The organism is Bacillus sp. AFS040349 (assembly GCF_002577655.1).
In the GTDB taxonomy this organism is placed as follows: domain Bacteria; phylum Bacillota; class Bacilli; order Bacillales; family Bacillaceae; genus Metabacillus.
In genome coordinates, this window is sequence record NZ_NUMC01000045.1 from 1 (window position 1) to 57,671 (window position 57,671).

The following is a 57,671-nucleotide window of genomic DNA, read 5'->3' on the forward strand; positions in this document are numbered from 1 at the left end:
AGAAGTTTTGACAATACGCTTGAAAACATGGGGATGGAACGTATTAAAAAACATGGAATAGACACTGAATTGTTAGAGGAAATGCAAAATATCCTAAAACAAATGAAGGAAGTTAAGGATGTTTATTCTTACACGCAATTAAATCATTCATTTCATATGTGTTTAATTAATATGAGTAAAAGTGAAACAGTTAAAAATATGTATTTACGTCTTGGCTGGCCATTATTACGGATTCAAAGTGTATCTTTTGCAAAGGAAGGTAATATTGAAAAATCTATTAATGAGCATCAGCTTATCATTAACCTTTTGAATGAACAAAAGTTAGATGAATTATCAGATTTGATAGTAAAACATAATGAAGATGTGATAGTAAGTGTTCAAAAAGTGCTTCGTTCTTAGTATGTCTAAGGAGGTGAACATGTTGAAGGTTGCCTTTTTATTTCCTGGTCAGGGATCACAAAGACCTAATTTTTTGAACGATTTACCAAAGTGTGATGCAGTGAATGATGTCATAGAAACTGCATCTGAAATACTAAATGAAAGCGTATACAACCTCCATTCAGAAACGGCACTTGTTTCTACAAAAGCGGTACAGCTGTGTTTATTAGTTTCTGGTGTAGCGGTATCTCGAGCATTTGCTACGGAAGGAGTCATACCGGATTTTGTTGCTGGCCATTCGGTCGGAGCATTTAGCGCAGCCGTTGCAGCAGGTGTGATTGATTTCAAAGATGCCCTAAATATCGTTAGTTTACGAGGAGAGTTAATGGAAAAAACACATCCAGATGGTTATGGAATGGGAGTCGTGCTTGGCATGGATGTTCGTCAGCTTAGAGCTATAGTTCATGATGAATACAATGAGAAGTTTCCTGTATACATAGCGAATCAAAATGCTCCAGATCAAATAACAATATCAGGCTCTATTCCCGGTATAAAGAAAGTATTAGAAGAGGCAAGTAAAAAGGGGATAAGATGTGCCAGGATGTTAAACGTTCGTACACCCTCTCATTGTCAGTTACTAACTCCAGTTTCTAAAGCACTTTTGCAAGCTTTAAAAGAAATTCCATTTTATCCACCTAAAATACCATATGCAGGTAATCGAAGAGCAAGGCTTTTATATGATCCAAATGATATTCGTCAAGATCTTGCCGAAAGTGTTTCTTCTCCGGTCCAATGGCATGATGCTGCAACTGTTTTATATGAAAAAGGAACTAATCTATTTATCGAAATGCCGCCAGGGAATGTTTTATCTCAATTAGCTATTAAGGCATTTCCTGATGCTCGAGTTTTATCTATAGAGAAAAATGGTTTTGATGATTGCCAATATGTTGCATTACGTGAGCAAATGAAGTGAGGAAGGGGAGAATACGAATGGAAACATTAAAAAATTCTGTAAGTCAAAAAAGATCATGGTCAACGCGTTTTGATGCAAAACAGAAACGACTGGAGAGTGTCAAGAGTTTAGTGGATGGAAGGGTGATTCCTACAGAACACATCGTAACCGCTATGGAGAGTTTAATCCAACCTGGTGAGCGTGTTGTTTTAGAAGGTAATAACCAAAAACAAGCATCTTTTCTATCACAAGCACTTGCCCAATTAAATCCTGGAAAAGTATTTAATTTACACATGATCATGTCAAGTATTTCAAGACCTGAGCATCTTGATTTATTTGAAAAAGGGATAGCAAAAAAAATAGATTTTGCTTATGCGGGTCCTCAAAGCTTGCGAATGGCTCAAATGCTTGAAGATGGCCAATTAACAATGGGAGAAATTCACACCTATATCGAATTATATGGCAGGCTCTTTATCGATTTAATTCCTTCAGTCGCCCTAGTTGCTGCTGATAAAGCAGATCAGCATGGCAATCTGTATACAGGTCCTAATACCGAAGAAACACCAACACTTGTAGAAGCCGCTGCATTTCGAGATGGAATAGTTATTGCACAGGTTAATGAATTAACAGATGAATTGCCTCGTGTTGATATTCCCGGATCTTGGATAGATTTTGTTGTCGTTGCAGATAAGCCATATGAACTTGAGCCCTTATTCACACGAGATCCTCGTCACATCACCGATATTCAAGTATTACAGGCTATGATGGTCATTCGTGGTATCTATGAAAAACATCTGGTACAGTCGTTAAATCATGGTATTGGGTACAACACAGCTGCAATAGAACTCCTCCTACCCACATATGCGGAATCACTTGGTTTGAAAGGTAAAATTTGCAAGCATTGGGCGTTAAATCCACATCCTACATTAATTCCGGCAATTGAGAGTGGATGGGTAGAAAGTGTTCATTGTTTTGGTGGAGAAGTAGGGATGGAAAAATATATCTCTTCTAGACGCGATGTGTTTTTCACAGGACGAGATGGCAGTTTACGATCAAATCGCACTCTATGCCAGATGGCGGGACAATACGCAGTTGATCTATTTATTGGTTCTACTTTACAAATAGATCGTGATGGAAACTCCTCAACTGTAACAAGTGGAAGACTTGCTGGATATGGTGGAGCACCTAATATGGGTCATAATCCAGGTGGGCGTAGACATTCAACACCAGCCTGGTTAAATATGATGACTTCAGATGACCCGCTCGGTTATGGAAAAAAACTTGTTGTTCAGGTAGTAGAAACATTTCAAGCAGGAAACAAACCTGTTTTTGTAGAGTCTCTTGATGCAATTGATGTAAAAAAAGATTCTGGTCTAGCTATAGCACCTGTGATGATTTATGGAGACGATGTTACACATGTAGTGACAGAGGAAGGAATTGCCTATTTGTATAAAACAGATAGTGTACAAGAAAGAAGAGAGGTACTTTCAGCTGTGGCCGGGGTAACACCTGTTGGTTTAAAGCAGAATTCTAAGAAACTAGAAGAATTCCGCAATAGAGGATTACTAGCTCTTCCAGAAGATTTACAAATTCGTAGAACAGATGCTAAACGATCATTACTAGCAGCTAAAAATGTCGAGGAACTTGTTGAATGGTCTGAAGGCTTATATGAACCTCCTGCGAAATTTAGAAGCTGGTAAAGAATGGAGGGTGAAAATGGAGATTGAAAGTAAGGTATTTAGTGCTTCTATTGCATCGGTAGCAGTTCAATCACTAATTGAAGAGTTGGAACTTACACCTAAACCAGGTCTTGTTGATCAAAATAACACTGGATCACACAGCGATTTAACATGTTCCCTGATGAGGGCATCTGCTGAATCACTTAAAGATACGTTTAAAAAAATTGCCTATACAAGTTATGGTCGCTTGCCTTCCCAGTCTTTAAGAGAAGAAATTGCAGAGATTGGCAGAGCTGGCGAGAAACAAATGTTTGAAGTTACAAATGGAATAAATACACATAAAGGAGCCATTTGGGCGATCGGATTACTAACATCGGCTGTTTCTATGGGAAAAGGGACATTTTCAATTGAGAAATGTCTTTCAACTGCTGGCAAGTTAGCTAGTTACCCTGATCGATATTGTCCTAAAATGGTTACGAATGGACGCCATGCTATGGTTAAATATGGGGTGAATGGTGCAAAAGGGGAGGCACAGGAAGGGTTTCCTCATATCAGAAAGTTTTCACTCCCAATGTTATACCAATCTAGAAAAAACGGTTTAACCGATGAACAGGCTAAACTAAATTCTTTACTTTCTTTAATTGCTACTGTGGAAGACACATGTATTCTGCACCGAGGAGGAATTCAAGGATTAGAATTTGCTAAAAAACAGGCTTGCTCTTTCTTAAAATCAGGCAACTTTGATTCATTAAACAAAATGGACCAGGAATTTATTAAACGAAATATTTCTCCAGGTGGTAGTGCAGACCTTCTTGCAGCTACACTGTTTTTAGATAAAACAGAACAGATGAATAAAGGTAGAAAATTGAAAGAATACCATTGTATAAGATAAGTGGGGTGCTAATATTGGAAAAAATCTCATACACCTTTCCTGCAACAAAGCAAATTGAACATTTTGCACATGTTGGTGTAGTAGGATCAGGTGATCTAGAGGTCATAATAAAACCAACTAACCATTCAAAAACAAACATCACGATTCGTACAGGTATTAGAGGCTATAAAACTATATGGGAATCTGTTATTCATCGTTTTTTTCAAGAGCATGATATCTCCGCAGAAGTAAAAATTAATGATTTTGGTGCTACACCCGGGGTAGTAAAACTTCGTCTTGAGCAGGCATTGGAGGTGTGTTGTCATGATAAATACAATAAAAACTAGTTTTGTAGAGAGCAATGCTCGTGAAAGAGCTCTAGGCATTTTAGATCAGGAGAATCATAGAGAATTACTTGGACCAAGTGATGAGTTTGAGTCACCACATCTGGAGCCACAGGGTATCGTGCCACAAAGCGATGATGGAGTTGTCGTTGCAAAAGGGACGATTCATAATCATCAAGCAATCGTGATATCAATTGAAGGAAAATTCCAGGGTGGTGGAATTGGTGAAGTGTCGGGCGCAAAAGTAGCTGGGGCTTTAGAATTGGCATTAAAGGATTGTGAAAAGGGTAAAAAAGTTATTCCGGTTTTAGTGTTTGACACAGGTGGAGTTAGGTTGCAAGAAGCAAATTACGGTTTATTATCCATCGCTGAAATATGTGCTGCAATTGTAGCACTCCGGCACTATGTCCCGGTTATTGGGGTTATCCCTGGAAAGATTGGAGCCTTTGGTGGTATGTCAATAACGGCAGGGCTTTGTAGTAGTATTTTAATGACTCGTGAAGGAAGACTCGGATTAAACGGTCCTGAAGTAATTGAGCAAGAAGCGGGTATAAGAGAATTCGATTCAAAAGATCGACAGCTAATTTGGGGAACGATTGGTGGAGAACAACGGATGAATTCCGGGTTTGCAGACTTTTTAGTCAAAGATGATCAATACCTAATAAAAGAAACGATCACGTCAATTATCAATGATAAAATACATGCTCAAGCTCCGAGGACAGAAAGAATAAGTCAGTACCAAACTCTCTTAAATTTGGTTGACCCCACTCAGCCATTAACTCCTGAAAAGGTAAGATCTTTATGGTTACAATCTGAAGACTGTGTTGAAGAGGGAGATAAAGACGTAATTAATAGTAGTAAAGATACCGGGAGAGGAAGTACATGGTTTGATTTATTGCGTGGTGAATTCCCGGAAGTAGGTGATATCCCATCGGTTCGAGTCTCTGATGGAATGATTGGTGAGAAAAAAGTACGATTTATAGCGGTTGTCCCTGACCAACATAGTCGTTTTCCACGTGCAAGAAATGGAGAAGTAGGCCTTTTAGAAGGTTGGTCTATTGCAAAACAAATACATGATGTGATAAAAGAGGATCAAGGTAAAGAAAAACGTGCCATTGTTGCAATTGTTGATGTACCAAGTCAGGCATATGGATATCGGGAAGAGCTTCTTGGTATTCATCAAGCTTGTGCAGCAGCAGTTGATGCTTATGCGTCTGCTAGATTATTAGGTCATCCAATCATTTCATTTATACCAGGAAAAGCGATATCAGGAGCTTTCTTATCACATGGTATGCAAGCAAATAGACTGATTGCTTTACGTGATGATGGCGTTAATATTCACGTCATGTCAAAACAATCGGCAGCTCGAGTTACACAGCGTAGCCTTGAAGAATTAGAAGAAGCAACGAAGAAGGTACCAGCAATGGCTTACGATATTCAGTCATTTGAAAAGCTAGGAGCTTTATTTTCTCTAGTAGACGGTGTAGAAGCAGACTCACCGGGTTTAGAAGACCGTACAATAATCTGTAAAGAAATTGAGAAAGCCCTAGAAGACATTTTGGTTGAAGACTCAAATGACTTAAGTATAAGGTTGAAAACTTCATTTGCTCTTACTGGAAGGGCAGCATCTATTAAGGTTAGACAAAAGTTGGAGCAGCAATGGAGTTAATGCCTCATGATTTATTAGAAATAAGAGCCAGCGCAGATTTAGTTAGTTTTACAGAAATACCTGAATGGGTTGAAAATGCGATAGCATCTGCGCCATTTGTAGTCGTAAGGCGAGCACAAGCTGGTGAAGGTCTTGTAGCGGTTGGTGTTCGAGGTCAGCAAAGAAATGAACGATTTGCTTCATTTTTACCCGTTGAGCGTATAATAAGAAGAATTTCTCCAGAACAGTTAAGCAGGGAAAGGGAATGGGTAGGAAAGAGCAAGGACATTTTCAAGTATTTAGAGTTAATCAACCGTATTATGAATAAATATTCCCTTGTGTGGGGACCAACCGGGAGTTTAGGGTTTGAGCTAGCGTCTAAAAAAGATGCAACAACAGAATCCAGTGACATTGATATTGTCATACGTCTCAAAAAGGAATTAACGAAAGAGCTAGCTAACAGCATACTGACTGAATTAAACAATGAGGTAAAAATACGAGTAGATGTTCAAGTTGATATGAAAGAGGGAGGCTTTTCATTAACGGAATATGCGACAAATGGAGAAAAGCCCATTTTAATTCGAACAATAAACGGTCCTAAATTAATGAAAATCGAATGTTTGGATTAAAATTACGATGTTTTTGCCGCTAAATCCATATAGAATTCGTTAAACGGATAGTATTATGTTGTTAATTATTAAAAAATTTACACTAGATCTATAGATTTATAGCTTAGATTTTGTAATAATAAAAAATGAAAATTTTTTCTGTCTCATTTTCCTGAGTAATCTTGGTTTATGAGACAGAATTTATTATCTTATTTAACTTCCCATAATACATATTATGTAAACTAGAATAAAAAAAGATATATATAATAGTAATACCTTCTCTTATCTCTCTTTGATTTAACCAACACCTTATGCTACCATTATCACTTATTAGATAATCTTCATTCACTGGTTATTTTGTATTTAAATTTCATACTTTTCGACCTATTTTCAAGAAAAAATAATGAAATGTTTACTTCTACGTTGAAAAATTGAAATATCCATTCCTTTTTATGAGATAATACTACTATAGCATCCAAAGAAAGTTGGGAAACAATGAAAAATAATAACAAATTTAAAATCGACGAAAAAGTATTTCTTAAAGCTAAAAAGGAAGTTGTTACAATTACTAACTGTAGTTATGTTGCTAACATGAAAAGATACTCTTATACATTAAAAGAGTATCCGAATACGTTTTATTTTGAAGAAGAAATGGAATCTCTTTAACGTTTACTGTTCTTTCGGCATATCCATACGATCTACAGCACTTTTTAAATCATCATTTCTTATATGTGTGTAGATCATGGTCGTTTGAATAGAGGAATGGCCTAATTGTCTTCTAAGTTTAGGTACGTCATTAATCTCAGAATGATACCTCGTAGCAAATGAATGTCTTAACTTATGAACCGATAGGGATGGCTTTCCAAACGCTGCAGCATATTTTTCAATAAGTTTTTCTATTGAACGTGCTGTCAGGCGTCTGGATTTGCCTTTTGGTCCCATTGCTGCTGCTACAAACAAAGCCTTGTTGCTTTTCTCCACAAGGTACCGAGTTTCTCTTATTTTTAGATACTCCTGAAGATCATCCATCGCAATTTTACTAAAGTATACATATTGTTCTTTATTTCCTTTACGTATTACACGTGCAGAAAACTTAGTAAAATCAATGTCTTCTAAATCAAGGTTTACTACCTCAGAAAGACGTAGGCCAGATCCTAAAATAAGGGAGACAATTGCGGTATCACGCTCTTGATTTAATCGATAAAAGTTAAAAAGCTTCTTATTTTCTTTACAAACCTCACCATAGTCATGAGCGATAAAACGACGAAACTTTTCATACTCATCACCAATGAGGATTTTTCCCTCCATTTTGTTCGCAATCGTCTCCATACTATCCTTAAGCTCATTAAATTCAATTTTTGCCATCACATTACGCTGAATATAAGGTTTTAAATCACGCGTTTCAGCAATGTTTTGTAAATAATTAAAAAGGGACTTTAATGCTGATAACTTTCGATTTACAGTAATTTCTTTGTTATGTAGTTCGTATTGCAAAGCATATAAAAAACCTTCAACTTGCTGTACAGTTAATGTTTCAAGTAAATCCAAAGGAATATCCTTGAGATTTCCGTTATAAAGTTGCTCTGAGATGATCCAATTGAAGAAAATTTTATAATCATGACAGTAATTCAGTAATGATGCTGCTGAAAGCTTTCTGCGTTTATGATCGATATATTCTTCAACATACCACGGTAATTCTTTTAGTAATAGTTGCAGCTTACGATAATGTTGCTGCTGTGATTCTGTAGCCATAAAATTCACCTCAAGACCCAAAGTTCTATAATAGTAGTTTAAATTATATACATTATTACGTCAAATTTATATTTTACGTAATAATATAATTTGTATAAAGATGGTCTAATTATCAAGTTTTCTAAATATGTATCTATACTACACATGAGTTCCTTCCTTCTTCTATCTATATTTCGAAAGGAGAAATGATTTATGCCTGTTGTGCAATTTGTAGAAAATAATACCGTTGTCTTAACTCAGCTCTTAGAACAACCTCCATCTGAAAATGAAAACATTAAAATTAAGGGCCGTAAAGCTAAAGTTTCAAATGTGAAATTTACTGACGATAACGTTGTATATGTTTATGTCATTTTTGATAAAGTGATAAAAAATAACCCAGCAAATGATCCTAAGAAGAAAAAACGATAAAACACGGTGATGATTCCTATATGCTCCATTAAAAAAGCGGAAACAACCCTCGTTGTTCTCCGCCTTTTTTATATAAGGTTTCTTTATTCTTGCCGTTAAGTATCAATTAATTTTTTACTAGTCCATGTGGATCAATAACATATTTTCTTGCAGCACCTTTGTCAAATTCCTGATATCCTCTTGGAGCTTCATCAAGTGAGATAACAGTGGCGTTAACTGCTTTTGCAATTTGTGCTCTACCACTCAAAATAGCTGTCATTAATTCTCTATGATATTGCATGACAGGTGTTTGTCCTGTTACGAATGTGTGTGCTTTCGCCCATCCTAATCCAAGTCGCACCTTTAATGTTCCAATTTTTGCATCCTCATCAATTGCGCCAGGATCACCTGTTACATAAAGTCCCGGAATACCAAGTCTCCCCCCTGCCCGTGTAACAGTCATAATTGAGTTTAAAACAGTTGCAGGTGCTTCAACACCATTTGCTCCGTGTGCTGAGGCTTCAAAACCAACACAATCCACTGCACAGTCTACTTCTGGTGTACCTAAGATTTGTTCTATTTGTTCTCCTAAGTCTGGATGCTCTCGAAGGTTTACTGTTTCACATCCAAAGCTTTTAGCTTGAGCAAGTCTCTCACCATTTAAATCACCAACAATAACAACTGCCGCACCTAGTAATTGAGCAGAGTGTGCTGCTGCAAGACCAACTGGACCAGCGCCAGCTATATAAACAGTTGAGCCTGGCTTAACTCCTGCACTTACTGCCCCGTGATAGCCTGTTGGAAATATATCTGAGAGCATGGTTAAGTCTTTTATTTTTTCCATTGCTTGGTCTTTATCTGGAAACTTCAAAAGCTGAAAATCAGCGTATGGTACCATTACATATTCCGATTGACCACCGACCCATCCACCCATATCAACATATCCATATGCTGAGCCAGGACGGTCAGGGTTTACATTTTCACAAATATGCGTATCACGTTCCTTACAGCTTCGACAACGGCCACAAGCAATATTAAATGGAACGGATACAAGGTCTCCCTTTTTTATAAACTCAACATCTCTTCCTACTTCAATGACTTCCCCAGTAATCTCATGTCCAAGAATTAAACCCGAAGGTGCAGTCGTTCTTCCCCTTACCATATGCTGATCACTACCACAAATATTTGTTGTGACAACCTTTAAAATAACTCCATGATTACACTTTCGACCAACGTTCAGTGGATTTACACCAGGGCCATCTCTTAACACTAAGTCAGGATATCCAATGTCCTGAACCTCCACTTTTCCAGGTCCCATATACGCTACCGCTCTATTTCCCTTCATCTTTAACTCATCCCCTCTTGTCATTCAATTTCTTACACTTATATATTTGCAATTTTTATGCCAACACTGAAAGCTAGTTTTTATTTATCCTTTAATCCCTCATCTGAAAGCGTGTTCAAAAATAGCACAAACTGTGTCCTAATTTAAGACAAACTCAACCTAAAATTTTCCTAATTATAGAAAAAATAGTATAATATATTCAAAGAACAAATTGCCTTAAAGTGTAGAGGAGGTAATCGTCATAACATGTTTACGGAGATTCTTTATGAACAGAGCGATGTAATTAATCAATCTTGGAAACGTTGTCAAGAGATTGGTCTTTCCCAAACAGACCCTATAGAAAACTCAATTTTAACCGGTAACGCCTTGCGTAAACTTATGAAAGAAAATGAGTTATTAATTAAACATGCAGCAACTGTTATTAACTCACTACCCTCTAGCTATTGTTCAAAATTAGTTGTGGTCATTGTTGATCGAAACGGGACCATTATTCATAAAGTAGGACAACTGGATGGTTCAGGTTCTACAGACTATTTATCAATAGGGTCAAATTGGTCCGAAGAAAACAAAGGAACAAACGCTATGGGACTCGCTATCTTTGCAAAAGTACCCATTATTACCCATGCTGATCATCACTTCTATGTAAAAAATCAATTTCTTACATGTGCAGCAAGCCCTATTTACTCCCCAGCTGGAGAGCTAATTGGAGCCGTTAATATTAGTGCTAGAAAGGAATTATTCCACCCATTTATCATATCCTTAACCAATATCATGGCAAATTCCATTCAAAATGGCTTACTTTTTGATCAAGCTTCACATGAAAAAGTCATAACAATAAAAGAACTTGAAGCGATTTCTAGCTTGTCAACAGTCCCTCTTCTATCTCTGGATGATGATAAAAGAATTATCCGAGCAAATCAGTCAGCACGACAGCTTCTAGGGGAAGACTGCATTGGCAAAGAGTTTCAACATACAACAGGATATATGACAAAAGTTATCTCAGATCCATCACAAAAACAATCAAGGCTAGTTATGGCTTTTAATAAACAATCTAAGAGAAATCCTAAAGATAAGAAATTATACGCAATAACAGATATTATTGGATCATGTCCTAAAATGAATGAAGTTAGAAAAAAGGTAAAAAAAGCTGCGTTAACAGATTTTCCTATTATCATTTATGGTGAAAGTGGGACAGGAAAAGAACTAATTGCACAATCCTTACATACTTCAGGGCTACGAGAAGATAAGCCCTTTATTGCTGTTAATTGTAGTGCAATTCCCGAAAACCTTATTGAGAGTGAATTATTTGGATATGAAAAAGGAGCTTTTACTGGAGCTAATCGTGATGGTGTTATTGGGAAATTTGAAGCTGCAAATGATGGGACAATCTTTCTTGATGAAATCGGTGATATGCCACTGAAAGCACAAGCTGTTTTGTTAAGAGTTCTTCAAGAAAAAGCGGTAACACGTGTAGGCGGGATAAAATCTATCCCCATTAATACAAGAGTAATAGCTGCCACACATAAAAATCTTCGGAAAGAAATTGAAGCTGGACGATTTAGAGAAGACTTATATTATAGACTTAAAGGAATCGTTATGACAATCCCTCCTTTAAGAGAGCGATCAGATATTATTGAACTATCCAACTATTTAATAAAAAATTTAGAATCTCCTTCTCTTCATCTTTCACGTGAGGCAAAAGAAAAGCTACTTTCTTATCATTGGCCCGGAAATGTTAGAGAGCTTAATAGTGTTCTTATGCAAGCTTCTTTTTTAGTCGAAGGGAATGAAATACTTGCAAAGGACCTGGATTTTGAAACGGAATATGAACGATCTACTGAAGCGTTTTCTGAAGACGAAGCAACCCTGACCTCTTTAGTTCATTCAGAAAAAGAAGTGATCAAAAGAACCTTAGATTATGTAAGCTGGAACATTACTCGTGCTGCTTCTATCTTAAAAATAAGCCGTAATACACTTTATCTTAAAATTAAAAAATATCATTTACAACAATAAAAAAGATTAGAACAATCAAGTTTTTAATAAAGAAAAACCATACTAACGTCACAAAGTTTCAGACGATAGTATGGTCTTCTTTTTCTTCTTAATTATTTAAATGCCATTGTTGCATTCACCGCTTTTTTCCAGCCGTTGTATAGAGTATCTCTTTGTTCATCTAACATATTAGGTTCATAAGTGCGGTTAATGTTCCATTGCTTCGAAATTTCTTCGCGGTCTTTCCAATAACCTACAGCAAGCCCGGCTAAATAAGCAGCACCTAATGCTGTCGTTTCTTCTATAACAGGTCTTTCCACTGAAACCCCGAGAATATCACTTTGGAATTGCATTAAGAAATTATTTTTAACAGCACCACCATCAACACGAAGTCCTTTTAAGGAAATCCCTGAATCCGCTTCCATGGCTGTAAGAACATCCTTTGTTTGATAGGCTAACGATTCTAATGTTGCTCGAACAAAATGCTCCTTTTGTGTTCCTCGTGTTAAACCAAACACCGCTCCTCTGACGTCACTATCCCAGTAAGGAGTTCCCAGACCTACGAATGCAGGCACAACATAAACACCGTCAGTTGAGTCTACCTTTTCAGCATATCCTTCACTATCGGATGCATCTTTGAACATTCTAAGTCCATCTCGTAACCATTGAATCGCTGAACCAGCAACGAATATACTTCCTTCTAAAGCATATTCTACTTTTCCATCCAACCCCCATGCAATTGTCGTTAAAAGGCCATGCTCTGATTTTACAGCTTTTTCTCCCGTGTTCATAAGCATAAAGCATCCAGTGCCATAAGTATTTTTGGCCATTCCCTCTTGATAGCATGCCTGACCAAATAACGCTGCTTGTTGGTCCCCGGCAACACCTGCGATTGGAACATTTTGACCGAAGAAATGATAATCAACCGTATATCCATAGATTTCTGAAGAAGGGCGTACTTCTGGAAGCATTGACTTTGGAACAGTTAAAATATCTAATAGTTCATCATCCCATTTCAATTCATGGATATTATACATTAACGTTCTTGAAGCATTTGTGTAGTCAGTCACGAATGCTGCTCCGCCAGTAAGCTTCCAGATGAGCCATGTATCAATTGTACCGAACATCAAATCTCCGTTGGCTGCTTTTTCTCTAGCCCCGTCTACAGAATCTAAAATCCATTTAACCTTCGTGCCTGAAAAATAAGCATCGATTAATAGACCTGTTTTATCTCTAAATAAGTCATTATATCCCTGTGATTTTAATTCCTCACAAATCCCTGCCGTTTGTCGTGATTGCCAAACAATTGCATTGTATATAGGAAGTCCTGTTGTTTTATCCCATACAACTGCAGTTTCACGTTGGTTTGTAATCCCTATTCCCGCGATCTGTTCCGGCTTCACATTCGTTTCAGATAAAACTTGAGCAATAACGGATAAAATTGATCCCCAAATCTCATTAGCGTCATGCTCAACCCAGCCTGGCTTTGGAAAGTGCTGAGTGAATTCTTTTTGAGATATATGAATGATTTCCCCTTGTTTGTTAAAAAGTATTGCTCGTGAGCTTGTTGTTCCTTGGTCAAGTGATAAGATATATTTTTCCATTATGATTTCTCTCCCTTTTGTGAATGATCTTTATTTTTTAAATTAAACGGATGCTTTTGTATGAGAAGAAACATTAGCATCTTGACCTCTGCTTTTTGCGAATGCTGAAAGAGCAATAATGGCCACTACAACCGTACATATCCAAAATGCAGCACTTCCTTCACTTAAGAAAACTTGCTTATAAAAAAGCGCCCCATAAACTCCCCCGATGATTGGTCCAACAACTGGGATCCAAGCATAACTCCAGTTTGAACTTCCCTTGCCTGCAATCGGTAACAAGAAGTGGGCAATTCTTGGCCCCAAATCACGTGCTGGGTTGATTGCATAACCTGTTGTTCCCCCAAGTGAAAGACCGATTGCTAATATTAAGAAACCAACAATTAACGGGTTAAGACCTTCAGTAAATGAATTAGAGCCAATTGTAAGTAAACCAAGTACTAAAACAAATGTACCAATTATTTCACTTAAGAGATTTGCTGGAGTAGACTTAATGGCTGGGTCTGTTGAAAATACAGCCAACTTAGCACCCTTGTCTTCTGTTGCTTTCCAATGTGGGAGGTAGTGAAAAAAGACAATAACTCCACCAAGAAATCCACCGATCATCTGAGCAAAAATATAAGAAGGTACATCACTCCATGGAAAATCTCCAATCGATGCTAATCCTAATGTAACTGCTGGATTAAGATGTGCTCCACTTATCTGACCAACAGCATAAACACCAAATGTTACAGCCATAGCCCAACCGAATGTAATAACAATCCATCCTGAGTTTTCGGCTTTTGAATTTTTAGTACAACTCCTCCAACTACTCCTCCCCCGAAAATAATTAAAATCATTGTACCAATGAGTTCCCCTAAAAAAGCTGTCATAATATTTCCCCCTTATTACGTAAGTAGTTTACCTTTTGTGATAGAGCTACTTGGTAAAAGAACACAGAAAAATCCACAGCAAACACCCCCTAAAGATAAGGGATTGCTGTGGATCTCCGATTCTCCGTCACAAGATATAAACTTAATTATAAGTTAATCGATTTTGAAAGCGCTGTCAACAACTATTTGTATTATTTTCAATTTCTTCCATCTATTGGAGAAAAGTGATTCCATAGTTGTTTATTTGATGTTGTTACTGCTTTTACACCAGCATGAAGTGCGCTTTCTACATCTTGTGTTGTTCGGATAAATCCTCCAGCAAAAATGGGTATTTTCACTTTTAAATGAACTTCTTGTATAATCTCAGGGATAATCCCAGGTAATAGTTCAATATAATCTGGTTTTGTTTTTTCAATTAAAGCACAGCCTTTATTTAGTGCACTACTATCCAATAAAAATAGACGTTGAATAGCAAGTAAACCTTTTTCTTTAGCTTTTGAAATTACGTTTGCTCTTGTTGAAATAATCCCTTCAGGTTGAACTTGATGACATAGGTAGTCAATGCCATAATCGTCCGCTTTTAAGCCATGTATTAAGTCAGCATGTAGAAGGACCTTTTTCTTATGTTGTTTAGCCTTTGTCGTTATGTTCTTCAAATTTCCAATGTGCAGATCAAGCAAGACAATATATTCATAGGGACTATCTAATAATTTCTCAAAATCCTTCATGTTTCGTAAAGCAGGCAAAATGATTTGATTGTCTAATGTCATATCCAACATCCTTATTGTTATATTTCAAAGAAAAATGTTTGTTAGATATTTCTTATGAACATAACAGCTACAATTCTAGCTTTTTTCATCAGTTAAAAATGCTTCAAGAGCTAGTAATGCTTCCTCTTCGTCATCGCCATCTATCATTACAAGAATTGATTGATTATTTTGGATAGATACGCCCATAAGACTCAAAATGCTTTTGGCATTTACCTTCTTTGTATCTATGTTGAAATAAACAGTGCTTTTAAAAGGATTCATTAATTTTATTAATTCTGCCGAGGGCCTTGCATGAAGACCATTTTCAATTTTTATTTTTATTTCTTTTTCAATCATATCTTGCGCTCACTCCTGACCCTTTCTTATCTTGTGATTTTTTGCAATTGTTTTGCCCCCTCTGCTGCTTCAAGCACCTCCTGAAGAGAGCCTCCAATACCGGCCTCTACAACTGCTGCGAATCCTCCTTCAACGAGCGGTGCGTCAGCTAGCCGAATCTTAGATTGATTTTTATCGAGCAACTCTAACGCTAGTTCTGCGTTTATTAAAGCACTTCCTAAATCAAAGAGAATCACAATTCCTTTTTCAGTATAGATAGACTCTATTGCTTCCTTAATATCAAACGCATTTGTTCCAATTCCTCCATCAGCTCCCCCAGAAATTGCAATAGAAACGTCTGGTTGAACTTGCTGCAGCAATTCTCTTAATCCAGTAACGAGATGATAACTATGCGAGATTAATAATAAACTTACTTTACTCATCACAATCTTCTCCTTCTAATACGTTCGCTAATGCTTCAAATAGATAGCAGGAGGACGCAGCACCTGGATCAATATGTCCAATAGATCGTTTACCAAGATAAGCAGCACGACCTTTTTTTGCTTCTAAGTTTATCGTTCCTTCCTTCGTTTTTTCTGCAAGCTGAGCAAGTTCATTTGGGCGTAAGCTATCTCCTTGTTCGATCATAAATGTAACGACAGGCTCCCAGACGTCAATCATTGTTTTATCTCCTATTTGAGCACGACCTCTGAGTTTTAGTCCTTCCAAGGAAGCATTAAATGCTTGGGCTAATTCAGATATAGTAATAGACTCCTTATTTTGAAAAATAGGAGAGGCTTTTATAAAAGCTGTTCCATAAAGAGGACCAGAAGCACCACCAACTTTCGAGATAATTGTCATCCCAATCTCTTTAAATAAAGTAGAAAGGTCCGGGTATTCCTTATTTTCGATTTTATTCATAACCTCTTGAAAGCCTCTTGCCATATTTACCCCATGATCACCGTCACCGATTGCTAAATCTAAATCAGTTAAATCGTGTTTTTGATCTTGTATTTTTGAGTTTAAAATTTTAATCCAGTGCTTTGCTTTTGGTACATCGAATTCCATGTTATTACGTCCTTTCTCAGTTAATCATTACCTATACTTAGCGTTTAAAAGCCAATGTATCTGCATGAGTATCAAGTAACTCCATTAATTGTTGATCAAGTTTAAGAACAGATATGGAACAACCAGCCATTTCTAATGCTGTCATAAATTCGCCAACAAAAGTGTCATAAATCTCCACATGTTGTTCGTCTAGGATACTTGCTACCTTTTTGTTAACAATATAAAGCTCCATCAAAGGTGTTGCACCAAGACCATTAATGAGAACAGCTACTTTATCATTTTGTTTTATGTCTAAATCATCCAGAACTTTTGTTAGAAGAGTTTCAGCAATTGTATTTGCTGTTTGAATAGAGGTTTTTTCAATACCTGGTTCACCATGGATTCCCATCCCAATTTCAATTTCATTTTCTAAAAGAGAGAAGCCTGGCTTACCAACAGCCGGGATGGTGCAGGGCGTTAAGGCCATACCCATTGATCGAACGTTATGAATCACTTTATTTGCAATAGCCTCTACCTCTTCTAGCGTTGCACCTCTCTCTGCGGCAGCACCTGCGATCTTATGAACAAGAACAGTACCAGCAATACCACGTCTCCCTGTTGTATATGTACTGTTTTCAACAGCAACATCATCATTCACTACAACTTTTGCAACGTTTATTCCCTCTGCCTCTGCTAATTCAGCAGCCATTTCAAAGTTCATTACATCACCTGTATAGTTTTTAATAATCAATAACACTCCAGAACCGCTATCAACAGCTTTAATCGCTTCAAAAACTTGATCAGGTGTTGGAGAAGTAAATACTTCACCAGAAACTGCAGCATCAAGCATTCCAACTCCTACGTAACCTGCATGTGAAGGTTCATGTCCACTTCCACCTCCGCTTACTAAGCCTACTTTTCCTTCAACAGGAGCGTCTGCTCTTACAAGGACTGTAGTATCCTGTATTAACTTAAGTTTATTAGGATGTGCAGCAACCATCCCCTCCAGCATTTCTTGAACAACTGTATTGGCATCATTAATTAATTTTTTCACGTGTATTCCTCCTTTATTGATTCTCAGTTAACCTAATTGCAAGTTCCATGCCAATAAATAAAACGCTTACAAATAAGCGTTTTAAAATGTTTATAGGGGGAAATTGGTAAAAAGTATCAAGTATTTTGATATTTTTTACCAAGTAAGTGCTCTAAACCATATTTCCTTATTTTTTTTGCTGCTGTTTTGTGTGTAATTCCTAATGCATGAGAAAGCTGATTATAGCTAGGGTAATATTGACATGCATGAGTGAATATTTGCCTTTCATATTCCTCGAGAGTAAGAATGTTACTTACTGGTAAAAGGTCTAGTTTTTGAGAAGCTGAAGATCTCTCTTCTTTATAAATATAATGAGGCAAATCTCTAATTTTCAAGGAATAATCATCTGTTAGATTAAAAAGCCTTTCAATGATGTTTTCGAGTTCGCGAATGTTTCCTGGCCAATGATAGTTCGATAATATCTCAATTAAACCATGTTCAAATCCGTTGATATTTTTTCCCAAGTGTTGATTAAAATGTTCACGAAAATGCTCAATTAAGAGAGGGATGTCCTCTTTTCTTGATCGTAGCGGTGGTAAATGAATGGGAATAACATTTAATCGATAATATAAATCTTCACGGAATTTCCCTTCTTCTATCATTTTCGCTAGGTCTCTGTTCGTAGCGGCAATAACCCTAACATTGATTGTAACCGGCTCAAAGCCACCTACACGGTCGACTTCCTTTTCTTGCAGAACTCTTAACAGCTTTACTTGTAAATCCAAGTTTAAGTCACCTATTTCATCGAGAAAAATAGTTCCGTTATCAGCTAGTTCAAATTTTCCTCGATGTACCTTGTAAGCACCTGTAAAAGCACCTTTTTCATGGCCAAAAAGCTCACTTTCTATTAAATTCGGTGAAATGGCAGAGCAATTGACCCGGATATATGATCGCTCACTACGATCACTTGTTTCATGGATGGCTCTTGCAACAAGTTCTTTTCCTGTACCGCTTTCACCTGTTATCAGCACAGTTGAATCTGTTTTTGAAACCTTATTAGCCATAGATAAGGATTCTAGTAGAACCTCACTATTTCCAATGATTTTATTAAATGCAGAATTCAGTTTTTGATGTTTAGATAATTCTCTCTCTAAATACTTCGTTCTTTCCTCCATTAGCTCTAGTTTTTGTAAGAGAATCTTTATTTCATCCAATGGGCTTAATGTAACAACTGTACCGCGAAAGATTTCATCAAATATAATTGGGTTTATTTTTGTAATATATGTTAATTGTTGATTCACTTGGATAATTTTCATAAAAGGTTCAGGGCATTTTTGATGTGACTTCCAAAGGTTGTCACCGATAATCGATTGAATTTTTTTCATTTTTTTATTCTTGATCAGCATTGAATGCATTTCATCGTTAATAAAGATAAATTCCCCTTTTTCATTTGTTAGGGCAATTAAATCTGAAACGGATTGTAAGACAAGATCTAGTCTTTGCTGTAACTCCTGAACTTCATTTAGTTCTTTTGTTATTTTTTCTAAGTTCGAAATATCCTGAAAAACGGCCACAGCACCAATGACTTTATCCTGAAAAATAAGAGGCGAACGGTTGGTCAGTATCGTATAATGATTTATTTTTTGCTTTTGTGCGAATTCTGGTTGACCAGTTTTCATGATGGCATGTAATCTTGATTGAGGAATAACAACATTAGCCTTATGGTTATAGAGCTCATTTGGAGTTTTTTCGAGTAGTTTTACAGCAGCATCATTTACATATGTAATCACATTGTCACGATCAACTACAACCACCCCATTTGGAAGCTTTGTGAAGGCTTCTTGAAGAATATAAGAGTTTTCCATCATGATAAGATCAGCTTCAATTTCTTTTATATTCTCAACATCCTTTTCCTCAAACAGCTCAACGATTTGTTTTGCTACACGTGATGGTATTTCATTGGGAAATGTCAACGAAAACTCTTCACCTTGCTCAATTTTTAAAGAAACTAAGGAAAGTAGATTGTTCGCTTGAACTTTTTTATCCTTATAAATCACATAGCTGTTTTTAATTGCTTCTTTATCCTTTAAAAGTGATTGTAGAGTAATAATAAATGTAGCAGCAAGGCGGATATGTAATCCATTCTTTTTTTGAACCCTAAGTGATAACGTATACATCGTATCACCCTCCAGTCTTTCGCTTTGACTAGTTTAATATGTTACTATATATTCATTTCTATGTTTTTCCAATTATTCCTTTATAAATATAATGAAATGTTCTTTCTTCTCTTGTATATTATTTGTCCATATCTTTCAAATTGTGCAATAATATATTCGTACGAAAAAAGAATAGTTCTTGGAGGAGTTATCATGGTAGAACATATCGTTATCTTCAAATTTAATGATTCAACAACAGTTGAACAACAAAATGAAGCGATTCAAAAATTAACATCGCTTAAGAATGAGATTAGCGGGATTGTTGATATTCAAGCTGGGATAAATTTTTCAGACAGAAGTCAGGGGTTTGAATTAGGTTTAACTGTACGTTTTGAGGATAAGCAAGCTCTTGAACAATATGGACCACATGAAAAGCATCAGGAAGCTGTTGCGTTTCTAAAGGAGATTGGTTTAACTGAACTTATTGTCGTTGATTTTGAAATCTAATAAAAATGACACACTTTTAACGGTGTGTCATTTTTTCTTACCAGGAAGAAATCTTGGAAATAGCCTGTTTTCCGAGTAAATATCCTCCGATTGCATAGGCCTCTCCTCTGTCCTGTAAGCTTTCTAATGCTGGTTGGTTGTCATAGATATCTAGCTGGTACGCTTGATACTCAGGTTGCTGCTGAAACGATTCCGTTAAATAAGCTGACGCTTCATTGAGCGCATCTTTCCCGCGATTCATAACCTCGTAAAAAGAAACAAATCCATGCATCACACCATTATACCTAACAGCATTGACTGGTGTTCCACTTTCTGCTAACACTTTCCCGTACGCTTCTCCTTCATCTCTAAGCGGATCAAATTCGGCTGTAATAATTAACGCAGGAGGAAGAGCATGAAGATTTTGAGCATCAAGAGGTGATGTGTATGGGTTGGACCACATCTTTTCCTCTGGTGTATAGTTTTTCCGCGCCTTTTCCATTACACTCCTTGAAATTAAATAGTAGCCGCTATCATATAAACTTCTTGATGAAAAAGTAACATCTTGAAATGTGGTTAACGGATAAAAAAGGGCTTGTGAGGTAATAGATGGACCATTTCGATCACGTGCCATCATCGTCACAACAGTTGCTAGATTTCCTCCAGCACTGTCACCTGCAACTGCAATTTTACTAGGATCTCCGTTAAAAGAGCTTGCGTGTTTAACAGCCCATAGTAATGCTTCATAACTATCCTCCGTGGCGGTTGGGAAAGGATGAGCTGGGGCTAATCTGTATCCGACTGAAATAACAACGTTTTGTGTTTTCGCAGCGAGAGCACGGACAATATTATCGTGTGTGTTAATATTTCCGTACCCTTCTAAAAAAGCACCGCCATGGTAGTAAATAATAATGGGATGAGGTCCTTCTTTTTTAGGTTGGTAGATTCTTATCGGAATCTCCTCCCCATCTGTCATAGGGATGGATGTTGTTGTACGAGTATAGCTTGGACTTCCAGAGCTTGAGAAGATTTTAGGTGCTTTCATATCTGATGTGACTAGTCTTTGATCAACCGCATGAAGAAGAACCGCTGTTTTTACAGGTACCTTCCCTGCTTCTGTATGACTCCAATACTCAACAGCTCCTATAATTGCTATACAATATAATAGAAGGAACACTACAAATGATAGAAAGAATTTTCTTAGACGTTTTTTCATGATGATGCTTTTGTAGCGTACCCTCCTTACTAACATAATCTTATATATTAGTATAATTGATAGAAGGACGAAAAGAGTAAACCAATTTAAGGAATATTAAGCAAGCAAAAAAAGGCCGCTTGAGATGGACAGCCCTTTTTTGGTCAGTGCGGATTTTTCACATCGACAAATCTTGACAAATATCGGGTAGTGACAGGCACCAAAAAACACAGCCCCCTCACAACATCAATATCTCCCTGATATCCTCCTCCGTCAGCATCGTTCCCTTCTGACCGTCAGATTTAATGATTTCTTCAACCAGGTCGCGTTTTTTGTCTTGTAGTTCATTGATTTTTTCTTCGATTGTTCCTTTTGCTATGAGCTTAATGACTTGGACGGAGTTTTTTTGGCCGATTCGGTGGGCACGGTCAGCAGCTTGCTCCTCAACTGCTGGATTCCACCATGTATCATACAAAATAACAGTGTCAGCACTCATTAAATTTAAGCCTGTTCCTCCTGCTTTTAATGAAATAAGAAAATAATCTCGTTCACCGTCATTATAACGGTTGCAGATCTCCACTCTATCTTCAGAGGGAGTTTGTCCATCAAGGTAAAAGTATGGTAATCCTCTTATTGTTAGTTCTTTACCAATCAGATCAAGCATTCTAGTGAATTGAGAAAAAATTAATACCCTTCTACCAGAAAGTTTGGATTCCTCAATAATTTGCATAAGCTGCTCGAACTTAGCTGAACTCCCCTTATAGCCATCAACAAATAAACGAGGGTGACAGCAAATTTGGCGTAAACGAGTTAAACCAGCTAATATTCTAATTCGATTTTTCCTCATTGTTTCTTTATCAAGATGTTTAAGTGTATCATGTCTTAGTTTCGCTAAATAGGCTGCGTAGAGCTTCTTCTGTTCAGGAAGTAAATCAACTGAATCCGTTAACTCTACTTTTTCAGGAAACTCCGATAACACGTCTTCTTTCATTCTTCTAAGCAGAAATGGCTGAATTCGCCGAGAAATTGTTGCTTTCGAAAGCTGACTATATTCTTTTAACCCTAGAAATAATTCAGGAAACACAACGTGAAAAATCGACCACAGCTCTTCTAGTGAATTTTCGACGGGAGTTCCTGTTAATGCAAACCGATGATTCGCCTGCAACTTTTTAACGGCCCGGGCAGTTTGAGTTAATGGATTTTTAAAGGCTTGAGCTTCATCGAAAAAGATCGAATGAAATGATTGTTTTTCATACCATTTAATATCCTTACGTAATAGTGGATAAGATGTAATGATCACATCTGTATCACATGCCTCATTTTGCCGTTTAGTACGTTCTGATTTTGCACCATCCATAATAAGCGTCTTAATACTTGGTGTGAATTTTATAAATTCGCTTAACCAATTATAGGTTAGTGAGGAAGGACAAACAATTAGCACCGGACGTTTTTCCTGACGAATGGTTTGAAGCTCTGAAAGAATAAACGTGATGCTTTGCAATGTTTTGCCTAGCCCCATATCATCTGCTAAAATGCCACCAAATCCGAAAGTAGCAAGAGTTTTCATCCATTTAAAACCGATCTTTTGATAATCTTTTAAAATAAAATCTAAGGTATCTGGAATTGGAAAGTCTAGACTGCCAGGGTGACGGATTGTATTAAGAAACTGTCTAAATGACTCTTCTACATAAAAAGACTCGCTGCCCTCGACAACATCAAGAAGCTGAAGACTTTTTTCAATAGGTAGATCTAATCCATTAGACAAATCTTTATCCTGTACGAGAGGAGTATGAAGAAAACGTTGAATTTCCTCAAACTCTTTCGTTTCTAATGAAAGTAATGAGCCATCACGTAACCTGTAGTACTTTCGTTTTTCCTCTAGAGCTACTAAAACCTCTTTTATTTCTTTTTCAGCGATGAAGTCCATTTCGAACTTAAATTCAAGCCAGTTTGTTCGTTCCTTTTTTACTTTAATTCGAATCTGCGGCTTTACATTTTCTCTAAAAATCCGCATCCTAACAGCTGTTGTTGCATAAGTTTGACAAAGCTTTTGTAGCTTAGGCATTTGATAATAGAGAAAATCATATTCTAGCTCTTCGTTATGCAAATAATAGCCTCCATCAGTTTTGGAGAAAGAGCTTTCTTCCATTAAACCTAGGATTTCCTCTTCTTTCTCTATATCTCTCAAAAGAATGGATTCTTTCGGAAGCTCCCGGCCTTCTAAAGGATTTATCATCATATTTTCATAGTGAAACTCAAGGCCTGCTAATAAACGGTTTTTAATTCGATCCAAATAAAGCTTGGCTATTAATGGGGTTTTGACTAATTGACGGCTAATGGCTTCGGCTATATTCACTTTCCCTAGTCTTTTTAAACCAGGTACTACTTTTTCTAGAAAAAAACCAACCTGTTCGTGTTGAATCAGTATGGAAGAAGTTCGTGTTTTCTTCAACATTTGATTTAGCTCGAATAAACGCTTAAAATCGTCATTGTCTAATTGAATGAACTTACCATTATATAAAACGGTTTGATAGGAATGAAAAATCACAATCTTATCAAGACCTTTAATACCTAACTCATAACCGCTAGTTTTATCAAAGTTGAATTGTAAAGGAAGCGATTCTTTCGTTACATTTATCCTATTAAACATCGTCTCTTTATACAATAACTTGACTTGAGGTGCTGCTAGTAACGACGTTAGCATTTTTTCCCATGAAGTGGGTGGAATAAGCAACATACTTGATTGTGATACGATTGTTTTATCAGCTTTTTTATCTAACATAACTCCAATCATTTGTTGAAAAACTTCATCATCTTCTTGTTGAAAACAATGATAAGTTGCATCAAATAGAAAGGAATTTGCTAGTTGAATTGATTTTCCTGCTTGTAAATGTTCTAAAAATCCAAAGAGATTTTCTACTGAAAATGAGTTTAATTTCACTTCAATACCGAGCAAGTTTACTCCATTTTCGTCTGTAACAGGCTTACATATAAATTCCGCTTCGATGACCTGTCTATTTTCAAAATGTCGCTGATGACTGCTTGAACGGATCGGCTGATGGCTAAAAAGAGAAAATAAATCTTTTGTCATCGTATCATCAGGTTTTTGTAATGAATTTCCGTTTCTCTGTTGATCGTAAAGGTATAATAAAACCGCAGCGATATGCTGACAGTCTTTATCGAATGAAGCTAGCTTTGGGCAAGAGCATGTTGATTGAATGCCTCCCTTGTCCATTTCTGAGATTGTAACATTGAAATTTTCTGTTCCTTCGACAATAGCCTGACATGTATGCTCGTCATAATCCTCAATTTTCACTTTATTTGCAAGAAAAAATGCATTACCCCTCTTGAAGGACGTAACGCCACACATATCCTTAATTAATTGATGAGTTATTTTTGCCTTCATATGTCCGGCTCCTTCCTAGAGAGTAAAATAAATTCGACTTACAGTTTACCATGTTTTTCGTAGAGTTGGGTAATTCTAAAAACATCCTCAACAGCTGAAGCATTTTATTTTTTATTTAAAGATTGAATTAGTATACTAAAAACGAATACAACTGGAGGGATTTCACATGTTGATTGAAATGTGGACAGATTATGCATGTCCGTTTTGCTATATTGGGAAAAGACGACTGGAAGAAGCATTAAAACAGGTCGAACATAAGGCTGAAGTCGTTTATCGCTGTTTTGAACTAGATCCTACTGCAGAACGAGACATTTCTGATAGTATTTATGAAAAACTAGCAAAAAAATATGGAATGAGCCTTGAGCAAGCAAAGCTTAACTGCAAAAACATGGAAGAAATGGCAAAGGAGTCTGGATTAGATTATAATTTTGATACGATGAAGTTAACAAATACATTTGATGCACATCGTTTAACGATGTACGCAAAAACACAGGGTTTTATGAATGAAATGTCTGAGAGAATTCTACATGCTTTCTTTACAGAATCTAAGCATATTGGTGATCATACTACTTTGACGGATTTAGCAGTTGAAGTTGGATTGAATCGTGAAAAAGTAACAAAATTACTCGATAGCGATGAAATGACTGATGCTGTACGTAGTGATGAACAAGAGGCACAAGAACTAGGAATTCAAGGTGTTCCTTTTTTCCTGATTAACCGAAAATATGCTATTAGCGGTGCACAACCAACAGAAACCTTTATTAGTGCAATCAATCAAATTAATGAGCAAGATGGGCCATTTATTCGTATGAATGATGATAATGGTGCTACTTGCACAGATGAGTCTTGTGAGGTTTAGAAAGATAAAATGTGTATTCTGATTTATCAGAATACACATTTTTATTTCCTAGGCAAGCGCAGGAAGTGACAAATTCCGAATATTTTTTTGTGTTATAACAGTTTAAATATTTTCATAATATTGTATAATAGGTGATAACCTATCTAAAGATTGGAAGAATAGAAAAATTTTGTTATGATAGTTGAAAGGAATCATTAGTACCCTGTTTTATTTCTTAATTCTTTTGATAGCTGAAATTGTAATCGCTTACAAAATTCGACGTTTATGTCGAGCTCCTTACCTTTGTTTTCACATCTATGTTTTTATGTTTTCGCCGCAACTATCTTACTCGTAAAGGAGAAATGTACATGAAGACAACAAAAAATAGATGGTTAATCGCCCTCTCTGCTATCGCTATTCATATTTCTATTGGAGCAGCTTATGCTTATAGTGTCTATAAAAATCCGTTAAGCGAAACATTAGGCTGGTCAGCAACTGAAGCTGCTATTGCCTTTACAATTATGATGGCACTTGCTGGATCCTCTGCTGCTTTATTTGGTAGTTTTGTAGAAAAAAATGGTCCACGTAAATCCGCGATCGTTGCAGCCGTGTTATTTGGTTTAGGACAAATTGGTTCAGGATTTGCCGTGAGCAATGAATCTTTACCACTTTTCTTATTAACTTATGGAGTTGCTAGCGGCTTAGGCTTAGGTATTGGCTATATCTCTCCTGTTTCTACCTTAGTAAAATGGTTTCCAGATCGAAGAGGTTTAGCTACAGGAATGGCTGTACTTGGGTTTGGTTCTGGCGCTTTAATCACAGCTCCTGTAGCTGCAGATCTTATTGTATCAATAGGTATCCCTTCTACATTTTATGTACTCGGTGTTTGTTATTTTGTTTTAATGGTAATTGGTGCTTCTTACATCGCTCCACCTCCTGAAGGCTGGATGCCTGAAGGAATGAGAAAAGATGTTGCGTCAGGTAAAAAAGAAATAAAAGAAGATCTTCAACAATTAACCGCGAAAGAAGCGGTTAAAACGAAACGCTTTTGGATGCTTTGGATTATGATGTTAATTAACACAAGTGCGGGCATTATGATGATTTCTGTCGCCTCACCAATGGCGCAGGAAGTAGTCGGCCTTTCAGCAGGAGCAGCAGCGGCGATGGTAGGAATTATGGGAATCTTTAACGGTGGAGGCAGACTTGGTTGGGCTGCTGCATCCGACTTCTTAGGTCGACCTATTGTTTTCGTCATTTTCTTTGTCATTCAGATTGTTGCTTTTACCCTCCTTCCTACAATTACAAATGCGTTAATATTTCAAGCTTTAATATTGTTAGTTGTTAGTTGTTATGGAGGCGGCTTCTCTAACCTGCCTGCCTTTATTGGTGACTTATTTGGAACAAAACAACTTGGTGCCATTCATGGATACTTATTAACAACATGGTCATTAGGTGGTGTATTCGGACCTATGCTTGTTTCAGGTATAAGAGAAACAACAAATAGCTATATTCCTGTGTTCTATGTTTTTTCAGCTCTCATTCTTCTTGCCTTTATCGTTTCCCTTCTTCTTCGCTTAGATATAAAGAAGGTGAAAGAAGCCCAGAAGAAACAAGTCGCATAAAATTCGAAAGGAGCTAGGTTTTAAATACCTGCTCCTTTTTTGCCTTTTTATAAAAGGAAGTACATCATCCAATGTAGAATATTTCAATAAGATTCTAATTTTAGATAAGGATGGTTACAGTGTCAGTCAACTATTGTATGAAATGTGGGTCACCTCTGGAGATGCGTTCGATCGATGGAGTTGAAAGAAAAGCATGTATAAGCTGTGATTATGTGTTTTGGGGGAATTACAGCATTGGCGTTGGTGGATTAGTTATGAAAGACGGGAAGTTTCTGCTTGTCAAACGAGCCCATGACCCTGGGAAAGGATATTGGACAAATCCTGGTGGGTATATTGAGCAGCTAGAATCTATTGAAGAAACAGTTGAGCGGGAAGTTGAAGAAGAAGCTGGAATAAAAGCAAAGGCAAACAGAATCGTTGCAATTCGGGATCTTCCCCGTCAAATTCATAATATATATATAGCATTTGCAATGGACTATATAGAAGGAACCCCAACTCCTGATGGAATTGAATCCGATGAAGCAGGCTTTTACAGTTTAGATGAAATTGAAACAATGAATGTTGCGCCCTTTACTAAGTGGTTAATAAACGTAGCTTATGAAGAAGAAAAAACAGGTCTCTTTAAAGATGTAGAGCCAAAGATGAAAGATCATATTTTGTATAAAATTAATAGTTCTAATTAAATTAGCATTTTATTTAAGAATAGATGTGCTTTTCTATTGCAATTTTTTATAAATATATGGCTAAATGCAGGTTGTTTTCTGTTTAAACTTAATGTTATCAAAATTTCACGGTATCGTTTTTTTGTTATCAAGTGAAATTAGCATTCGAAAATGGAATGCGTATGCCTTGGTAAAGGTAAGAAGGGTAAAATCATTCGCTAGATCCAGAATTAGGTGAAAATTATAGTAATAGCGTCTTAATTTTGTAATAGTTTCCATTTGTGCATTCTTTTTTAGTTACAAAGTAAAAAATGCATACGCAAATAAGAGATGCGTATGCTTTGGCATTGATAAGTAGGATAAAACCATTCGTTAGATCCAGAATTAGGTAAAAACTCATTGTATTAGCGCTAAATATTGTAATTTCTCCCATTTATGTATCATTTTTTAGTTAAAACGTAAAAATAGCATACGCAAATAAGAGATGCGTATGCTTTGGCATTGATAAGTAGGATAAAACCATTCGTTAGATCCAATATAAGGTATAAACCGATAATATAGCAGCTGAAATCAAAAAATAATGACCATTTACGAAGCCCGCTAATTCTACTGAACCCAACTATATTTGTTTTCTTACCTCATCTCTCAATGATTCAATCAAATTATCTGATAAGTTTGCCGGTAATGATGTTTCATTTTCAAATACCCATGCATTGATTAGTTCAAGGTCTGATTTCTTAAAAGTAATACTGTATTCTTTATTGCTATGTGTAAAATCAGCTGTTACACATTCTTCTCCGTCAAATCCATCATCAATAACCATATGCTCAATTTCAAATTCCTTCATATTATAAACTCCTTTTTTATGATCATATTTATAGATTTGACTAGATCTTAACTATTATTCACAAAGAATGCCCTATAAAATCTTTTTCATACCGGGAATTTTAATAATAAGGCTACTAATAAAAAAGCAAAGAATGATGGCTAAACAGCTCACAATGATCCATTCAATCATTGGATAAAAGATTCCATGAAATAATAAACTCAGTCCAACAATGATTGCTGGATGAATAATATAAACGGTATATGCTGCTTGTGCTAAGTTATTTTTAAAAGAACTTGGTTTGTTAACATGTTCTTTAAAATAAGCTAGAAATCCTAAAATAAAACCAATTGCAACAAAAGGTTCCCACAATGCATAAACAAGCGCTTGAACATTAATACCGCCTTCAAACTCTAGACCACCATCCAAAGCACCACTTGCAATTAAAGCAATTGGTAACACTGGAATCGTTATAATAGAGATCAACTGCCATCTTTTCACAACTTTCTTATTTATTAACTCTAACCAGTTATGGCGCTTAGCGATAATCCCCACAATAAACAACAAAATATAGGAAGGGAAATAACCAAATTGTAATCCTAAAAAACTCTCACCAACAGGATAAACTAGTCTAACAAGAAATGCTGTTATCCCTAGCAGGATAGCTGTAACGAATAAACGTAATGACGTTGGTGGATGTATTTTCAACACAGTCTTTTGCTTCATTAACTTACGAATAATAACATATAAAATAGTAAAATAAATGAGAGTTTCCACGAACCATAGTGGTCCAAAATGTATCGTGTGGAAGGTAAATACTTCTTTCATATAGTAGGTTGATAGAGACATCGTTTCATGGAAATGAGTATAATAGGTAATAACAGGACCTAATATAAACACATAAAAAAGCAATGGAATGCCAAGACGCATAAAGCGTTCCTTTAAAAAAGAGGAAGCTCCTTTTCGGTCATATGAACCAGGTGTAAAATAACCCGAAATGAAGAAGAAAAACCCCATAAAATAAGCTTGATTCACAGCTGTGAAAAGGGTTAATACAATCATAGAAATTGTTAACTCATCATCATCAACAACTTTATAAATCCAATCCCCACCTGCTCCATATGCAATCGCAGTATGATGAACAATAACAACGATTGTTAAAATAACTCTTAAATAATCTAAATAATATAATCTTTTCCCCATATAATACCTGCTTTCTTTTTTATCGTTCCCAGTCTTTTCTATTTTATATAAAATATTCCTCAAAGATAAGACTGTATTTAGTTAAAAAAAGTTTCTACCAAAACAAAAAAAGCACGCTTATTGAAACGCACTTTTCCAAAAAAGTTAAATTAGCTATTAGCGATTAAACGGTATGATTGTAAACGATCTTCTGGGGAATGAGTGATCGTCACAATCATGATTTCATCTGCATGATAATACTTTTTTAATTCAGCTAGTTGTTGTTTAACGGTTATAGGATTCCCGATAATTGATTTTTGCTTTCTCTTTTCAAGAGACTGTTTTTCATTTTCGGTTAGTTTATATTTTTTCGCTTCCTCAATAGAGGGTATTCCCTGTTGGCCTTCACCTTTTCCTTGCTGTATTCCCCATATGAATGAACTTAGGGCGATATCTTCAGCTCGCTCAGTTGTTTCCGCACAAATCACTGATACAGTTAAGATGACATAGGGATGTTTTTCTGATTCCTTTGATTTAAACGCATCTAGATATTGTGTAATCATTTCTTTCCCGTCATTCTCACTCATGAATTGCCCAAATGCGTAACTCAGTCCATTTTCTGCAGCTAGTAAGGCACTTTTCTTACTTGTACCAAGAAGCCACACTTCAGGAGCAATGTCTGGGACTGGAGCGGCAGAGATTTTAGAATAGGGATGATCTTGAGGAAAATCTCGTTGAATAAAATGAAGAAGTTCTTCAACAGCTTTCGGCATGTCCCACACTTGCTTTAAAAAGGTATCAGATAATGCATTTGTTGCTTCGGCTGGACCACCTGGTGCTCGTCCTATACCGATATCTATTCGATTTGGAAACAATGTTGATAGCATGTTGTAGGTTTCAGCCACTTTATATGGTCTGTAATAAGGTAATAAAACAGCTCCCGAACCAATTTTTATTTTGCTTGTGCCTGCCCCAATGTAACTTAACATCACTTCTGGTACTGAACAAGCAAGCCCTGGTAAATCATGATGCTCAGCAATCCAATAACGTGTATACCCTAATTCTTCCCCAACTTGCGCGAGCTTTAATGATTCGTTTAACGCCTCTTGCGCAGTTTGATTTGATGAAATAGGTGATTGATCTAATATGCTTAACTTCATCATTACCCCTTTACCTCAAGTAAACGTAATGAAAAAGTCGCAACTTGCCCTTTTTCATAAAGATTTGTTAATGAAGTTGAATAGTTAGTTATGATTGCCTGAAAAGAATGCTCTTTCTCAGGAACTTTCACAAGAAAATTGTTTTCATAAAGTATTGTTGTGATTTCATGATATTCTTCACTAGTTACGAAAAATTCGATAGAAACGCTAAGTAAATTTTGTGTTATTTCTTCATTGTAACTAGTTATTTTAAGTAACTTGTTGTTAAGATAAATTTCTTTAACCATTCGTTTTGCCTCCTATCTCATTTCCATCATATAATGAAAAACCAAAGATGAAAAATATAATGACTTAAATAGCTTCATTAGAAGAACCCTCAGAAACTAATTCAACAAAGAAAACCTTGTAAAAAATACTTTTACAAGGTTTTCACCCTTATTCATTTTCTTCTTTATTCTTCCAATTTGGATTGCCAACCTCATAAAGCTTTCCGCTGATCCGATAAAGAACAAAAGGTATAAAAAACGCTAAAAACATGCAAAACAATTCACTGACAGTGGGTATTAAAAGCTGAAAAAAATCTCCCATTTTACCTCCATCATTGTAATGTTGATCGATTTATTGCTCCACTTTTACTAATTACTGAGTTAACAGTCACATCAATTTTGGCTTCTTTAAAACAATTTTCTCCATAATCCCATTTATCCTTCATTTTCTCCCATTCATCCGGATACTTTACACTCAAAGTTTCCCCGAATTTAAAAATATCAGTTTGCAGTTCTTGTTGAACTTTTTTAATGGCTATATCAGTAAATTCATCTATTCTTTTTTCGATTGCTTGTTCTGTATGGTCTAATTCCTCATCATTTAATAAATCAAACGTTTTATAAGTTTCTGGAATTGAACCTGATGTTTTAATATTTACCTTAAAGGTAATATCATCGGGGCTATTAAATGTAGGCGTTATATCAGATTGAACTTCTTCCATTTCATAAACAACAACCTCATCATCTACTTTTGCTTCTAAAAGTCCGCCTTCTATCTCCCCTGTTATAAAATTTACACCTTCCGTAGCTTCTTCCCCAATAAAACCAACCAGTTTATCTGAACTTCCGTTGAATACAGCATGACCTAGTATCTTTACTTCTTCTTCATTTATTTTTTGAATCATCTGTACCATGAAGCTTTCACGATCAAGTAATTTTTCATGTAAATCACCAATTCTTGTTGGTGGGATCATTCTTGCATTTTTATAATTGTTTTTTGAAATGGATTGAATATACATGGTTGGTAACTTTTCATTAGCAGGTCTCACTTCAAGAATATCTAGCGCATTCTCTGGTGTAATCATCACTTGAGTCCCTCTTCGCATTTCTGGATACCGGAGAAAATAGTCCAGAACATCAGGAAAATAATCTGATTTTGCTACCTGTTCCGAAAAAACAATGAGCTTAATGTGCTCATAGAAAGGAGATCGACTTGTTCTAGCAGCCACTCGTCTAACTGTTTCAAACATGGTATTTCCTGATGAAACAATATTTTGAAAAGCAGGATCACTATCTGCATTCATACCTATTGCAGATGGAACGACAAATTGTTGAGTTAATTTGAGAGGCATTTTGCTATTTTCTTCATCTAAATCGATTCCTGCACCAATAACAAAACCACGCTGCTCTATCTCAATTGCATCCCAACATCCACTACAAAGGAATAAAATAAGGAAAACGATAAGTATCTTACATTTATGCATGTTGAATAACCTTTCTTATTTTTGTTAGGAAAAAAAATAAAACTGGAAAATAACTCCATAGAAAAAGCCAATACCAGCAAGTATTTTTCCTAGCAGCTGAATTTGATATGCATTCTCCGGTGTTACCGCAATAAAATAAATTAGCGGTGATAGGATAAGAATAATCGTTTTCCTTTTTAACTTTGTAATAGAATGTAGCAAATGTATGCTAATATCAAAAGCCATTGAACAGGTGTTAAATACTGTCATAATCCAAACAGTAAAAAAAATGGACTCAAATCTTTCAATAAATCCTCCAGGTGCTTCAATCTCCTTAGCAATCTCTATTGTCGGATAGATGATTTCAGATGTAGCTAAGTTTCCAAAAACCCCTATTGCAATAGCATAGATCACCAGATAAAGTAGAATCGGAATTCCTATTCCAACCATCGTCATTTTTGGTGCGTCTTTTGGTGACTTTAAAAGGGAAATATAGACAAGGATAACGGTGTATCCAACAAAAGAAAAAGTCGTTTCTTGTGCACCTTGCCAATACCCATTGAATGAAGTTGTAAAAGCTGGTTGAATATTAGCTAACTTAAACAATGAAATATTCGAAAGCTGCACAATCAATGTGACCGCAAGTACGATTGGTAAAAACATTAAATTAAGTCTTAATAAAGCAATTCTTGAGCCTGATACACAATAAACGACAACTAACAGAAATGTGAGTGCTATAGCGTCAATTGGTGTTTGATCAAACATATAAAGCTTTGAAATATTGGCAATCACTCTTGTTTCTAATGAACAAGTAAATAGAAATGCGAGTGCCAGTATAGAGGTTAATCCCAACGCAACCGGTTTCGACATCATATCCGATGTATACTCAAAAAACGTTTTTTTTGGAAACTTTGAAATACTTTTAGCCAAGAGCCACCCGAAAAATAGAAAGAAACTTCCACTTAATATGATAGAAATCGTACCGTCCAATCCTTTTGTGTGAGTTGCTACGAGACGAGGCAAGGTCAGGACTCCAATTCCAATCATCATTGAGGAAATGATAAAAGCCAATTCCTTCCCTTCTATTTCTTGGTCAGCATATTCTACTGTTTTCATTGGCCTTCCTCCTTTTTCATACGACTCTCGTCTTCTGGTTCCAAATAATGTTGTCGTTTCTGGAAAAAAGTAAGAGGTGCCCGAAACACGAGATCTTTCCAATCACTGTAGAATGTTGGTGCAAAAGGTGTTGTATATGGGACACCCACTGATTTTAAGTTAGCCATATGGATGTTGATCATGATATAAGCCAAAATGATCCCATAGAACCCAAAAAAGCCAGCTACAATTAAGAAGAAAAAGCGAAGCATCCTAATTGTAATAGCAAAGGAATAAAATGGAATGGCAAAGGTAGAGATAGCTGTAACTGCTACCACAATTACCATAATCGGGCTTACAATACCGGCACTAACGGCAGCTTCACCAATAACTAAACCACCAACAATACCTACTGTTTGTCCAATTGGCTTTGGAAGCCGGATACCAGCCTCACGTAAGATTTCCATTGTTATTTCCATAAAAAGTGCCTCTATCAAAGACGGAAATGGCACTCCATCTCTAGTTGAAGAAATGGAAAAGGCAAGTTTTGATGGAATCATTCCGGGGTGGAATGAAACTAAAGCAACGTATAAGCTTGGTAAAAATAAAGCAATAAACGCACATAAATATCTTAATCCTCTTATTAATGAGCCAATATACCAGCGTTCATAATAATCCTCTGGTGATTGAAGGGTTTCCGCAAACGTTATTGGCGCTATAAGGACAAATGGTGTTCCATCTAAAAAAATAGCCACCTTTCCTTGTAGAATTGCAGCGGCAACTTTATCAGGTCTTTCCGTATTTTGAATTTGAGGAAAGGGAGATAAAAAATCATCCTCAATCCATTGTTCAACATAACCGGATTCAAGAACATCATCCATATCAATTGATTGAACACGCCTTCTTATTTCTTTCACGATTTTAGGATGAACAATTCCTGCTACATACGAAATAATAAGGTCCTTTTTAGAACGTCTTCCTACTTTAAATGATTCAAAATGTAAATTAGGATCTTTTATCCTTCTTCTTAAATGAACAATATTTGTTTGAATATTTTCTGTAAACCCATCTCTTGGTCCACGTACTAATGCTTCTGTAACAGGCTCTGAAATGCTACGGCTTTCCCAACCTTTTGTTCCGATCAGCAAAACTTTATCTTCTGAATCAATCATTAAAGCCGTATCACCTGAAAGAATCGCTAAACTCACATCATCTAGCGTGTTTGTTATCTTTACTTCAGGAATAGCTACTATCTCGTTTTCAAATTTTTCTAGTAGCTTCTCAGTTGAATAGTGATCAATCTTATCTTCTTTAAGCTCGGATTGTATAGTACTAATAATATAATGATTGATCGTTTCTTTGTCAGCAAGACCATCAAAGTAAATGAGACAAAGCCCTTTGTTCCCGAATGATAACCTTCTAACGATTAAATCGTTTGGAGAATCCATCAAATCTTGAATTTGTTTGATGTTTTTCTCCATATCTGAAACCAATTCCGGCTTAGGGCCACCAGTATCCTTCTTTTCTTTAAAGTATTCCTGCTGTTGGAACTGAGCTTTTCTCCTTAAAAAACCAAACAAGTAAAACACCTCTTTTTAAGTCAGAAAGTGGTTTCTATCTGATTATTTATAACCAACTGAAAAGAGACTATTCATGTGGAGATTAGTTACAAAATATTTTAAAAACTATAACGAAGTACAATATCATTACTTCGAAAAAATAAAAAAAGCTGTTATGCAGCTCTTTTTTTAAAGTTATTATATTGCGTTAAAAGGTTTAATAAAAACCATGCACTAATGACAAAAATTGTTACTTAATATTCATTCTCGGAATATGACTTCACCCCAAAATATTTATGAACAATCTGCAAGATTAAAAATATGATATAGAAAAGTAATGAATGATTATATCTTTTTATATACAAATAACAAAAAGGAGTGCTTTAGGTGTTTGATCGACATCCTTTTTTATTTTTAGCATGTATAATTGCAGGTTTTGCTTTAATTAATGTACCTTTAAGTGAACCTTTAACTCCACTTAGTCATTTGGTTATCTTTTTAGGCGAACTTACTGTTTTATTTTTCTCATTTGTTTTAATCTTTCATGGCATTTTATTTGTTTTCGGAAAGAAATAAATGTACCCCCTCTTTATTTGGAGGGGGTTTTATCAGCTAACAATTTACTCATCAAGTCAAATAATTCTGTTTTAGTTGAAGGATATGTTGATGATGTTAAACCAGTTGATTCAATCAGTTTTTCATAAACCTCCATCATCCATGGCTTTTCTAAGTGACTTTTCTGAAGAACGTTAATTTGTTGAAACACATCATTTGGTTCTCCTTGAGAAAGAATCTCCCCATCATGTAACACAATGACCTCATCCGCCCATTCATAAGCAAGATCTACATTATGTGTAGACAGGATAATTGTTCGATCCCGGTTATGGAGGGTTCCAAGTAATTCCATAATCTTTCTGGAGTAATAAGGATCCAGTCCAGCTGTTGGTTCATCTAAGATCATAAGCTCTGGCTCCATTGCTATCACACCAGCAATTGAAACTCGCTTCTTTTGACCAATGCTGAGAAAATGTGGTGGTTTGTCTTTTAATGATTCTGTTTCTGTTAGTAGCATCACTTCTTGCACCTTTTGCTTTACAAGATCAAGTGGTAATCCTAAATTTTTCGGACCAAACATAATGTCTTCATATACACTTGATGAAAAAAGCTGGGAATCAGGATTTTGAAAGACAATGCCTACACGTTGACGAAGTTGTTTGATTTCTTTTCGATTATAGTTGATTTTTTTCCCTTTATAGGTAATGAAACCTTTTGAAGGCTTAATAATACCATTGAGGAGTAGAAATAGAGTGGATTTACCTGCCCCGTTATTTCCTATTAAAGCAATTTTCTTACCTTGCTCAATTGAAAAGGTGATATCGTTTAAAGCCATAGTTCCGTCCCCATATTGATATGAAACATGTTCTAATGTAACGAGTGGTAATAGCATAGGGCACCTCATTTCTGCGAACTAAGATTTATCTTGTTAAAATGGAAAAGGTGAGAAGCCCCACCACTACCACCAAAATCCCGGCACATCGAGACCGGTTAATAGCTATTCCTATTTCAATATCATATAATCCCTCTTCACCACCACGACTTTCAATCGCTGTTTGCAATTCTTTTGCAGATTGAGAGGATTTTATGAAAAGACTAACAATTAATTGTGCTACTGATGTGATCCAGTCCTTATGATTTTGATAGCCTAGCCTACTTGACTGCGCAAGAAAAATTTCATGCGTTTTATCTAAAAGCACGAAGATAAATCTGTACGTCATTCCAACTAGTTCAATGAATAAGATTGGAAGCCTTAATTGTTTTAATACCCACAGAATCTGGTTGATGGAGGTAGTTAGAATAAGAAAGTATAAGCAGCTTATACTAGCTATCACGGTTGTACCAAGATCAAAGGCTTGTTTCAAATTCGCTAAACTAGTATAGATCGACCAAGATCCTATTTCTATTTGCCAAAGCGGATCTGCCATACTGCTTATTGGAGTAACTGAAATCACAATCGTCATCATACTTGTTAGCAAAAATATAGATGGTAATAATAAAAGCTTTATATATTGAGATAACGGTATTTTAGCTGCAAGAACAACACTGATGCTCATGATAAAGAATGTGAGACAGGCTATGCTTTTATTTTTCGTGATAATCGTAAAAAGCAAAAAAACAAACGCAAACGCTACTTTCTCAGCTGGGTGAACGTGTTTCAGACCATTTATATAGGCGTACTGATCAATTTTTAACATTCAAGCTCCTTTATTCTTTTGACGAGTATTTTTTTCTAGCTCGTCCAAAGCCGATCACATAACCGATAAAAATAGCACCTGCTGCTGCTTGTAAAGAGAAAAGCAAGCTTTCAATTTCACCACTTGGAGGTTCCCAAATCGATGAAAACCAAGGCTCATACGATGGAGCCAATTCCCCAATCATTTCTTCTGCTTGGCCATCTGCTCCGCCAAACTCCGCATCTTTTTGTAAAAACAAAGGGAAAATAGCTAATAAAATAACAAGTAAAAATAACAATAAGTTTTTCATCTTTAGCTTGCCTCCTTAACAGTAGGTAAGTGCGTTAATTCAGTCATATTGTATTTTATTAACAAATTCATCACGATAACTGTTAATAACCCTTCACTTATTGCTAGTGGAATTTGTGTAATACCAAAAATACCAGCAAACTTAATAAAAGAAGCGAAAAATCCACCCACCTCGGCAGGAAACGCTAGTGACAATTGAACAGATGTGACAATGTATGTACCTAAATCACCTAGCATTGCAGCAAGAAAAACAGATACAGCAAAGGACAGCTTCATTTTTCTTCCTAATTTATAGATACCATATGCGATAAATGGCCCAACAACTGCCATCGAAAATGCGTTTGCTCCTAATGTTGTTAACCCACCATGTGCTAATAATAATGATTGAAATAGCAACACAATCGTACCGATCACACTCATTGCTGTTGGTCCAAATAAAATACTACCTAAACCAACTCCAGTTGGGTGAGAACAACTGCCCGTTACGGACGGAATCTTTAGGGCTGATAAAACAAAGGCGAATGCCCCGGAAACACCTAGCATTGTTTTCAATTCAGGATGTTCACTCACATTTTTTTGAATACTTTTTAAGCCAAAAATGATAAACGGCAGTGTAAGTGCCCACCAAAAAACAGCCCATCCAATTGGTAAAAATCCTTCCATTATATGCATTGCATAGGCACTTTTGTATGAATTTACCCAAAAATAACTTGTTAATCCTAAGACAGCTATTAAAAGTGCCCAATTATAGTTTCTTTTCATTCCAATTTCCTCCTACAGAAAAAATGAATGGTTGTCCATCATTTGCATCTATTAAAACTAAACAGGCTGGCTCAACCAAAGGTCTTGGTTACCATTTAAGCTTTACTTTTCAAGTAACGAGTAAAGCACCTGCTTTGAATATTTTACGAACTACTACCCCATGTTTCTTTATATATTAGTTTTTCTAGCGATCGTCTTTTTTCCCATTTTGCCGATTCTAAAATTGGTGCCTTCGGATAATCGTCTGTATAGCCAATCGAAATCAATGCAACCGGATCAATATGTGGTGGAATACTTAATATATCGCGCACATCAGCTTTTTTATAAAAGCTAACCCAGCCCATTGCTAATCCTTCCACACAAGAAGCCAGCCACATATTTTGAATCGCACATGCTGTTGACATCATATCTGTTTCAGGAATCGAGTTACGACCTAAAACATGTGAGCCACCTCTTGTTGGATCACATGTTACACAAATTGTTAATGGAGCTTCTTTTAATCCTTCAATTTTAAGAGAAAGAAATTTGGAGGCCCGCTCATCTTCTTCATAATGAATAGCGAGCGCTCGTCTTTCCTTATCTGCTGCCCAAGCTAATTTCTGCTTGATTTCATCTGATTCCACTAAGATAAAATTCCATGGCTGCATAAAACCAACAGAAGGTGCATGGTGGGCGGCTTCTAATATTCGAGCAACAGCATCCATTGGAACAGCACCTTTATTAAAGCTGCGAACATCTCTTCTTGTTTCAATTACCTTATAAATAGCCTCTTTTTCTTCTTTAGAAAACATAATTGAATCACCTCACATTAAAATGGAGATTTTTGTCCCTTACAGCAAGCTTCTTATGACTGTAATAGAATGGAACTGCTTTAGTATGGTCAACGAGCTTTTTAAATCGAAGCAAACAATCGTTTCTGTTTGGATGATCGTGATCAAACAGGATACCAATCATTGTCCCGCTGTGTGCAACAACGACACCACCTTGGCAGGAAGCTGCTAGTTTTTCCATTTCATCAAAGTACTTTTTAGGGAGAATTTTTTCATTTATCTTTGCGCTTATTGTTGTTGCCTGACAAATGGAGCTTAAATTCTGAGATTGAATTCCTGTTTTTATTAAATGGAAGGCATGATGAAAAGCTTTCAGATCATGTCGTGAGTAGGTTTTACGCTGTTGATTGAATTGAATCGTGTCGATATACCCACCAATATCAATTCCAATTAAATCAAATGGAGGTAAGTTTCCGAACGATTCCATTAGGCTACCGTTTTTGTAGTTATAAGCCACAACATTCTCATACATCACTCCGTCAGTTGGTTCAATTTCTGTTGCGATCGTAGAGAGAATTTCATTATTTACATCAATGAAACACCCTTCTGCGACTGCTTTCATCGCAGCAACAAGATCTGCTGAACTACTTGCCATCCCTTTTCCTCTAGGAATGTTTGAAGCAAGATATATCGTTCCTCCGACATTTCTATTAAACAAGGAAATTAACTTATTACAGGCCAAAACAGCTTTTGAATAGTAGGAATGACCAATAATGGTTTTTGTTTCATTTGGAATAAATACGGCTTTGCTCGTTAGTACCGGAATCGGCATTGTAATTAAAAAGGGCTGCTTGTTGTATACTCCCTGTACTAGCTCTCCAAATGTACCATTACCTATGCCATAACCAATTCGCATGTTGATAACCCCTGTTTCCTCTTAATCTAGTATACGTACGCAGTCATAAAAATCGACAAAATGAAGAAAATAATCAAGCCTATCATCGAAGAGATATGCATAATCTTTATCGTGTGAAGAATATCATTTGCTTCAATATTCCTTTTGGGTACACCCATTTTGGCTCGATGAGAGACCATTCCATTGTAATAATTCGTCCCTCCCAGTTGAATACCCAATGCTCCGGCGACTGCTGCTTCTGGTATTCCACTATTAGGACTAGGATGTAGTTTTGCATCATTTTTGATGCTACTCCATGCCGCGCGAATATCAAGACGTACAATCCAGCAAGCAGTTAGAATAAGGACAGCTGTTATTCGAGCCGGAATATAGTTGCAAATATCATCTAATCGAGCTGAGGCCCATCCTAAATTTTGATATTTCTCATTTTTATAGCCTACCATTGAATCTAGTGTATTAACGGCTCGATATGCCATAGCTAAAGGAGCACCGCCGATTAATGCATAAAAAAGCGGTGAGATAATTGCATCTACAATATTTTCAGCAACCGTTTCAATTGTTCCCCTGCTAATCTCGTTTTCATCAAGGAAATCGGTGTCCCTTCCAACAATCATGCCCAGGCTTTTTCTTGCTTTAGGAAGATCTTTTTCTTGTAAAGGCTTGTAAACTTCTCTTCCAGCGTCTGCTAAACCTTTTGTCGCAATTGTTGTGGAAATAAGCCAAATCTCTATACATATTGCAAGCCAATTATTGATTTGATGAGCAATGATAAGAATGATCACAGTCAGTAAGTAGGTTAATCCAACAATAACAATCGGAAAAAGTAACCCAACAACCTTTAGTTTTCTTTCATCATGAAAGAATTTTCTAATGAGTTTTTCTAGTAAGCTAATACCTTTTCCTATATAAACAACAGGATGAGGTAAGCTTCGCGGATCTCCAATGAATCGATCAATAAAATAAGAGAAAACAAGCATAATTGAATGAGTTAACATCGAAGCTTTTCTTCCTCTCTCCAATTTGTTACCACTTCAGTTAATGCATCGTAAACTAAACATCCAATTGAATTGCCGATGGTTGTTGCTGTTCCGGCAAACTGATGGGTAGGATAGGCAGGGTCTTGTGTAGCGGCAATGACGATCGAATCAGTTGTGGTACCTGTAGCATCTTCTCCTGCTTCATCAACAATACTTAAATCTTGTAAAGCTGCAGCCTTTGCTTCGGTTGCCGTAATAATGCTATTAATCATAGCAGAATGAGTTAGGTTTCCATCAATGAAAATAAATGTATTAATTGTCCCATATTGATAGGCTGAATATGTTTTTCGCTTTTTACCAGCTCTAGCCTTGTTGCCTACACCCGCTGTGACGCAAACAACCATTTTGAATTCATCTCCGTGTATTTCCTGGACAGATCCTAATTCAATTTTTGCTGCTGTTTGAAGACCTATTGTTTGTTGCTTTGGATATCCCCAAATGTTCACTTTTTCCTCAATTTGTTTCACTGGATCATTAGAGGCATATTGGAGAGGTACTTGCCAGTTGAAATAATGAGTAGCCATTTGAAATCCACCACCGAAAACGGCACTGCTAAAAGATTCTAACGGAAAAGTTGATTCAAAAATTAAATGATCATCTCCACGTTTTAATGAGAGTTCAGGCCACACGTTTGAATGGTGATGCTGTTGATTTTTAAAAGGTTGTGCCATGTTTTTCACTTCATCCTATATTTTGTACTGATTTTATTTTTTCTAATTGTAGATCAAATTCCAATAAAACCCCGCTACCATGATTGATACCTTCTACATCCCAAAACTTTGTTGAATTTCCTAAATAATAATGGCTTAAAAGCCAACGGATAGGGCCTTGATGACTAACGATCAAAACGGTGTCATTAAGGGTGTGCTGACAAAGTACTTGTTTGAACCAATCATGAACACGGGACCCAAGTTCATTAAGCGTTTCTCCCTCAGGAGGAGCGAGTTTAAAAGGATCATTGATCCACTTTGTCACAAGCCTAGGTGCTTCAGACATGATTTCGTCATAGGTTTTACATTCCCACTTACCAAATGAAAGCTCTCTTAGTGCAGGATCTGCAGATGGTTTCATTTGAAGAGCTTCACCGATTATTTGCGCACTCTCTTTTGCACGCAAAAGGTCACTTGAGTAGAGTGCTGAGATGCTTTCTTTTCCCAGCGTCTTGATGAGATTGGTTGCTAAGCTTTGAATTTGTTGCTGACCTAATTTGTTTAAAGGAGCATCATAGTGACCTAAATAGCGTCCAGCTGCATTTTCATTTGTTTCACCATGTCTAATAAGAATCATTTCCACCTTAAAACAACCTCCAAATTGCAATCGCCAAGAATAATGATACACATTCACTCCATTCGATGATGGCCCCGTAGCAATCTCCCGTTAACATCCCAAGCTTTTTAAAAACATACAAAACAAAAATCGTACTAACAATAACAGATAAGATAATTAAAATGAGACCATGAAAGCTAAGTAAAAAGAATGTTATAGCTAAAACAAACGCCAGGTTTAAGACGATAACAGGAATTGATAAATAACGGTGAAGACCTTCACCTAATCCACCTTCCTTTTTATAAGGAAAAGCCTTTATAGAAAAAATGAGCACAAAACGAGCAAACAAAGGTGAAAAAATGAGTAGGAAGGTAAGATTCATAGAAAGCAATTCGTAGATCGCCATTCCTTTTCCTATCATTAATAAAATAGCTGCAATCACACCCATTGCACCGACCCGACTGTCTTTCATAATCTCAAGCATTTGCTCACGAGAACGATTGCTTCCCAAGCCATCAGCCAAATCCATCCACCCATCTAGATGAAGACCTCCTGTAATCCAGACCCATAACACTAAGAGGAAAAAAGCTGTAATTGTGAGTGGAAAAACCTCGACGAGTAATACGGAACCTAAAGCGATAATCATACCGATCAGAAGTCCAACCAGCGGATAAAAAATCACACTTTTTTGCCAATCTTTACTCGATAATTGGGAAGATGGAGCTGGTATTCTTGTTAAAAATGAGAGAGCAGATAAAAAGGCCTTAATCATTTCAAGCGCAATGGCAACCCTGACATGACGGCAAATACTTCATCAGCTGCTTCGGCTGTTAATTGATTCATTTTACCGAGCACATCTTGATAAAACCTTCCTAAGCGATACAAGGCCACTCCTCCTAATCCTACTTCACTTGAAACAATAATAACGTGTTCTGTAAGCTGTTTGATTTGCTCTAGCCAACTTTGTAACTCTAATAAAATCGTTTCCTGATGGTCTTTTGATTTTAATTCTTCTTCAGGGATGCTCATACAGCGGTTTGCTAACCATGTTGACAAACAATCAACTAAAATAGCTTCGTTATCTTCATTATTAGATCCAAAGATAGGCAATTCAGTAGGGTTTGACAGTAAACCCCAGTGATTAGGGCGACGCTTTTGATGAACTTCAATTCGCTGTTGCATTTCATCATCTGTTATCACACCAAATCCTACGTATAAGACATTTGTACTTTCATTAGCCAAGCGTTCTGCATACTCACTTTTACCAGAACGAATTCCACCGGTTATAAAGGTGATGGTCATCCATTTTCACATCCTTTAAGCTTCACATCTATTAATGCATCTAGTAGCACATTGTTTTCTTCTTGAGACCTAATAGCGATGCGAAAATCATGTTCTGTTAATCCTTTATACATGGAGCAGGATCTTATTAAAATCCCTTTTTGTCCGAGTTTCCATTGAAGATCCTGAGCTCCCATGTTTTTTTGTGATCGAACTAATAAATAATTAGCCTGTCCGTCAAAAACGTACCATCCTAGTTCACGTTCAATTTTTGATTTTACATACTGTCGTTGTTCCGTAATAAGAGTGATTGTTTCGTCAGCATATGCTTTTTCGTTTAAGCAATATTCCCCAGCCATTAGGGCTAGCTGATTCACGCTCCAAGTTACTTGTTTTACGATCATTTTTCCAATAAGCTCAGGATTCGCAATTGCGTAACCTAGGCGAAGACCTGGTATGGCGTAAAACTTTGTCATCGACCGAATAATGATCATATGTTGATAGTTTTCTAGATAAGGAAGTAGAGTAAGGTCCGACCCGTTAGCTAAAAAGTCAATAAATGCTTCATCAATCACGACATACGTATTTGATTTTTCTGCTGAATCTGCAATTTGTTTTAACTCATCCAATGTATAGACTGTACCTGTTGGATTGTTAGGATGTCCGATAAATAGCAGATCCACTTTGCTTATTAAGCTTAAAAGTTCTACCATATTAGGCTTTAGGTCGTCCTCATCTCTTCCGTAGCAACCCTCCACTTTTGCACCAAAAGCTTTTGAAAGCTGTTCATATTCAGAAAAACAAGGATAAACAACACCAACAGTTTTCGGTTTTAAGGCAAGCAGGACAAGAGCCATACATTCGGCAGCCCCATTTCCAATGACGAGCTGAGAAGAAGGAACGGATAGAACTTCTGCAAGTTTACTTTTAAGTTTTCGTTGTCCGGGATCAGGATAATGGATAATGCTTTCAAGCTCACTTTTTAAGCCCTCCATTACTGACTGTGGTGGACCCAAAGGATTAATATTTGCACTGAAATCCAGTACCTTTTTTCCTTCAAGCCCAAATACATTTGTTGCAGTAAGCAGATCTCCTCCATGACCAAATTGCTCCAATACAGTCATTAAAATTCAATTCCTTTCACTGCAGGTATGCCCTCGTGATAGTAATGTTTAACTTCCTTCATTTCTGTAACAAGATCTGCTTCAGCCATGATTTCCTCTTTAGCAGAGCGTCCTGTCAGAATCAAATGCATATGCTCCGGACGAGATTTTATCAAATCTATGACCTCATGTAGTGGAAGAACATCATCAATAGGAAATTTTTCAATGGCTAGAGCATTATTTAGCTCATCTAAAATCACAACATCATAAGAATGAGTTGCAATTTTTTCTTTCGTAAAAGCCCATGCTTTTTTTAACGCTTCGCGGTGCTCTTCTGGTGTTTTAGTCCAAGTAAACCCAATCCCAGTTTGATGCATTTCAATGCCAATTTTGTCAAACTGAAGCTTTTCTCCATATGTACGAGTTGGAGATTTAATAAATTGAATGATGAGCACTTTTTTTCCACGTCCTGTTGCTCGGATGGCAAGACCAAGTGCTGCGGTTGTTTTCCCTTTCCCATTACCTGTATAAACGAGCATAAGGCCACGTTGCTTTGATTGACTCATAAGCTCCCCCCTCGTTTGGTTAGTTTGCAACTACAACCAAATTGTTTTTTCTTCATATGACGTTCTTTTTGGTTCTTTCATTTTTTGGAGAGAGTCTTCGTTGGGATATCCAATAAAAATGTTCCCAATCACCTTTTTGTTTTCGGGTGCACCGATAAATTGATGAAGGCGCTCATCATGAACAAGACCAACACCTCTTGTACGCCAAACAAAACCAAGTCCAAGCTCTTTGGCAGCAAGCCACATGGAATGAATTGCACAACAAACGGCATATTCATTATCTTTTGTGGCGTCATCATCTCCTGGGACAACATCAGAAGTAACAACGATATGAACAGGTGTTGAGGTTAACACTTTAATGGAGCTTTCAACTAAATGTGGCTTCGTTGGAAATCGTTCCTCTAAATATTCCTTAGCAAGAGCTTCATATCTGTCTTTTGCCTCACCCTTTATCACATAAAAACTCCAAGGCTCTCTCATACGGTCGTTTGGAGCCCATGTTGCCGCTTCAAGCAACACGTTGATTTTTTCATCTTCTACATCTTGTTCACGGTAATCTCGTATTGCTCGACGTGTTTTTAACTCATTAATGATTGACATACTTCTCCTCCTCGTTATTACTTGAAGCTTCTCTTTCGTTAAACCACTTAATCTTTTCACGAAGGTTAACAACTTCACCAACAATGGTGATGGAAGGATGTTCCATTCCTGCTTCTTTGACGATTGCTTCAATTGTGTTTAATGTGCCAGTAACTGTTCGCTGCTTCTCAGTTGTTCCCCACTGAATGACTGCAACCGGTGTGAGACTGTTTTTGCCATTTTCAATAAGCTTTTCGCATATATAGTGCAAGTTTCCAACACCCATGTAAAAAGCGATTGTATCGATTCCTTGTGCGAGAGCCGACCAGTTGATACTGTCCTGTTTCTTTTCTGCCCGACCATGGCCTGTTACAATAGCGAATGATGAAGCATAATCCCGGTGTGTGACAGTAATTCCCGCATATGTTGGTGCAGCAATTCCTGATGTGATTCCAGGAACAATTTCAAACTTAATATTTTGTTCGGCTAGTACTTCTGCTTCTTCCCCCACACGTCCAAATACAGAGGGATCGCCACCTTTTAAACGAGTAACAACTTTACCTTGTAATGATTTTTCTACAAGCAGATCATTGATTTGTTCTTGAATAAGTTCATGCTTTCCAGGAAGCTTTCCACAAAAAATCAGTTCTGCCTCAGGCTTTGCGTGGTCTAACAATCTTTTATTTACTAAGCGATCATATAAAATCACATCTGAATTTTGGATACATTCTAATCCATAGACGGTAATTAATTTCGGATCCCCAGGTCCTGCTCCTACCAGATACACGGTTCCTTTGGTCAAAATTCTCCCTCTCTTCTATTTTCATTCTTGTTGGATATTCCCGCTGATTGAAATGTAGCCATCTCATTTAGCATGTTTGTTGCTGATTGTAAAATGGGAAAAGCAACAGCAGCTCCAGATCCTTCTCCTAACCGCAAACCTAATTGAAGAAGTGGGTCTTTTTCTAAAAAACGAATAGCCTTACTGTGACCTTTTTCGACTGAGCGATGACCGATGAACATATAGTCAGCTGCAGTTGGGTGAATGCATTTGGCAATAACAGCCGCTGTTGAACAAATAAATCCATCAACAAGGATCGGAATCCGATTTTCTGCCGCAGCCAGCATTGCACCTGCCATTGCTGCTATTTCTAATCCTCCAACCTTTGACAGAACATCAAGTGGATCATTTGGATTAGGTTGACGAGCTTTGATACTTCGTTCAATGACCTGCTGTTTTATTTTGCGTCCTACTTCTGAAATACCTGTTCCGATTCCAACAAGTTCATCTAGATTTTGATTAAGGATCACAGAAAGAATCGCACTGCTTGCCGTGGTGTTCCCAATTCCCATTTCACCAACAATTAAGCATTTTATTCCTTTTGCTATCATTGCTAGTGCTCGTTCATAGCCAATTTCAATGGCTTTTTCAGCTTCTTGTCTTGTCATCGCATCTTGCTTACAAAAATTAGCTGTTCCGTACCTTACCTTTTTTTGGACAAGTTCACTTGATTCAATATCTTCGGCAACACCTACATCCACAATTTCAAACATCGCGTGTATTTGTCGTGAAAACACATTTATCGCTGCTCCACCGTTTAAAAAGTTTTGAACCATCTGAGCTGTCACATTTTGAGGAAAAGCAGATACCCCTTCTTCTGTTACACCATGATCAGCGGCAAATATAATAACCCCTGGTGGTGTGACAGTTGGAAAAGGCTTGCCAGTCATTTCGGCTAGCTCAATAGCAATTGCTTCTAATCGTCCAAGACTACCGGGGGGTTTTGTTAATGTGTCGATATAGGCACGAACCCTTTTTCCTACTCGTTTATCAAGAGGTGGAATGTCATTATATATGTGAATCAATTTTTACACTCCTTTGATGAAATCTTTCCATTGCATGTTGAATGAAGGTAAGATCAACATGGTTTCGCACATGATCAGCTAATAGATCAAATGCTTCCTCTCGAAGCTGGTTAAATGAAATTCTTTCTTCTATAGGTGTTAATCCCTTACTAATACGAACCGCGTTTAAATACCCTTTTCGAAAATCATCGTTATGAAAAACACCATGAAAGTACGTGCCTATAACCTGCTCATCACTTGTTTTACATCCATCAACTGAATCTGACAGCTGAATAAGTGGTGTACAGTCGCCACTCACATTTGTTACTCCCATATGGATTTCATAACCCTTTACATGATAGGATTGATCGTTAAAATGTAAGTGTCCTTCTGACAGCACGGTTGTTTTATCCTTTTTCATTGTGGTAAGTAGCGGGAGAAGACTTAGCCCTTCCATCTCATGGTGTGATGATTCAATTCCTTCAGGATCAGTGATCTTTAAACCTAGCATTTGATATCCACCACAAATACCGATAATATGAGTTTGCTTCTTTTCATGTAGCTCTACTATTTTTTGAGCAATTCCACTTTCTTTAAGAAACTTGAGATCTTCTATTGTGTTTTTGCTTCCTGGTAAGATGACAATATCCGGATTTTTCACCTGATGACTTCTCGTAACAAATCGTACATGACAATCCTGCTCATGAAAAAATGGATCAATATCAGTAAAGTTTGAAATTTTTGGATACTGAATAACAGCAATATCTAATTCTTTTTCTTCATTGACCGCAGAAGTATATTGATTTAAAACAACGGAGTCTTCGGCATCGATGTTAAGATGAGGGATATACGGGATTACTCCTAATACCTTTTTACCTGAATATTCTTCAAACCATTTAAGTCCCGGCTCTAAAAGGCGAACATCTCCTCTAAATTTATTAATGATCACTCCAATAACTCGATCATGGTCTTCTCGATCAAGCAGTTGCAGTGTTCCTACTAAACTAGCAAAAACACCGCCTTTTTCAATATCACCAATTAATACAACTGGAGCGTTTGCCATTCGGGCTACCCGCATATTGACAAGCTCACGATCATTTAAATTGATTTCGGCAGGACTTCCAGCACCTTCTATCACAATTCGGTCGTATGTATTTGTAAGATTTGTGAGTGATTCTTGAATTAATGCTAAGCCTGTTTGAAAAAACACTTTTCGATACTCCCCAGCCTGCATGTTTTTATAGGGCTTTCCATGAACAACAATTTGCGATTCATAATCACGATTTGGCTTAATTAAAATCGGATTCATATCCGTTGTTGCTTGAATAAAAGCGGCTTCAGCCTGCACACCTTGAGCCCGTCCGATTTCCTTCCCATCGATCGTAATATATGAATTTAATGCCATGTTTTGCGATTTAAATGGTGCTGTTTTATATCCATCTTGTGCAAAAATTCGGCAAAATGCTGTGACAATTACACTTTTTCCTGCATCAGAATGCGTTCCCTGAAACATGATCGGCAAACCCTTACCCATATGTTTTTATTTCCTTACAAAAAGTTATCCAATTCTCGACCATTTCAGGACAAGAAGCAAAGTGAAAGTGCGTGTATCCTGCAACTAGATTATGAGTTAAACAGCCTTCAAGCTTAGTTCCTCTCATGCCTTTTGTTTCATAAGCATGCGTACAGTCAGAGTGTGGTTCAAAAGTTGAATAATGAAATTCATGACCTCGTGCTTTTTGATTTTCATTGATAAGGAAATTTCCTTTTCGACCAGTAATATCTCGGTAGCCCAATGCCACTCTTTTTGTGTGCATTTTAACTTCACCTGAAATGACTCCAACCATTTCATAACGATTTTCTTCACTTGTTTCAATGCCATTTGTTAAATACATGAATCCACCACATTCAGCAAGTGTTGGTAAACCTTGCTCAATCGCCTCTTTTATAGATGACTTTGCTTTATCGTTGTTTGAAAGCTCACTAGCAAATTCCTCAGGAAAACCACCACCTATGTAGAGACCATCTGCTCCTTCAGGTAATGCTTCATTTGCAAGTGGTGAAAAATATAGAAGCTCAGCACCTTGAGTTTCCAAGATTTCGAGATTTTCAGGATAATAGAAATTAAAGGCGGCATCTTTTGCTACAGCAATCTTTACTGATGCATCTTTCTTTTTATCGAAAAGAGAAGAGATTGGTTTATCCTGAATTGGCTTTGCTTCAGATAAAGTAAGTAATTTGTCAATGTCGACGGTTTCGAGTACCAATTCACCTAATTTGTCAAAGAAAGAATCTAATTCTCCTCTTTCAATGGAAGGAATAAGCCCAAGATGACGTTCAGGTATTTCAATATCATTTTCTCTTTTTAAATATCCGATAACAGGAACATCACATTCCTGCTCAATGGCTGTTTTGACAAGCTTGAAGTGACCTTCACTTCCAACTCTGTTTGCAATAACACCGACGATATTAGGACCTTCAGAAAGCATTTGAAATCCTTTAACAATTGCCGCAGCACTTCGAGCCATGCTTGCACAATTAACGACCAACAAAACAGGACTCTCTGTAATCATACTAATTTCGGCTGTACTTCCTACGTTTGTGCGTGGGTCTTTTCCATCATAAAACCCCATCACACCCTCCATAATGGAGATATCTGCCCCTTTACTTCCATGAGAAAAGATGTCTAGCACCTTTTCTTCTGACAGCATCCAGCTATCAAGATTTCGAGAAACACGGTTTGTAACAGCTGTATGATAAGAGGGATCAATATAATCTGGTCCACATTTAAAGCCTTGCACGGTTAAGCCTTTTTTTCTTAATGCTGACATTAAACCAATTGTTAGCGTTGTTTTTCCAACACCACTACCGGTTCCAGCAATGACGATTCTACGTTCAGTCACCTAAACTTCCACCTCTCTAATAAGGAATTACGGCAACAGAAATCGTTACATTTCCTGATTTTTTCTTTGTTAGTGAAAGTGATGATGCCCCACTATATAAGCGGGCAGCCGGTTCACTAACCCCGTATGCACCTGTAAATTTATATACAGTTTCTGAAGGAAGCTCGATCGGTACACGATTCAATTCTTCAGCCGAATAACAGGTAAATTCCCATTGATGTTTCTGTGCAACCTCAATAATGCCTTGTTCATCTTTTTTCAAATCAATTGAACAAATTGCTTTCACACTTTTCGGCGAAAACTGTAACTCCTGCAATGTTTCCTCGATCACCTGTTCAATTTCTTCCTTCGATGTGCCCCGATTACACCCAATACCAAGAACGAGAACCTTAGGTCGGTAAAGAACGCCGTTTTGTAAAATGACACTTTCAGCTTCTGTTAGGTTTCGATGTGTGACAACAAGTGCTGCTTGAGGCTTTGCCGAGATTGCGTCTTGAATATTCTGATAAATTTTCAATGTTTCCGGTAGAGGAGTATCATATGTCCACCATTCTTTTTCACCTGATTCTTGAACAATGGCAACATGCTCTTCATTTACAACTGAAGCACTAACAGGTGTTAATTTATCAGCGCTCTCCCATATCCAGCCGAAACGACTTCCGAATAAATCCACAGGAATGGTTTTTTGAACATCGGAGGCTGTGGTAATAACCGGGGTTGCTTTTAATAATTCGGCCACTTCTCTTGTTAGCTCATTAGCTCCACCTAAGTGACCTGAAAGCACACTGATAACATGGTTGCCTTTATCATCTATGACCACAACAGCAGGATCTGTTTTTTTATCTTTTAAGATAGGAGCAATCATTCGAACAACAGCGCCTAAAGAAATGATCATAATGATACCTTTATATGTTTGAAAAAGAGTTGGAAGCAGCATGCGGACATTTCCCTCAAAAAGAGTAATATTCCGGGCATCTTCGTCTCCTTTTTCAAATTTGCTCATATAAAACAAGTCTGTTTGATGAAAATTAGCAGTAAGATGACGAGCTAACTCCACTCCATGCTTTGTGATGGCAATAACAGCATATTGACCTGTTTGTTTTAGATCCAAAATTTTTCCTTCTTCTAAAACGAGCGTCATTCTTTCACTCCTTTACGATAGCCATGAGTGAATGCTTTATCATAAAGCTTTGATTTAAAATCTTTATGATGAATATCAGGATCAAGTGCCCAGCCTGCTAGAATCATTGCTTGTTTACGAATGCCGTTTTTACGCATATCATCATCAAGATGCTCAAGTGTGGAACGAACAATTTTTTGATCAGGCCATGTTGCTTTGTATACAACCCCAACTGGTGTATCCTTGCTCCAGCCTGCATCTAAAAATTCTTTTACAATTTTTTTCGTAAGTGTTGCACTTAAAAATAGTGCTATTGTACAGTTATGTTTCGCTAGATCCTTTAATTTTTCAGCATCAGGAACAGGCGTTCGTCCTTCTGCACGGGTAAGAATAACGGTTTGTGTTAACTCAGGAATGGTTAGCTCAGCACCTAAAGCTGCAGCTGAAGCAAAAACCGAGCTTACTCCAGGAATGATTTCAACGTGAACATCTTGTTTATTTAGAATCGCAATTTGCTCCATAATCGCACCATATACAGCCGGGTCACCTGTATGAACACGCACGACCTTTTTACTCTCTTGGACGCGATCAACCATTACCTCAACCATTTCCTCTAAATGCATGCCTGCTGTTTTAATCACTTCGGCCTCAGGCTTTGCCTTCTCAATTAGTTCACTGCTTACTAATGAATCTGCATAGAGGACAACATCAGCTTCCTGAAGCAGCTTTAAGCCTTTAACAGTAATTAAATCAGGATCTCCCGGACCGGCTCCAATAATTGTGATTTTCATTATTTTCTCACCACCATTAACGTTAAATATTCCAGCTCTGCACGATCTAATTCACGAATGTCCCAGATGATTTCTTCATCCGATGTTACCTTTGTTACAACAGATGCTTTTTCGAGTAGATCTAATTCACGTAGAATTTTTAGCATTAAATCAATCACTTTAGCTACTTTAATGAAAATAACACAATCATTTTCAACGATTGCTTTTTTCATTGCTTCATAGTCATCTCTTGCAGGAATAATCGCCACATGATCATCTCCCTCTGCTAAGGCAATGCCTAAACGTGAAGCTGCACCATTTATGGAAGAAATACCGGGAACGGTTTGAATATTCACTTCTGGGTAGCGTTCTTTCACAAGATTCATCATATGAATAAACGTACTATATAAAAGGGGATCACCTTCTGTAACAAATGCAACATCCTTGCCTGTTTTAAGCTTATCCCACACAAGATCAACCGTATGTGACCATTCGCGCTCTAAAATCTCCGGATCCTTTGTCATCGGAAACACAAGGCCTAACATTTCCTTTTCCCCTGGTGTTATGTATACATCAATTATGCGATGGGCGTAGCTTTTGCTGCCCTTTCGTTTTTTCGGATAGGCGATAACTGGTGCTTCTTTTAACGTTCGAAAAGCTTTTACCGTTAAAAGCTCTGGATCTCCAGGTCCAACGCCTAAGCCATAAAGAGTTCCTACCATTTTTTATTCCCCTTCCTTATGTTGAGCAGTGATAATATAGATCGGGTTCAACGCATCAAAACGCGTAAGATTTAATATTGGTTTACTTCTTGAAATTTGTGAGAGTGTTATGTTGACCTCAAAACCGTTACGCTTGAAACCTTCAACCGCTTGATATAAATTTTCAATGGTGACTGCATTTAGCACAATTCTTCCACCCTTGTTAAGTCGTGAACAGCAAACCTTCAGAATTTCTTCCATGCCACCAGCTGTTCCACCAATGAAAATAGCATCTGGATTAGGGAATGCTTCTAAGTGTTCGGGAGCTTTTCCTTGAACAACCGTAAAATCTGTTCTGAATTTCTGCATATTTAACCGACAATTCTCTAAGTCGTGATCATTTTTTTCAATGGCAAATACTTGTCCTTCATTTGCAATTAAACAAGCTTCAATGGCAACAGAACCTGTGCAAGTACCGATATCCCAGACAACACTGTTTTTTGAAAGCTTCAATTCACTTAAGCTAAGTGTTCTTATTTCTTTTTTAGTTAAAAGACCTTTTTCAGGCTTTCTTTGATGAAATTCTTCATCATCAATGCCTATAGTCCAAGATTTCACTTCAGATGTTTTTTTCAAAATAACAACATTGAGTGGAGAGAACTCCATATTCTCAAGCTCTTCTAAGCTGTAAAAAGCACAGCGCTCTTGTTCACCACCAAGATTTTCAGCAACAAATGCCTTATATTCTGAAACTCCAAAGGAACGTAGATAGCGAGCGATTTGAGAAGGGCTATTCTCCTCATCTGTTAGAAGAGCAATTTTTTCTTTTCCATTAATTTTTTGCACAAGACCTTTTATACTTCTGCCATGTAGACTAGTGATGTAGGCATCCTGCCAGCTTTCATTCATTCTAGCAAAGGCTTGTTGTAAAGAGCTTAAATAAGGATAAACCTCAACATCCAGTTTTTTTGCAAGATAGCTCCCTATTCCATAAAAAAGAGGATCACCTGATGCAAGGACAACAATTTTGCGGTTTTCCTTTTCTAAGTCACTTACGAGTGAAGAAAGGCCACCTTTTATGACTTTCTTTTCACCAGTAAAATCTTTGAAAAATGAAAGTTGTCGTTCTCCTCCTACGAGAATATCACTCTCATAAATCCATTTTTCATAAACTGGAAGCAGGCTTTGTTTGCCATCATCACCGATTCCAATTACTTTCATTTTCTTCGTCATGTTTACCTGCCTTTCCAAGCAATGCACCTTTCATTGTGTACAAACTCGTTTCTATTGAGATTCCGCCGCCAATTTCTTTTAAACCTGAAAGACAGCAATTTTCACAAAGTATGGTGAAAAAATCATCAACACCATTCTCTGCCATCAAATCTCCAACTTGTGATGCGGTATTGGCTTGCTTTATTTCATCAATTAATTTTTCATCTTTTACACCAGCAGCAACAGCAACATTTGCGAGAAAATCAAAATCAACTGGTGCACTTTTTGAGTGGACCATCATCACACCTTGAGCTACCTTTGAAAATTTCCCCATCATTCCAACAAGAGAAACCTTTTTGATTCCTTGTTTCTTACATTGCTTTAGAGTGAACCCTACAAAATCACCCATTTCAATAAAGGCTTCTTCAGGAAGCTCCGGATATTGCTGCATCGCATACTTCTCACTGCGGCCACCCGTTGTAATCACTACATGCTCACATTCGCCTGCTCGTGCCACACTAACCGCTTGAACAATACTCGCCATATAAGCGGAGCTTGAAAATGGAATAACAGTGCCTCTTGTTCCTAATATTGAAATTCCACCAATAATACCAAGTCGTTTGTTTAATGTTTTTTCGGCCATTTTCTCTCCATCAGGAACAGAAATAATGATCGTGATTCCTCTTGTAATGTTATGGTTTTGAAGGACCTCCGCTGCTGTTTCAAGAATCATTTTTCTTGGTACAGGGTTAATCGCTGCTTCGCCAACTGGGACAGGGAGACCTTCTTTTGTGACCCGACCAACGCCGATTCCGCCATCTAGTGTAATGCCTGGTGTTTCACTCCAAGAAACAGTCGATATGATCTGAGCTCCATGTGTTGCATCTGGATCATCTCCGGCATCTTTAATTGTTCCGGCTTCAGCAACGTTTGCTTCTACTGTGCAACTTTCCATGACAAATGTCGCAAATTTTCCAACAGGTAAATAAATCGTGCTCTCCATTTGAGGCTCACCTGTAATTAATGAGAGTAATGCGGCTTTGGTCGTCGCCGTTGCACATGCACCTGTTGTATAACCGGAGCGCATTTCACTTTTGTCTTTTTTTTTGGTTTTTCCGTTCATCGTTTATTCCTTATCTGCAAGAAGAGAGATTGCGTTTAACGCTGCAACCGTAACGGTACTACCACCTTTTCTACCTACATTCGTAATGAATGGTACGTCTAATTTTGCTAATTCTTCTTTTGATTCCGGTGCTGATACGAAACCAACAGGCAGACCAATGACTAGGCTTGGTTTAGCTTCACCTTCCTTAATTAACCGAATTAATTCAAGTAGAGCTGTTGGTGCATTACCAATCGCAAAAATTCCTCCGTCAAACTGTTTAATCGCTTTTCTAACAGAAATAATCGCACGAGTTGTGTTTAAACGCTTTGCTTCCTCCATGACGTCTGGGTCTGAAATGTAAACATGTACACCACCGCCATGTTTTTCAATTCTTGGCTTACTGACGCCGCCTAAAATCATTTGAACATCCGCATATACTTGTTCACCATTACGAATAGCGTTAATACCAGCTTGAACAGCTTTATCGTGAAAAAGCATGCTATGACCTAATTCAAAATCAGCGGAGGCGTGTACAACACGTTGGACAACCTTATATTGTTCTTCGGTAAAGTTATGATCACCAAACTCTGAATCAATCATTTGAAAACTAATTCCCTCAATTTCTTGAGGCTGAACTGTAAGTGGTTTGAATTCTGTTTTAAAATCCATCATCTATTCCTCCAATTTTTTATCAACTATTCTGTTAATATGGCTGAGTAATCCTTCAAAGTCAGAATAAGCATGACCATATTGAATTTTTGGTCTTTTAATCATAATTGTCTCGATACCAAGCTCCAAAGCTGCTTCTAATTTCTCATCAACAGAACCTGCTTTGCCGCTTTCCTTTGTGATCATCGTTGTTACTCCGTACTGTTTATAAAGAGCTGCGTTAAATTCTTTTGAAAACGGACCTTGAATCGCGACGATGTCTTTTTGAGGAAAGCCAAGTTTTTCGCATTTTTCCATATTATCTTTTCTTGGAAGCATCCTTGCAATAACACGAGTATTCGGTAGATCTAGTAATCTACGTGTGAAAATTTCAAGAGTTTTACTCCCAGTTGTTAACATAATCACACCTTTTTTTTCAGCAGCAACCTCTGCTGCCTCCTCGTAGCCTTCAACCATCACAATCCCTTTTTGTTCATAGACTTGAGATTCCCGCTCATAACGGATATATGGAACACCAGCTGCTTTTGCCCCCAAAAGTGCATTTTTGCTAGCTTCCTCAGCAAACGGATGACTAGCGTCAACAATCGCTTGAAAGCCCTGATCTTTAATCATCGTTGTAAAATCATGATCCGTAAGCCTTCCTACATATACATCTAAGCCTACCTTTTGCATTTCTTTTCCTGCATTCTCTGTAACGACTGTTGTAAGAATGTTATATCCTGCTTCTTTCACGGTTAATGCTAGTGCTCTAGCATCACTTGTACCGGCTAAAAAGAGAATCATAGTTTTTGAACCTCTGGCTCATGGTTGTGCTCGTTATCATGATCATGGTCATGATGATGGTGATGATGATGGTGCCCGTGGTCATGATCGTGATCATGGTGGTGGTGATGATCAATATGTTCCATTGCCTCAATTCGGTACACACATGTATCACAGTTCATTTTTACTTCACCTTGCAACGCTTCTTGAATTCGATCTTTTATAATGGTTTTAAGTCTTGAGTGAAAGCCAAA

At 37.1% G+C, this 57,671-nt stretch carries 60 protein-coding genes and 1 pseudogene (1 of these 61 running past the window's edge); 15 read left to right on the forward strand and 46 right to left on the reverse strand.

Going from position 1 to position 57,671, the window contains the following annotated elements; translation table 11 throughout:
* The 8 genes from COD11_RS10640 to COD11_RS26805 all read left to right on the forward strand — a co-directional run.
* Positions 1-399, forward strand: a 399-nt coding sequence (locus COD11_RS10640) for an FCD domain-containing protein (RefSeq protein ID WP_141549675.1), incomplete at its 5' end; no start/stop codon positions are given.
* A 19-nt stretch (positions 400-418) separates the two neighbouring features.
* Positions 419-1,351, forward strand: a complete 933-nt coding sequence (mdcH, locus tag COD11_RS10645; RefSeq protein ID WP_369689277.1) for a malonate decarboxylase subunit epsilon — start codon at positions 419-421, stop codon at positions 1,349-1,351.
* A gap of 17 nt (positions 1,352-1,368) precedes the next feature.
* Positions 1,369-3,030 (forward strand): malonate decarboxylase subunit alpha, encoded by a 1,662-nt coding sequence (gene mdcA / locus COD11_RS10650; protein WP_098796905.1) that lies wholly within the window; start codon positions 1,369-1,371, stop codon positions 3,028-3,030.
* A gap of 16 nt (positions 3,031-3,046) precedes the next feature.
* Entirely contained in the window at positions 3,047-3,901 is an 855-nt protein-coding gene (locus COD11_RS10655) for a triphosphoribosyl-dephospho-CoA synthase (protein ID WP_098796906.1), read from the forward strand.
* A gap of 14 nt (positions 3,902-3,915) precedes the next feature.
* Positions 3,916-4,227: a malonate decarboxylase subunit delta gene (locus tag COD11_RS10660; protein WP_098796907.1), complete on the forward strand. Its 312-nt coding sequence runs from the start codon at positions 3,916-3,918 to the stop codon at positions 4,225-4,227.
* Complete coding sequence (gene mdcD / locus COD11_RS10665; RefSeq protein ID WP_098796908.1) at positions 4,205-5,893, forward strand: biotin-independent malonate decarboxylase subunit beta; 1,689 nt, start codon at positions 4,205-4,207, stop codon at positions 5,891-5,893. The genes COD11_RS10660 and mdcD overlap by 23 nt, the downstream gene beginning before the upstream one ends.
* A complete protein-coding gene (locus COD11_RS10670) occupies positions 5,884-6,501 on the forward strand; it encodes a malonate decarboxylase holo-ACP synthase (RefSeq protein ID WP_098796909.1) in 618 nt (205 codons plus the stop codon). Before mdcD ends, COD11_RS10670 begins: the two co-directional genes overlap by 10 nt.
* Positions 6,502-6,975: 474 nt before the next feature.
* Positions 6,976-7,146: a hypothetical protein gene (locus tag COD11_RS26805; RefSeq protein WP_162987323.1), complete on the forward strand. Its 171-nt coding sequence runs from the start codon at positions 6,976-6,978 to the stop codon at positions 7,144-7,146.
* A 3-nt stretch (positions 7,147-7,149) separates the two neighbouring features.
* On the opposite strand, the gene xerS is transcribed toward COD11_RS26805, so the two are convergent.
* On the reverse strand, positions 7,150-8,232 hold the full coding sequence (gene xerS, locus COD11_RS10675; RefSeq protein ID WP_098796910.1) for a tyrosine recombinase XerS: 1,083 nt from the start codon (positions 8,230-8,232) through the stop codon (positions 7,150-7,152).
* A 192-nt stretch (positions 8,233-8,424) separates the two neighbouring features.
* On the opposite strand from xerS, the gene COD11_RS10680 reads away from it, so the two are divergent.
* Entirely contained in the window at positions 8,425-8,640 is a 216-nt protein-coding gene (locus tag COD11_RS10680; protein ID WP_098796911.1) for a hypothetical protein, read from the forward strand.
* Between the two features lie 106 nt (positions 8,641-8,746).
* Here the strand turns inward: COD11_RS10680 and fdhA are convergent, their stop codons facing one another.
* Positions 8,747-9,964: a formaldehyde dehydrogenase, glutathione-independent gene (gene fdhA, locus COD11_RS10685; RefSeq protein WP_098796912.1), complete on the reverse strand. Its 1,218-nt coding sequence runs from the start codon at positions 9,962-9,964 to the stop codon at positions 8,747-8,749.
* Positions 9,965-10,210: 246 nt separating this feature from the next.
* On the opposite strand from fdhA, the gene COD11_RS10690 reads away from it, so the two are divergent.
* Positions 10,211-11,977 (forward strand): sigma-54-dependent Fis family transcriptional regulator, encoded by a 1,767-nt coding sequence (locus COD11_RS10690; protein WP_098796913.1) that lies wholly within the window; start codon positions 10,211-10,213, stop codon positions 11,975-11,977.
* A gap of 92 nt (positions 11,978-12,069) precedes the next feature.
* On the opposite strand, the gene glpK is transcribed toward COD11_RS10690, so the two are convergent.
* The 8 genes and pseudogenes from glpK to COD11_RS10730 all read right to left on the reverse strand — a co-directional run bounded on the left by glpK (position 12,070) and on the right by COD11_RS10730 (position 19,771).
* Positions 12,070-13,560 carry a glycerol kinase GlpK gene (glpK, locus tag COD11_RS10695; RefSeq protein WP_098796914.1) on the reverse strand — a complete coding sequence of 497 codons (1,491 nt, stop codon included), beginning with the start codon at positions 13,558-13,560 and terminating at the stop codon, positions 12,070-12,072.
* A 42-nt stretch (positions 13,561-13,602) separates the two neighbouring features.
* Positions 13,603-14,429: pseudogene (locus COD11_RS10700) on the reverse strand (MIP/aquaporin family protein).
* A gap of 197 nt (positions 14,430-14,626) precedes the next feature.
* Positions 14,627-15,199, reverse strand: coding sequence for a glycerol-3-phosphate responsive antiterminator (locus COD11_RS10705; protein WP_098796915.1), 573 nt, complete (start codon positions 15,197-15,199; stop codon positions 14,627-14,629).
* A 75-nt stretch (positions 15,200-15,274) separates the two neighbouring features.
* A complete protein-coding gene (locus COD11_RS10710; protein WP_098796916.1) occupies positions 15,275-15,535 on the reverse strand; it encodes an HPr family phosphocarrier protein in 261 nt (86 codons plus the stop codon).
* A gap of 26 nt (positions 15,536-15,561) precedes the next feature.
* On the reverse strand, positions 15,562-15,957 hold the full coding sequence (gene dhaM / locus COD11_RS10715; protein WP_098796917.1) for a dihydroxyacetone kinase phosphoryl donor subunit DhaM: 396 nt from the start codon (positions 15,955-15,957) through the stop codon (positions 15,562-15,564).
* Positions 15,950-16,582, reverse strand: coding sequence for a dihydroxyacetone kinase subunit DhaL (gene dhaL, locus COD11_RS10720; RefSeq protein WP_098796918.1), 633 nt, complete (start codon positions 16,580-16,582; stop codon positions 15,950-15,952). Before dhaL ends, dhaM begins: the two co-directional genes overlap by 8 nt.
* A gap of 37 nt (positions 16,583-16,619) precedes the next feature.
* Positions 16,620-17,615, reverse strand: a complete 996-nt coding sequence (dhaK, locus tag COD11_RS10725; protein WP_098796919.1) for a dihydroxyacetone kinase subunit DhaK — start codon at positions 17,613-17,615, stop codon at positions 16,620-16,622.
* A 116-nt stretch (positions 17,616-17,731) separates the two neighbouring features.
* Positions 17,732-19,771: a sigma 54-interacting transcriptional regulator gene (locus COD11_RS10730; protein ID WP_098796920.1), complete on the reverse strand. Its 2,040-nt coding sequence runs from the start codon at positions 19,769-19,771 to the stop codon at positions 17,732-17,734.
* Between the two features lie 192 nt (positions 19,772-19,963).
* Here COD11_RS10730 and COD11_RS10735 point away from each other — a divergent pair, with 192 nt between their 5' ends.
* Positions 19,964-20,257, forward strand: coding sequence for a Dabb family protein (locus COD11_RS10735; RefSeq protein ID WP_098796921.1), 294 nt, complete (start codon positions 19,964-19,966; stop codon positions 20,255-20,257).
* A 37-nt stretch (positions 20,258-20,294) separates the two neighbouring features.
* On the opposite strand, the gene COD11_RS10740 is transcribed toward COD11_RS10735, so the two are convergent.
* Both COD11_RS10740 and COD11_RS10745 read right to left on the reverse strand, forming a co-directional pair.
* A complete protein-coding gene (locus COD11_RS10740) occupies positions 20,295-21,452 on the reverse strand; it encodes an alpha/beta hydrolase (RefSeq protein WP_098796922.1) in 1,158 nt (385 codons plus the stop codon).
* Positions 21,453-21,669: 217 nt separating this feature from the next.
* Complete coding sequence (locus COD11_RS10745; RefSeq protein WP_098796923.1) at positions 21,670-24,837, reverse strand: DEAD/DEAH box helicase; 3,168 nt, start codon at positions 24,835-24,837, stop codon at positions 21,670-21,672.
* A 166-nt stretch (positions 24,838-25,003) separates the two neighbouring features.
* Between COD11_RS10745 and COD11_RS10750 the strand changes: the two genes are divergently transcribed.
* The 3 genes from COD11_RS10750 (at position 25,004) to COD11_RS10760 (ending at position 27,980) form a co-directional block, all read left to right on the forward strand.
* Positions 25,004-25,696, forward strand: coding sequence for a DsbA family oxidoreductase (locus COD11_RS10750; protein ID WP_098796924.1), 693 nt, complete (start codon positions 25,004-25,006; stop codon positions 25,694-25,696).
* A gap of 347 nt (positions 25,697-26,043) precedes the next feature.
* The gene (locus COD11_RS10755) at positions 26,044-27,297 is read left to right on the forward strand and encodes an L-lactate MFS transporter (protein ID WP_098796925.1); all 1,254 of its coding nucleotides are present in this window, start codon (positions 26,044-26,046) and stop codon (positions 27,295-27,297) included.
* Between the two features lie 110 nt (positions 27,298-27,407).
* Entirely contained in the window at positions 27,408-27,980 is a 573-nt protein-coding gene (locus tag COD11_RS10760) for an NUDIX domain-containing protein (RefSeq protein WP_331275799.1), read from the forward strand.
* A 598-nt stretch (positions 27,981-28,578) separates the two neighbouring features.
* Here COD11_RS10760 and COD11_RS10765 read toward each other — a convergent pair.
* The 8 genes from COD11_RS10765 to COD11_RS10795 form a co-directional block, all read right to left on the reverse strand.
* Positions 28,579-28,806, reverse strand: coding sequence for a hypothetical protein (locus COD11_RS10765; RefSeq protein WP_098796927.1), 228 nt, complete (start codon positions 28,804-28,806; stop codon positions 28,579-28,581).
* Positions 28,807-28,878: 72 nt separating this feature from the next.
* A complete protein-coding gene (locus COD11_RS10770; protein WP_098796928.1) occupies positions 28,879-29,988 on the reverse strand; it encodes an acyltransferase family protein in 1,110 nt (369 codons plus the stop codon).
* Positions 29,989-30,137: 149 nt separating this feature from the next.
* Entirely contained in the window at positions 30,138-31,127 is a 990-nt protein-coding gene (locus tag COD11_RS10775; RefSeq protein ID WP_098796929.1) for an LLM class flavin-dependent oxidoreductase, read from the reverse strand.
* A gap of 2 nt (positions 31,128-31,129) precedes the next feature.
* Positions 31,130-31,414 carry a DUF3219 family protein gene (locus COD11_RS10780; protein WP_098796930.1) on the reverse strand — a complete coding sequence of 95 codons (285 nt, stop codon included), beginning with the start codon at positions 31,412-31,414 and terminating at the stop codon, positions 31,130-31,132.
* A gap of 148 nt (positions 31,415-31,562) precedes the next feature.
* Complete coding sequence (locus COD11_RS26810; protein ID WP_176551043.1) at positions 31,563-31,715, reverse strand: hypothetical protein; 153 nt, start codon at positions 31,713-31,715, stop codon at positions 31,563-31,565.
* 10 nt (positions 31,716-31,725) lie between these two features.
* Positions 31,726-32,877 (reverse strand): Ger(x)C family spore germination protein, encoded by a 1,152-nt coding sequence (locus COD11_RS10785; protein WP_098796931.1) that lies wholly within the window; start codon positions 32,875-32,877, stop codon positions 31,726-31,728.
* 24 nt (positions 32,878-32,901) lie between these two features.
* Positions 32,902-33,972 carry a GerAB/ArcD/ProY family transporter gene (locus tag COD11_RS10790; RefSeq protein ID WP_098796932.1) on the reverse strand — a complete coding sequence of 357 codons (1,071 nt, stop codon included), beginning with the start codon at positions 33,970-33,972 and terminating at the stop codon, positions 32,902-32,904.
* Positions 33,969-35,540 (reverse strand): spore germination protein, encoded by a 1,572-nt coding sequence (locus COD11_RS10795; RefSeq protein ID WP_442920023.1) that lies wholly within the window; start codon positions 35,538-35,540, stop codon positions 33,969-33,971. The genes COD11_RS10790 and COD11_RS10795 overlap by 4 nt, the downstream gene beginning before the upstream one ends.
* Before the next feature lie 357 nt (positions 35,541-35,897).
* Between COD11_RS10795 and COD11_RS10800 the strand changes: the two genes are divergently transcribed.
* Complete coding sequence (locus COD11_RS10800; protein WP_098796933.1) at positions 35,898-36,086, forward strand: hypothetical protein; 189 nt, start codon at positions 35,898-35,900, stop codon at positions 36,084-36,086.
* 13 nt (positions 36,087-36,099) lie between these two features.
* On the opposite strand, the gene COD11_RS10805 is transcribed toward COD11_RS10800, so the two are convergent.
* The 26 genes from COD11_RS10805 to COD11_RS10930 all read right to left on the reverse strand — a co-directional run.
* Complete coding sequence (locus tag COD11_RS10805; RefSeq protein WP_098796934.1) at positions 36,100-36,957, reverse strand: energy-coupling factor ABC transporter ATP-binding protein; 858 nt, start codon at positions 36,955-36,957, stop codon at positions 36,100-36,102.
* A 28-nt stretch (positions 36,958-36,985) separates the two neighbouring features.
* Positions 36,986-37,762, reverse strand: a complete 777-nt coding sequence (gene cbiQ / locus COD11_RS10810) for a cobalt ECF transporter T component CbiQ (RefSeq protein ID WP_098796935.1) — start codon at positions 37,760-37,762, stop codon at positions 36,986-36,988.
* A gap of 10 nt (positions 37,763-37,772) precedes the next feature.
* Complete coding sequence (locus COD11_RS10815) at positions 37,773-38,051, reverse strand: energy-coupling factor ABC transporter substrate-binding protein (protein ID WP_098796936.1); 279 nt, start codon at positions 38,049-38,051, stop codon at positions 37,773-37,775.
* Positions 38,052-38,053: 2 nt separating this feature from the next.
* Entirely contained in the window at positions 38,054-38,812 is a 759-nt protein-coding gene (locus COD11_RS10820) for an energy-coupling factor ABC transporter permease (protein ID WP_098796937.1), read from the reverse strand.
* A 143-nt stretch (positions 38,813-38,955) separates the two neighbouring features.
* A complete protein-coding gene (bluB, locus tag COD11_RS10825) occupies positions 38,956-39,603 on the reverse strand; it encodes a 5,6-dimethylbenzimidazole synthase (protein ID WP_098796938.1) in 648 nt (215 codons plus the stop codon).
* Positions 39,604-39,610: 7 nt separating this feature from the next.
* On the reverse strand, positions 39,611-40,498 hold the full coding sequence (locus COD11_RS10830) for a GHMP family kinase ATP-binding protein (protein WP_098796939.1): 888 nt from the start codon (positions 40,496-40,498) through the stop codon (positions 39,611-39,613).
* 26 nt (positions 40,499-40,524) lie between these two features.
* On the reverse strand, positions 40,525-41,493 hold the full coding sequence (cbiB, locus tag COD11_RS10835) for an adenosylcobinamide-phosphate synthase CbiB (protein ID WP_098796940.1): 969 nt from the start codon (positions 41,491-41,493) through the stop codon (positions 40,525-40,527).
* Positions 41,487-42,206 carry an adenosylcobinamide amidohydrolase gene (locus tag COD11_RS10840; RefSeq protein ID WP_098796941.1) on the reverse strand — a complete coding sequence of 240 codons (720 nt, stop codon included), beginning with the start codon at positions 42,204-42,206 and terminating at the stop codon, positions 41,487-41,489. The genes cbiB and COD11_RS10840 overlap by 7 nt, the downstream gene beginning before the upstream one ends.
* A 10-nt stretch (positions 42,207-42,216) precedes the next feature.
* Positions 42,217-42,822, reverse strand: coding sequence for a histidine phosphatase family protein (locus COD11_RS10845; RefSeq protein WP_255301603.1), 606 nt, complete (start codon positions 42,820-42,822; stop codon positions 42,217-42,219).
* Between the two features lie 7 nt (positions 42,823-42,829).
* Positions 42,830-43,573 carry an adenosylcobinamide-GDP ribazoletransferase gene (cobS, locus tag COD11_RS10850; protein WP_231309544.1) on the reverse strand — a complete coding sequence of 248 codons (744 nt, stop codon included), beginning with the start codon at positions 43,571-43,573 and terminating at the stop codon, positions 42,830-42,832.
* Positions 43,570-44,103 (reverse strand): bifunctional adenosylcobinamide kinase/adenosylcobinamide-phosphate guanylyltransferase, encoded by a 534-nt coding sequence (gene cobU / locus COD11_RS10855; RefSeq protein ID WP_098796943.1) that lies wholly within the window; start codon positions 44,101-44,103, stop codon positions 43,570-43,572. The genes cobS and cobU overlap by 4 nt, the downstream gene beginning before the upstream one ends.
* Positions 44,100-45,206 (reverse strand): threonine-phosphate decarboxylase CobD, encoded by a 1,107-nt coding sequence (gene cobD, locus COD11_RS10860; protein ID WP_098796944.1) that lies wholly within the window; start codon positions 45,204-45,206, stop codon positions 44,100-44,102. Before cobD ends, cobU begins: the two co-directional genes overlap by 4 nt.
* Complete coding sequence (cobO, locus tag COD11_RS10865; RefSeq protein ID WP_255301596.1) at positions 45,206-45,781, reverse strand: cob(I)yrinic acid a,c-diamide adenosyltransferase; 576 nt, start codon at positions 45,779-45,781, stop codon at positions 45,206-45,208. Before cobO ends, cobD begins: the two co-directional genes overlap by 1 nt.
* Positions 45,782-46,351, reverse strand: coding sequence for a nitroreductase family protein (locus COD11_RS10870; protein ID WP_098796946.1), 570 nt, complete (start codon positions 46,349-46,351; stop codon positions 45,782-45,784).
* Positions 46,338-47,132: a uroporphyrinogen-III C-methyltransferase gene (cobA, locus tag COD11_RS10875; RefSeq protein WP_098796947.1), complete on the reverse strand. Its 795-nt coding sequence runs from the start codon at positions 47,130-47,132 to the stop codon at positions 46,338-46,340. The genes COD11_RS10870 and cobA overlap by 14 nt, the downstream gene beginning before the upstream one ends.
* Positions 47,129-48,196: a nicotinate-nucleotide--dimethylbenzimidazole phosphoribosyltransferase gene (gene cobT / locus COD11_RS10880; RefSeq protein ID WP_176551044.1), complete on the reverse strand. Its 1,068-nt coding sequence runs from the start codon at positions 48,194-48,196 to the stop codon at positions 47,129-47,131. The genes cobA and cobT overlap by 4 nt, the downstream gene beginning before the upstream one ends.
* Positions 48,180-49,709, reverse strand: a complete 1,530-nt coding sequence (locus COD11_RS10885; RefSeq protein WP_098796948.1) for a cobyric acid synthase — start codon at positions 49,707-49,709, stop codon at positions 48,180-48,182. Before COD11_RS10885 ends, cobT begins: the two co-directional genes overlap by 17 nt.
* Positions 49,702-51,078: a cobyrinic acid a,c-diamide synthase CobB gene (locus COD11_RS10890; protein WP_098796949.1), complete on the reverse strand. Its 1,377-nt coding sequence runs from the start codon at positions 51,076-51,078 to the stop codon at positions 49,702-49,704. The genes COD11_RS10885 and COD11_RS10890 overlap by 8 nt, the downstream gene beginning before the upstream one ends.
* Before the next feature lie 16 nt (positions 51,079-51,094).
* On the reverse strand, positions 51,095-52,219 hold the full coding sequence (locus COD11_RS10895; protein ID WP_098796950.1) for a cobalt-precorrin 5A hydrolase: 1,125 nt from the start codon (positions 52,217-52,219) through the stop codon (positions 51,095-51,097).
* Entirely contained in the window at positions 52,216-52,989 is a 774-nt protein-coding gene (gene cobM / locus COD11_RS10900; protein WP_098796951.1) for a precorrin-4 C(11)-methyltransferase, read from the reverse strand. Before cobM ends, COD11_RS10895 begins: the two co-directional genes overlap by 4 nt.
* Positions 52,989-53,690: a precorrin-2 C(20)-methyltransferase gene (gene cobI, locus COD11_RS10905; protein WP_098796952.1), complete on the reverse strand. Its 702-nt coding sequence runs from the start codon at positions 53,688-53,690 to the stop codon at positions 52,989-52,991. Before cobI ends, cobM begins: the two co-directional genes overlap by 1 nt.
* A gap of 3 nt (positions 53,691-53,693) precedes the next feature.
* Positions 53,694-54,902, reverse strand: coding sequence for a precorrin-6y C5,15-methyltransferase (decarboxylating) subunit CbiE (cbiE, locus tag COD11_RS10910; protein ID WP_098796953.1), 1,209 nt, complete (start codon positions 54,900-54,902; stop codon positions 53,694-53,696).
* A complete protein-coding gene (locus COD11_RS10915; protein WP_098796954.1) occupies positions 54,868-56,004 on the reverse strand; it encodes a cobalt-precorrin-5B (C(1))-methyltransferase in 1,137 nt (378 codons plus the stop codon). The genes cbiE and COD11_RS10915 overlap by 35 nt, the downstream gene beginning before the upstream one ends.
* Positions 56,005-56,007: 3 nt before the next feature.
* Complete coding sequence (locus COD11_RS10920) at positions 56,008-56,655, reverse strand: precorrin-8X methylmutase (protein WP_098797009.1); 648 nt, start codon at positions 56,653-56,655, stop codon at positions 56,008-56,010.
* Between the two features lie 3 nt (positions 56,656-56,658).
* Positions 56,659-57,438, reverse strand: coding sequence for a precorrin-6A reductase (gene cobK / locus COD11_RS10925; RefSeq protein ID WP_098796955.1), 780 nt, complete (start codon positions 57,436-57,438; stop codon positions 56,659-56,661).
* Positions 57,435-57,671 carry the end of a sirohydrochlorin chelatase gene (locus COD11_RS10930; RefSeq protein ID WP_098796956.1) on the reverse strand. It continues 687 nt past the right edge of the window, so 237 of the gene's 924 nt are visible here — the last part of the coding sequence; the start codon falls outside the window, past its right edge; its stop codon occupies positions 57,435-57,437. Before COD11_RS10930 ends, cobK begins: the two co-directional genes overlap by 4 nt.

Coding starts and splice junctions, on each gene's coding strand:
- mdcH (WP_369689277.1), top strand. CDS start 419: ATGTTGAAGGTTGCCTTTTTATTTCCTGGTCAGGGATCACAAAGACCT.
- mdcA (WP_098796905.1), top strand. CDS start 1,369: ATGGAAACATTAAAAAATTCTGTAAGTCAAAAAAGATCATGGTCAACG.
- COD11_RS10655 (WP_098796906.1), top strand. CDS start 3,047: ATGGAGATTGAAAGTAAGGTATTTAGTGCTTCTATTGCATCGGTAGCA.
- mdcD (WP_098796908.1), top strand. CDS start 4,205: ATGATAAATACAATAAAAACTAGTTTTGTAGAGAGCAATGCTCGTGAA.
- COD11_RS10670 (WP_098796909.1), top strand. CDS start 5,884: ATGGAGTTAATGCCTCATGATTTATTAGAAATAAGAGCCAGCGCAGAT.
- COD11_RS26805 (WP_162987323.1), top strand. CDS start 6,976: ATGAAAAATAATAACAAATTTAAAATCGACGAAAAAGTATTTCTTAAA.
- xerS (WP_098796910.1), bottom strand. CDS start 8,232: ATGGCTACAGAATCACAGCAGCAACATTATCGTAAGCTGCAACTATTA.
- COD11_RS10680 (WP_098796911.1), top strand. CDS start 8,425: ATGCCTGTTGTGCAATTTGTAGAAAATAATACCGTTGTCTTAACTCAG.
- fdhA (WP_098796912.1), bottom strand. CDS start 9,964: ATGAAGGGAAATAGAGCGGTAGCGTATATGGGACCTGGAAAAGTGGAG.
- COD11_RS10690 (WP_098796913.1), top strand. CDS start 10,211: ATGTTTACGGAGATTCTTTATGAACAGAGCGATGTAATTAATCAATCT.
- glpK (WP_098796914.1), bottom strand. CDS start 13,560: ATGGAAAAATATATCTTATCACTTGACCAAGGAACAACAAGCTCACGA.
- COD11_RS10705 (WP_098796915.1), bottom strand. CDS start 15,199: ATGACATTAGACAATCAAATCATTTTGCCTGCTTTACGAAACATGAAG.
- COD11_RS10710 (WP_098796916.1), bottom strand. CDS start 15,535: ATGATTGAAAAAGAAATAAAAATAAAAATTGAAAATGGTCTTCATGCA.
- dhaM (WP_098796917.1), bottom strand. CDS start 15,957: ATGAGTAAAGTAAGTTTATTATTAATCTCGCATAGTTATCATCTCGTT.
- dhaL (WP_098796918.1), bottom strand. CDS start 16,582: ATGGAATTCGATGTACCAAAAGCAAAGCACTGGATTAAAATTTTAAAC.
- COD11_RS10730 (WP_098796920.1), bottom strand. CDS start 19,771: ATGTATACGTTATCACTTAGGGTTCAAAAAAAGAATGGATTACATATC.
- COD11_RS10735 (WP_098796921.1), top strand. CDS start 19,964: ATGGTAGAACATATCGTTATCTTCAAATTTAATGATTCAACAACAGTT.
- COD11_RS10740 (WP_098796922.1), bottom strand. CDS start 21,452: ATGAAAAAACGTCTAAGAAAATTCTTTCTATCATTTGTAGTGTTCCTT.
- COD11_RS10745 (WP_098796923.1), bottom strand. CDS start 24,837: ATGAAGGCAAAAATAACTCATCAATTAATTAAGGATATGTGTGGCGTT.
- COD11_RS10750 (WP_098796924.1), top strand. CDS start 25,004: ATGTTGATTGAAATGTGGACAGATTATGCATGTCCGTTTTGCTATATT.
- COD11_RS10755 (WP_098796925.1), top strand. CDS start 26,044: ATGAAGACAACAAAAAATAGATGGTTAATCGCCCTCTCTGCTATCGCT.
- COD11_RS10760 (WP_331275799.1), top strand. CDS start 27,408: ATGGTTACAGTGTCAGTCAACTATTGTATGAAATGTGGGTCACCTCTG.
- COD11_RS10765 (WP_098796927.1), bottom strand. CDS start 28,806: ATGAAGGAATTTGAAATTGAGCATATGGTTATTGATGATGGATTTGAC.
- COD11_RS10770 (WP_098796928.1), bottom strand. CDS start 29,988: ATGGGGAAAAGATTATATTATTTAGATTATTTAAGAGTTATTTTAACA.
- COD11_RS10775 (WP_098796929.1), bottom strand. CDS start 31,127: ATGAAGTTAAGCATATTAGATCAATCACCTATTTCATCAAATCAAACT.
- COD11_RS10780 (WP_098796930.1), bottom strand. CDS start 31,414: ATGGTTAAAGAAATTTATCTTAACAACAAGTTACTTAAAATAACTAGT.
- COD11_RS26810 (WP_176551043.1), bottom strand. CDS start 31,715: ATGGGAGATTTTTTTCAGCTTTTAATACCCACTGTCAGTGAATTGTTT.
- COD11_RS10785 (WP_098796931.1), bottom strand. CDS start 32,877: ATGCATAAATGTAAGATACTTATCGTTTTCCTTATTTTATTCCTTTGT.
- COD11_RS10790 (WP_098796932.1), bottom strand. CDS start 33,972: ATGAAAACAGTAGAATATGCTGACCAAGAAATAGAAGGGAAGGAATTG.
- COD11_RS10805 (WP_098796934.1), bottom strand. CDS start 36,957: ATGCTATTACCACTCGTTACATTAGAACATGTTTCATATCAATATGGG.
- cbiQ (WP_098796935.1), bottom strand. CDS start 37,762: ATGTTAAAAATTGATCAGTACGCCTATATAAATGGTCTGAAACACGTT.
- COD11_RS10815 (WP_098796936.1), bottom strand. CDS start 38,051: ATGAAAAACTTATTGTTATTTTTACTTGTTATTTTATTAGCTATTTTC.
- COD11_RS10820 (WP_098796937.1), bottom strand. CDS start 38,812: ATGAAAAGAAACTATAATTGGGCACTTTTAATAGCTGTCTTAGGATTA.
- bluB (WP_098796938.1), bottom strand. CDS start 39,603: ATGTTTTCTAAAGAAGAAAAAGAGGCTATTTATAAGGTAATTGAAACA.
- COD11_RS10830 (WP_098796939.1), bottom strand. CDS start 40,498: ATGCGAATTGGTTATGGCATAGGTAATGGTACATTTGGAGAGCTAGTA.
- cbiB (WP_098796940.1), bottom strand. CDS start 41,493: ATGTTAACTCATTCAATTATGCTTGTTTTCTCTTATTTTATTGATCGA.
- COD11_RS10840 (WP_098796941.1), bottom strand. CDS start 42,206: ATGGCACAACCTTTTAAAAATCAACAGCATCACCATTCAAACGTGTGG.
- COD11_RS10845 (WP_255301603.1), bottom strand. CDS start 42,822: ATGATTCTTATTAGACATGGTGAAACAAATGAAAATGCAGCTGGACGC.
- cobS (WP_231309544.1), bottom strand. CDS start 43,573: ATGATTAAGGCCTTTTTATCTGCTCTCTCATTTTTAACAAGAATACCA.
- cobU (WP_098796943.1), bottom strand. CDS start 44,103: ATGACCATCACCTTTATAACCGGTGGAATTCGTTCTGGTAAAAGTGAG.
- cobD (WP_098796944.1), bottom strand. CDS start 45,206: ATGACTGTATTGGAGCAATTTGGTCATGGAGGAGATCTGCTTACTGCA.
- COD11_RS10870 (WP_098796946.1), bottom strand. CDS start 46,351: ATGTCAATCATTAATGAGTTAAAAACACGTCGAGCAATACGAGATTAC.
- COD11_RS10885 (WP_098796948.1), bottom strand. CDS start 49,709: ATGGGTAAGGGTTTGCCGATCATGTTTCAGGGAACGCATTCTGATGCA.
- COD11_RS10895 (WP_098796950.1), bottom strand. CDS start 52,219: ATGACGCTCGTTTTAGAAGAAGGAAAAATTTTGGATCTAAAACAAACA.
- cobM (WP_098796951.1), bottom strand. CDS start 52,989: ATGAAAATCACAATTATTGGAGCCGGTCCGGGAGATCCTGATTTAATT.
- cobI (WP_098796952.1), bottom strand. CDS start 53,690: ATGGTAGGAACTCTTTATGGCTTAGGCGTTGGACCTGGAGATCCAGAG.
- cbiE (WP_098796953.1), bottom strand. CDS start 54,902: ATGACGAAGAAAATGAAAGTAATTGGAATCGGTGATGATGGCAAACAA.
- COD11_RS10915 (WP_098796954.1), bottom strand. CDS start 56,004: ATGAACGGAAAAACCAAAAAAAAAGACAAAAGTGAAATGCGCTCCGGT.
- COD11_RS10920 (WP_098797009.1), bottom strand. CDS start 56,655: ATGGATTTTAAAACAGAATTCAAACCACTTACAGTTCAGCCTCAAGAA.
- cobK (WP_098796955.1), bottom strand. CDS start 57,438: ATGATTCTCTTTTTAGCCGGTACAAGTGATGCTAGAGCACTAGCATTA.